The sequence below is a fragment of the Methanomassiliicoccus sp. genome (assembly GCA_012719175.1).
In the GTDB taxonomy this organism is placed as follows: domain Archaea; phylum Thermoplasmatota; class Thermoplasmata; order Methanomassiliicoccales; family Methanomassiliicoccaceae; genus UBA6.
In genome coordinates, this window is the sequence record JAAYAX010000004.1 from 346,030 (window position 1) to 402,845 (window position 56,816).

General features: G+C 55.7%; 59 protein-coding genes, 2 tRNA genes, 1 other RNA gene and 1 pseudogene (2 of these 63 only partly in view). 25 read left to right on the forward strand and 38 right to left on the reverse strand.

Annotated elements, in window-relative coordinates; genetic code table 11:
* From GXX95_02160 to GXX95_02225, 14 genes are all read right to left on the reverse strand, one after another.
* Window positions 1-564 carry the beginning of a hypothetical protein gene (locus GXX95_02160; protein ID NLT36949.1) on the reverse strand. Its footprint begins 1,428 nt before the window's first position, so 564 of the gene's 1,992 nt are visible here — the first part of the coding sequence; its start codon is at window positions 562-564; its stop codon lies beyond the left edge, outside the window.
* A gap of 359 nt (window positions 565-923) precedes the next feature.
* Window positions 924-1,880, reverse strand: a complete 957-nt coding sequence (locus GXX95_02165; protein ID NLT36950.1) for an META domain-containing protein — start codon at window positions 1,878-1,880, stop codon at window positions 924-926.
* A gap of 408 nt (window positions 1,881-2,288) precedes the next feature.
* Window positions 2,289-2,384, reverse strand: a tRNA-Arg gene (locus GXX95_02170).
* Window positions 2,385-2,477: 93 nt separating this feature from the next.
* Window positions 2,478-3,263, reverse strand: a complete 786-nt coding sequence (locus GXX95_02175) for an NAD(P)-binding domain-containing protein (GenBank protein NLT36951.1) — start codon at window positions 3,261-3,263, stop codon at window positions 2,478-2,480.
* An 89-nt stretch (window positions 3,264-3,352) separates the two neighbouring features.
* Window positions 3,353-3,613 (reverse strand): 30S ribosomal protein S27ae, encoded by a 261-nt coding sequence (locus GXX95_02180; GenBank protein ID NLT36952.1) that lies wholly within the window; start codon window positions 3,611-3,613, stop codon window positions 3,353-3,355.
* Window positions 3,614-3,624: 11 nt separating this feature from the next.
* The gene (gene rps24e, locus GXX95_02185) at window positions 3,625-3,963 is read right to left on the reverse strand and encodes a 30S ribosomal protein S24e (GenBank protein NLT36953.1); all 339 of its coding nucleotides are present in this window, start codon (window positions 3,961-3,963) and stop codon (window positions 3,625-3,627) included.
* Window positions 3,960-4,442, reverse strand: coding sequence for a DUF359 domain-containing protein (locus GXX95_02190; GenBank protein NLT36954.1), 483 nt, complete (start codon window positions 4,440-4,442; stop codon window positions 3,960-3,962). The genes rps24e and GXX95_02190 overlap by 4 nt, the downstream gene beginning before the upstream one ends.
* 40 nt (window positions 4,443-4,482) lie before the next feature.
* Complete coding sequence (locus tag GXX95_02195; protein NLT36955.1) at window positions 4,483-4,668, reverse strand: DNA-directed RNA polymerase, subunit E''; 186 nt, start codon at window positions 4,666-4,668, stop codon at window positions 4,483-4,485.
* Entirely contained in the window at window positions 4,665-5,231 is a 567-nt protein-coding gene (locus GXX95_02200) for a DNA-directed RNA polymerase (GenBank protein ID NLT36956.1), read from the reverse strand. The genes GXX95_02195 and GXX95_02200 overlap by 4 nt, the downstream gene beginning before the upstream one ends.
* A 121-nt stretch (window positions 5,232-5,352) precedes the next feature.
* Window positions 5,353-7,536 (reverse strand): sodium-translocating pyrophosphatase, encoded by a 2,184-nt coding sequence (locus GXX95_02205; GenBank protein NLT36957.1) that lies wholly within the window; start codon window positions 7,534-7,536, stop codon window positions 5,353-5,355.
* 290 nt (window positions 7,537-7,826) lie between these two features.
* Window positions 7,827-8,471, reverse strand: coding sequence for a DUF47 family protein (locus GXX95_02210; GenBank protein NLT36958.1), 645 nt, complete (start codon window positions 8,469-8,471; stop codon window positions 7,827-7,829).
* Window positions 8,472-8,479: 8 nt separating this feature from the next.
* Window positions 8,480-9,511, reverse strand: coding sequence for an inorganic phosphate transporter (locus GXX95_02215; GenBank protein ID NLT36959.1), 1,032 nt, complete (start codon window positions 9,509-9,511; stop codon window positions 8,480-8,482).
* A 50-nt stretch (window positions 9,512-9,561) separates the two neighbouring features.
* A complete protein-coding gene (locus GXX95_02220; protein NLT36960.1) occupies window positions 9,562-10,266 on the reverse strand; it encodes a KaiA-binding protein in 705 nt (234 codons plus the stop codon).
* A 2-nt stretch (window positions 10,267-10,268) separates the two neighbouring features.
* Entirely contained in the window at window positions 10,269-10,922 is a 654-nt protein-coding gene (locus tag GXX95_02225) for a hypothetical protein (GenBank protein ID NLT36961.1), read from the reverse strand.
* Between the two features lie 353 nt (window positions 10,923-11,275).
* Here GXX95_02225 and GXX95_02230 point away from each other — a divergent pair, with 353 nt between their 5' ends.
* The 4 genes from GXX95_02230 (at window position 11,276) to GXX95_02245 (ending at window position 14,592) form a co-directional block, all read left to right on the forward strand.
* The gene (locus GXX95_02230) at window positions 11,276-11,989 is read left to right on the forward strand and encodes a phosphatidate cytidylyltransferase (protein ID NLT36962.1); all 714 of its coding nucleotides are present in this window, start codon (window positions 11,276-11,278) and stop codon (window positions 11,987-11,989) included.
* Entirely contained in the window at window positions 11,986-12,588 is a 603-nt protein-coding gene (locus GXX95_02235; protein NLT36963.1) for a thymidylate kinase, read from the forward strand. Before GXX95_02230 ends, GXX95_02235 begins: the two co-directional genes overlap by 4 nt.
* A 67-nt stretch (window positions 12,589-12,655) precedes the next feature.
* On the forward strand, window positions 12,656-13,597 hold the full coding sequence (locus GXX95_02240) for a deoxyhypusine synthase (protein ID NLT36964.1): 942 nt from the start codon (window positions 12,656-12,658) through the stop codon (window positions 13,595-13,597).
* The gene (locus GXX95_02245; protein ID NLT36965.1) at window positions 13,594-14,592 is read left to right on the forward strand and encodes an isocitrate/isopropylmalate dehydrogenase family protein; all 999 of its coding nucleotides are present in this window, start codon (window positions 13,594-13,596) and stop codon (window positions 14,590-14,592) included. Before GXX95_02240 ends, GXX95_02245 begins: the two co-directional genes overlap by 4 nt.
* On the opposite strand, the gene GXX95_02250 is transcribed toward GXX95_02245, so the two are convergent.
* On the reverse strand, window positions 14,555-15,097 hold the full coding sequence (locus GXX95_02250) for a hypothetical protein (GenBank protein ID NLT36966.1): 543 nt from the start codon (window positions 15,095-15,097) through the stop codon (window positions 14,555-14,557). The genes GXX95_02245 and GXX95_02250 overlap by 38 nt on opposite strands.
* A 333-nt stretch (window positions 15,098-15,430) precedes the next feature.
* On the opposite strand from GXX95_02250, the gene GXX95_02255 reads away from it, so the two are divergent.
* From GXX95_02255 to GXX95_02275, 5 genes are all read left to right on the forward strand, one after another.
* Window positions 15,431-15,880 (forward strand): DUF3795 domain-containing protein, encoded by a 450-nt coding sequence (locus GXX95_02255; protein ID NLT36967.1) that lies wholly within the window; start codon window positions 15,431-15,433, stop codon window positions 15,878-15,880.
* Window positions 15,881-16,517: 637 nt separating this feature from the next.
* Window positions 16,518-16,688 (forward strand): hypothetical protein, encoded by a 171-nt coding sequence (locus GXX95_02260; protein ID NLT36968.1) that lies wholly within the window; start codon window positions 16,518-16,520, stop codon window positions 16,686-16,688.
* Between the two features lie 131 nt (window positions 16,689-16,819).
* Window positions 16,820-17,224, forward strand: a complete 405-nt coding sequence (locus GXX95_02265) for a pyridoxamine 5-phosphate oxidase (protein NLT36969.1) — start codon at window positions 16,820-16,822, stop codon at window positions 17,222-17,224.
* A 48-nt stretch (window positions 17,225-17,272) separates the two neighbouring features.
* The gene (locus tag GXX95_02270) at window positions 17,273-17,992 is read left to right on the forward strand and encodes a hypothetical protein (protein NLT36970.1); all 720 of its coding nucleotides are present in this window, start codon (window positions 17,273-17,275) and stop codon (window positions 17,990-17,992) included.
* 127 nt (window positions 17,993-18,119) lie between these two features.
* Window positions 18,120-18,206 (forward strand) — tRNA-Leu (locus GXX95_02275).
* Between the two features lie 69 nt (window positions 18,207-18,275).
* Here the strand turns inward: GXX95_02275 and GXX95_02280 are convergent.
* Window positions 18,276-18,824, reverse strand: coding sequence for an HD domain-containing protein (locus GXX95_02280; GenBank protein NLT36971.1), 549 nt, complete (start codon window positions 18,822-18,824; stop codon window positions 18,276-18,278).
* Window positions 18,825-19,433: 609 nt separating this feature from the next.
* Between GXX95_02280 and GXX95_02285 the strand changes: the two genes are divergently transcribed.
* Window positions 19,434-19,577, forward strand: a complete 144-nt coding sequence (locus GXX95_02285) for a hypothetical protein (protein ID NLT36972.1) — start codon at window positions 19,434-19,436, stop codon at window positions 19,575-19,577.
* A gap of 330 nt (window positions 19,578-19,907) precedes the next feature.
* On the opposite strand, the gene GXX95_02290 is transcribed toward GXX95_02285, so the two are convergent.
* A complete protein-coding gene (locus tag GXX95_02290) occupies window positions 19,908-20,837 on the reverse strand; it encodes a cation transporter (GenBank protein NLT36973.1) in 930 nt (309 codons plus the stop codon).
* Window positions 20,838-21,090: 253 nt separating this feature from the next.
* Between GXX95_02290 and GXX95_02295 the strand changes: the two genes are divergently transcribed.
* The 7 genes from GXX95_02295 (at window position 21,091) to GXX95_02325 (ending at window position 28,564) form a co-directional block, all read left to right on the forward strand.
* Window positions 21,091-21,843, forward strand: a complete 753-nt coding sequence (locus GXX95_02295) for a hypothetical protein (GenBank protein ID NLT36974.1) — start codon at window positions 21,091-21,093, stop codon at window positions 21,841-21,843.
* A 256-nt stretch (window positions 21,844-22,099) separates the two neighbouring features.
* Window positions 22,100-22,392: RNase P RNA component (gene rnpB, locus GXX95_02300), an RNA gene on the forward strand.
* Between the two features lie 334 nt (window positions 22,393-22,726).
* Window positions 22,727-23,200 (forward strand): DUF835 domain-containing protein, encoded by a 474-nt coding sequence (locus GXX95_02305; protein ID NLT36975.1) that lies wholly within the window; start codon window positions 22,727-22,729, stop codon window positions 23,198-23,200.
* Window positions 23,201-23,497: 297 nt separating this feature from the next.
* Window positions 23,498-24,319, forward strand: coding sequence for a hypothetical protein (locus tag GXX95_02310; GenBank protein NLT36976.1), 822 nt, complete (start codon window positions 23,498-23,500; stop codon window positions 24,317-24,319).
* A 105-nt stretch (window positions 24,320-24,424) separates the two neighbouring features.
* Window positions 24,425-26,191, forward strand: a complete 1,767-nt coding sequence (locus GXX95_02315; GenBank protein NLT36977.1) for an adenosylcobalamin-dependent ribonucleoside-diphosphate reductase — start codon at window positions 24,425-24,427, stop codon at window positions 26,189-26,191.
* A gap of 62 nt (window positions 26,192-26,253) precedes the next feature.
* The gene (locus GXX95_02320; protein NLT36978.1) at window positions 26,254-27,576 is read left to right on the forward strand and encodes a TrpB-like pyridoxal phosphate-dependent enzyme; all 1,323 of its coding nucleotides are present in this window, start codon (window positions 26,254-26,256) and stop codon (window positions 27,574-27,576) included.
* Window positions 27,577-28,156: 580 nt separating this feature from the next.
* Window positions 28,157-28,564, forward strand: coding sequence for a DUF835 domain-containing protein (locus GXX95_02325; protein ID NLT36979.1), 408 nt, complete (start codon window positions 28,157-28,159; stop codon window positions 28,562-28,564).
* Window positions 28,565-28,916: 352 nt separating this feature from the next.
* Here the strand turns inward: GXX95_02325 and GXX95_02330 are convergent, their stop codons facing one another.
* Complete coding sequence (locus GXX95_02330) at window positions 28,917-29,468, reverse strand: DUF835 domain-containing protein (GenBank protein NLT36980.1); 552 nt, start codon at window positions 29,466-29,468, stop codon at window positions 28,917-28,919.
* A gap of 116 nt (window positions 29,469-29,584) precedes the next feature.
* Here GXX95_02330 and GXX95_02335 point away from each other — a divergent pair, with 116 nt between their 5' ends.
* Window positions 29,585-32,275, forward strand: coding sequence for a tetratricopeptide repeat protein (locus GXX95_02335; protein NLT36981.1), 2,691 nt, complete (start codon window positions 29,585-29,587; stop codon window positions 32,273-32,275).
* Window positions 32,276-32,329: 54 nt separating this feature from the next.
* Here GXX95_02335 and GXX95_02340 read toward each other — a convergent pair whose 3' ends face one another.
* Window positions 32,330-32,551, reverse strand: a complete 222-nt coding sequence (locus GXX95_02340; GenBank protein ID NLT36982.1) for a hypothetical protein — start codon at window positions 32,549-32,551, stop codon at window positions 32,330-32,332.
* Window positions 32,552-32,765: 214 nt separating this feature from the next.
* Between GXX95_02340 and GXX95_02345 the strand changes: the two genes are divergently transcribed.
* Complete coding sequence (locus GXX95_02345) at window positions 32,766-33,464, forward strand: HAD family hydrolase (GenBank protein NLT36983.1); 699 nt, start codon at window positions 32,766-32,768, stop codon at window positions 33,462-33,464.
* Window positions 33,465-33,470: 6 nt separating this feature from the next.
* Window positions 33,471-33,851 (forward strand): RidA family protein, encoded by a 381-nt coding sequence (locus GXX95_02350; protein ID NLT36984.1) that lies wholly within the window; start codon window positions 33,471-33,473, stop codon window positions 33,849-33,851.
* Here the strand turns inward: GXX95_02350 and GXX95_02355 are convergent, their stop codons facing one another.
* Window positions 33,852-34,439, reverse strand: a complete 588-nt coding sequence (locus GXX95_02355) for a winged helix-turn-helix transcriptional regulator (GenBank protein NLT36985.1) — start codon at window positions 34,437-34,439, stop codon at window positions 33,852-33,854.
* A gap of 164 nt (window positions 34,440-34,603) precedes the next feature.
* Here GXX95_02355 and GXX95_02360 point away from each other — a divergent pair, with 164 nt between their 5' ends.
* Together GXX95_02360 and GXX95_02365 are read left to right on the forward strand one after the other, a co-directional pair.
* On the forward strand, window positions 34,604-37,114 hold the full coding sequence (locus GXX95_02360; GenBank protein NLT36986.1) for a copper-translocating P-type ATPase: 2,511 nt from the start codon (window positions 34,604-34,606) through the stop codon (window positions 37,112-37,114).
* A complete protein-coding gene (locus GXX95_02365) occupies window positions 37,114-37,260 on the forward strand; it encodes a YHS domain-containing protein (protein ID NLT36987.1) in 147 nt (48 codons plus the stop codon). The genes GXX95_02360 and GXX95_02365 overlap by 1 nt, the downstream gene beginning before the upstream one ends.
* A gap of 119 nt (window positions 37,261-37,379) precedes the next feature.
* Here GXX95_02365 and GXX95_02370 read toward each other — a convergent pair whose 3' ends face one another.
* The 8 genes from GXX95_02370 to GXX95_02405 form a co-directional block, all read right to left on the reverse strand.
* On the reverse strand, window positions 37,380-38,975 hold the full coding sequence (locus GXX95_02370; protein ID NLT36988.1) for an FAD-binding oxidoreductase: 1,596 nt from the start codon (window positions 38,973-38,975) through the stop codon (window positions 37,380-37,382).
* A gap of 316 nt (window positions 38,976-39,291) precedes the next feature.
* A complete protein-coding gene (locus GXX95_02375; GenBank protein NLT36989.1) occupies window positions 39,292-39,771 on the reverse strand; it encodes a GIY-YIG nuclease family protein in 480 nt (159 codons plus the stop codon).
* Between the two features lie 13 nt (window positions 39,772-39,784).
* Window positions 39,785-40,723, reverse strand: coding sequence for a methanogenesis marker 7 protein (locus GXX95_02380; protein ID NLT36990.1), 939 nt, complete (start codon window positions 40,721-40,723; stop codon window positions 39,785-39,787).
* The gene (locus GXX95_02385; GenBank protein ID NLT36991.1) at window positions 40,723-41,280 is read right to left on the reverse strand and encodes a methanogenesis marker 17 protein; all 558 of its coding nucleotides are present in this window, start codon (window positions 41,278-41,280) and stop codon (window positions 40,723-40,725) included. The genes GXX95_02380 and GXX95_02385 overlap by 1 nt, the downstream gene beginning before the upstream one ends.
* Window positions 41,280-42,512, reverse strand: a complete 1,233-nt coding sequence (locus tag GXX95_02390; GenBank protein NLT36992.1) for a methanogenesis marker 15 protein — start codon at window positions 42,510-42,512, stop codon at window positions 41,280-41,282. The genes GXX95_02385 and GXX95_02390 overlap by 1 nt, the downstream gene beginning before the upstream one ends.
* Window positions 42,509-42,943 (reverse strand): methanogenesis marker 5 protein, encoded by a 435-nt coding sequence (locus GXX95_02395; protein NLT36993.1) that lies wholly within the window; start codon window positions 42,941-42,943, stop codon window positions 42,509-42,511. The genes GXX95_02390 and GXX95_02395 overlap by 4 nt, the downstream gene beginning before the upstream one ends.
* A complete protein-coding gene (locus GXX95_02400) occupies window positions 42,940-43,341 on the reverse strand; it encodes a methanogenesis marker 6 protein (GenBank protein NLT36994.1) in 402 nt (133 codons plus the stop codon). The genes GXX95_02395 and GXX95_02400 overlap by 4 nt, the downstream gene beginning before the upstream one ends.
* Complete coding sequence (locus GXX95_02405; GenBank protein NLT36995.1) at window positions 43,338-45,092, reverse strand: methanogenesis marker 3 protein; 1,755 nt, start codon at window positions 45,090-45,092, stop codon at window positions 43,338-43,340. The genes GXX95_02400 and GXX95_02405 overlap by 4 nt, the downstream gene beginning before the upstream one ends.
* Before the next feature lie 168 nt (window positions 45,093-45,260).
* Here GXX95_02405 and GXX95_02410 point away from each other — a divergent pair, with 168 nt between their 5' ends.
* On the forward strand, window positions 45,261-45,827 hold the full coding sequence (locus GXX95_02410; protein NLT36996.1) for a hypothetical protein: 567 nt from the start codon (window positions 45,261-45,263) through the stop codon (window positions 45,825-45,827).
* 1 nt (window position 45,828) lies between these two features.
* On the opposite strand, the gene mcrC is transcribed toward GXX95_02410, so the two are convergent.
* Both mcrC and atwA read right to left on the reverse strand, forming a co-directional pair.
* Complete coding sequence (gene mcrC, locus GXX95_02415) at window positions 45,829-46,431, reverse strand: methyl-coenzyme M reductase I operon protein C (protein ID NLT36997.1); 603 nt, start codon at window positions 46,429-46,431, stop codon at window positions 45,829-45,831.
* On the reverse strand, window positions 46,428-48,053 hold the full coding sequence (atwA, locus tag GXX95_02420) for a methyl coenzyme M reductase system, component A2 (GenBank protein ID NLT36998.1): 1,626 nt from the start codon (window positions 48,051-48,053) through the stop codon (window positions 46,428-46,430). Before atwA ends, mcrC begins: the two co-directional genes overlap by 4 nt.
* A 303-nt stretch (window positions 48,054-48,356) precedes the next feature.
* Here atwA and GXX95_02425 point away from each other — a divergent pair, with 303 nt between their 5' ends.
* Window positions 48,357-48,662, forward strand: a complete 306-nt coding sequence (locus GXX95_02425; protein NLT36999.1) for a hypothetical protein — start codon at window positions 48,357-48,359, stop codon at window positions 48,660-48,662.
* On the opposite strand, the gene GXX95_02430 is transcribed toward GXX95_02425, so the two are convergent.
* Window positions 48,640-48,963 carry a carboxymuconolactone decarboxylase family protein gene (locus GXX95_02430; GenBank protein NLT37000.1) on the reverse strand — a complete coding sequence of 108 codons (324 nt, stop codon included), beginning with the start codon at window positions 48,961-48,963 and terminating at the stop codon, window positions 48,640-48,642. The two genes, GXX95_02425 and GXX95_02430, sit on opposite strands and share 23 nt — an antisense overlap.
* 158 nt (window positions 48,964-49,121) lie before the next feature.
* On the opposite strand from GXX95_02430, the gene GXX95_02435 reads away from it, so the two are divergent.
* Window positions 49,122-49,643 carry a hypothetical protein gene (locus GXX95_02435; GenBank protein NLT37001.1) on the forward strand — a complete coding sequence of 174 codons (522 nt, stop codon included), beginning with the start codon at window positions 49,122-49,124 and terminating at the stop codon, window positions 49,641-49,643.
* Between the two features lie 116 nt (window positions 49,644-49,759).
* Here the strand turns inward: GXX95_02435 and GXX95_02440 are convergent.
* The 7 genes and pseudogenes from GXX95_02440 to GXX95_02470 all read right to left on the reverse strand — a co-directional run.
* A pseudogene (locus tag GXX95_02440) lies at window positions 49,760-51,136 on the reverse strand (monomethylamine:corrinoid methyltransferase).
* 21 nt (window positions 51,137-51,157) lie between these two features.
* Complete coding sequence (locus tag GXX95_02445; protein NLT37002.1) at window positions 51,158-51,817, reverse strand: dimethylamine methyltransferase; 660 nt, start codon at window positions 51,815-51,817, stop codon at window positions 51,158-51,160.
* A 208-nt stretch (window positions 51,818-52,025) separates the two neighbouring features.
* Window positions 52,026-53,657, reverse strand: coding sequence for a methylamine methyltransferase corrinoid protein reductive activase (locus GXX95_02450; GenBank protein ID NLT37003.1), 1,632 nt, complete (start codon window positions 53,655-53,657; stop codon window positions 52,026-52,028).
* Window positions 53,657-54,514 (reverse strand): 3-methylornithyl-N6-L-lysine dehydrogenase PylD, encoded by an 858-nt coding sequence (pylD, locus tag GXX95_02455; GenBank protein NLT37004.1) that lies wholly within the window; start codon window positions 54,512-54,514, stop codon window positions 53,657-53,659. The genes GXX95_02450 and pylD overlap by 1 nt, the downstream gene beginning before the upstream one ends.
* Window positions 54,511-55,680 carry a 3-methylornithine--L-lysine ligase PylC gene (pylC, locus tag GXX95_02460; protein ID NLT37005.1) on the reverse strand — a complete coding sequence of 390 codons (1,170 nt, stop codon included), beginning with the start codon at window positions 55,678-55,680 and terminating at the stop codon, window positions 54,511-54,513. Before pylC ends, pylD begins: the two co-directional genes overlap by 4 nt.
* Complete coding sequence (gene pylB / locus GXX95_02465; GenBank protein NLT37006.1) at window positions 55,677-56,723, reverse strand: methylornithine synthase PylB; 1,047 nt, start codon at window positions 56,721-56,723, stop codon at window positions 55,677-55,679. The genes pylC and pylB overlap by 4 nt, the downstream gene beginning before the upstream one ends.
* Window positions 56,724-56,775: 52 nt before the next feature.
* On the reverse strand, window positions 56,776-56,816 hold the end of the coding sequence (locus tag GXX95_02470; protein ID NLT37007.1) for a hypothetical protein. Its footprint extends 787 nt past the window's final position; 41 of the gene's 828 nt are visible here — the last part of the coding sequence; its start codon lies beyond the right edge, outside the window — the gene reads right to left on this strand; the stop codon is at window positions 56,776-56,778.

Below are 56,816 nucleotides of genomic sequence, written 5' to 3' on the forward strand. Positions count from 1 at the left end.
GTTGCTCGATGGTGCTTTCCAGGACAATGCTACCTGAGCGTCACCGGCGGTTGAGGTCAGAGAGGTAGGCGCACCCGGCTTCTTTATCGTAGGGGTCGGTGCTGGATCGTCGTTCTGGGCAGCCAGCAGGGCCTTTATGGTAGGCTCCAGATTGGCCCTGATCGCGTCCTCAGCTACCAGAGCTTTGTCCCCGACGAAGACCGAGGGGATCATCTGTTTCGGGACGTTGTATCTGTGGTTAAAATCCTGATAAAGGTCCCAGTTGGCACTGTTCTGGGTGACCTCATACCTTAAGAAAGTAACTTGAGGGTATTTTTTCTCCATGCTGTCAATGTACGGCTCAATTGCAGCGCAATGAGGGCAGCTGATGCCGTAGAAGAAGTACACCTTGATGCCGCTGGTCGCGCTCGCTCCAAGTGTCAACATCTCCGAGGGCATCCCTTGGGACCTGTCGTCCGTTAAGGAGCTGACATCCTTGTCACCGTTCAAGTTGGCAAGGTTCGTTCCGAGAGCAAGAACAAGCATCAAGATGAATGCGATGATCATCAGGGGGAGTGGCCTCAAGTTCAGGTAGCTCCTTTCTAGAAAATCAGTACGGATAATAGTATATTAAACATGCTGCTGATTAGTTCATTGAGCCAAACTGGACTGGGCCATAGTTTCGTGGTCACCCTCTTTCCCAACGTGGACTTGGCTTTCTCCAAAGGATGATGTGTGGATCATCGTTGCTATGCACACCATACTGTGGTATCGATATTGTATAAGGTGCCTTGGCCAGACATCATGATGAGACAGAGCGTCGTCGGTGAATAGCTCAGGGAGTCGTGGAGAGAGGCCATCTTAATGGGTGAAAGAAGGACCGTTATGGAAAGCTAGCCGCCACTCCCCGTACCGAGTGGGCAATTGGTCAATGCTCATTGCGATCAGAGGTAAACGGCCTCTAACAGGGCGATGCTGTCCCCAGCTTCATCGAACAGCTCCATCGTGGCACCCTTGATCCGGTAACGTCTTGTCCCTGACAACACTTGGCCCAGGCGTCGCTCCCAATCGTCCAGGGGAGGGCCGCAGGCCATCAAGGTTGAGGCGGCCATACCGAAGGTCAGGCTTTCTCCCCGCTGTTCGTACCCGCTGACCAGCTGGTTACACCCCACTGTGGCCGAGCATCTCCGGTGGCCGTCCACCTCTTTGAGCAGCATGTGCGGCTCCCGTCGGCCTTCCACGGTGGTGATGGCCTGGCCCTGCAGGTCGACGATGCGCCAGTAGGTGTTGGCCAGCTCCGCATTGCTCCTGGACCTTTCGTTGCTATGGCCCGGCCAAGCACGGATGAATCGCTTGACCACGACCGTTCCGCCCCCGAGGATTATGACGCCCTCAAAGGTCACGAACAACGGTCCTCCTGCAGCAACCTGACGGTATGATGCTTCCAGGCGATCGTAGTCACCTTCACGGGCGAGAGGGTACCTTTTCCCGGTATCGACCTCAGTGAAGGTGCCCTCCCCATCGACAAAGTGGAGTTCGCCGCCCATTATGCTCAGGGCTTCCGCCTCGCGGACCATGCGCATCATGATGTCAGCCTTGGACCCCGAGCCCCCGGTGAGCACAGGGTAGAACGTGTCTGAGGTACACCACAATCTTCCATTCACCAGAATCCGGGCTCGCACCGCGTACTGCAGTGAGGGGATTATGGTCGCCGCATCGTACTCGATCACGAACGCGAACGGCGGCCCGGCCGGATCCCCAATGACACTCCGTGCGACCTCGGTGGCCTTAATATCCTGAATGGACACGTCCTCCAGAACGACCTCCAATACCGCGCCTGGTGGAAGGGGTATTCGCTCCCGGTAGCTGGCTCTCCCTTCAATACGGTCAACCTTGCACATCTGACCTACCCATCCCATGATGGCGGGCGAAACTATGTTTTCGAAATAATATAAAATTATGTCCAGACCACTCCATTTCGGTCGTATCGTTCCTGACACTTTGTCAGTATGGGTTCTAATGGCTTCCGTACTTAACACCAAGTCCAAGCCCTGTCCGACCCTCTTCTCTTTCTGTTTCAGGGACTGGAACAGAGGCTTTGATGAAGGCTTGAAAAACCCAGTGGCGTTTTGCTTTTATTTCATCAATCCCAAACCACCATCGTGAGATTTCTGTTTACATGCGAAATGGAGATATTTGGTAACTGCAAGATGATCACAAGAACTGGAAAAAGGTTTGGCTGGCTAGAGGTATTGTACAGAAAATGCTCGAACTGAACTAGAAAAACCAGACACTGGATAATAGTAAGGCGGACCCGGGGGGATTCGAACCCCCGTTCGAGGCTTTCCCTGGACCGTGATGGTCCACCGGAGGCCTCAGTGATATCCAAGCTACACTACGAGTCCCAGCTATCTGATAGAGAAGGTACTAATAAACCTATCCTGACCAGGACCCATAAGGAGTTACCTGCTGGCACCCTCTGTTCGAAGAGTTCGATTCTATCGTGCCTTCCTCGTCGCCTCGAACATATGGTCGAAGGTGGAGGGAAGCTCCATCTCCAGGACCCTAAGCCCCTTTTCCGTTATTCCGCCCTTGGTGGCGACCTTCTCCATCAGTCCATGTGTGCTCTCGCTGCCTTTCGCCAGGATCGAGGCCGTTCCCACCAAGGTCTCCAGGAGCACCTCCTGGACCTCCTTGAGGGGGAGACCGCTGGACCTCGCTCCTGCCTGCACGAAGGCCTCTACCATCATGGCCAAGAGGCCGGGGGCACAGCTTGTCAGGTCAGTGTAACGAACAAGGTCATCCTCGGCCAAGACCTTCACCTTGCTGCACCGCTGGAATAAGGCCTGCAGGTCCATCTGCATCGCTAAAGGCACCCGGCAGCCGTGGGTGATCAATGTGAGACCATGTCCAGAGGTCATGATTATGGTGGGAATGACCCTGCTGACGGGACCGTTGTGACGGGCCTCGATCTCCTCTATCGAGATTCCGCCGTTTATCGAGACCACATGTGTGCGCATATCGATGTATGGGGACAGGTCCTCCAAAACACTGAGCACGGCGGAAGAGTCGGTGCACAGGAACAGGACGTCCGAAGCGCGGGCTATCTTTGGAGGGTCGGAGGCAATGACCACGTCGGGGTACGATGCGGAAAGTTCCTTGAGCCGGTCCGGGGTGCGGTTGTAGACCATAACCTTGTCAGGGGCGATGGAATCTTTACCCAGGAGGGACAGGAGAACCGCCCGCCCCATGTTCCCGTATCCGATGAACCCGTACCTTTTCATTGGAAAGATGGATTGAACCCCGGTATATCAATCATAAGGCTTGGACTGGACAATAAAGAGAATATGGTAAAAGATTGATGAAAGGGGTTTTACTTCTTGTTCTTGAACTCGGTGTAACCGCACTTCCCGCAGGAGTTGCGGTCCTTGTGCTCCGCCAGGAAAACACCCGGACCGCACTTGGGGCAGTTGCGTCCCTTGCGCTCCAGCTTTCCATCCTTAACCGTGTAGTGGTCCTTCTTGGCGGAGGCCTCGCCGCCAGCCTTCTTGCCAGCTGCGGCCTTTCCCTTGTCCTTCGATTCTGGCTTCTTGTCTGCAGGTGCCGCCCCGGCGGCCTTAGCGTCCTTTGCCATTCATATCACCCTTACTTGGCCTTCTTCTTCTTGGCCGCGGGAGCGGGCTTGGGCTTCTTTGCCTTCTTCTCCGCGAGTCCATTGCGTACCAGCAGGTAGTTGGCCTCATACTTCTTGGCGCTGTCGACAGATCCATACACCTTGGCGTATCCGTCGCTGGCTCCCATCCCGAACCGGGAGGCCATGTCCGATACCACGACGCGCTCCTTCTGAACGCCCAAGGCACCTGCCAAGGCTGTGCGGACCGCATCGCGGTTAGGGGAAGGCTCACCGACGTGGTCGGTCTTGAACTCGACGTCGACCCTGTCCATGAGCTTGTTCTCGCTCTTACTGACGATCTCTAACTTCAATTCAATTCCTCCATCGAATATATCAACGATCTTGCTTGGTCCGCTGCGTTCTGGTCTATCTTCAACAATGCCATTCCCTTACCAGGGATGCCAAAGACAAGACAGGAGCCTATAGGAGCCATGGCCGCGCAGACCAATGCGGCCAGATCCTCCTCGCCCTCGACCAGGACTTTCGTTGGAACGTTCCTATCAAAAGCTCGAGCGATCTCGCGCACGAGCTCAGCACTGATCTGACCCGCCGGGTTCGCAACCTTGACGTCAACTCCCTCCATGTCCCTGAGCTTGGCCGTCAGAGAGGTGAACGGCCGGCGCTCGGTCATGAGGTCATAAACGACCAGGTCCGGTGTGAAACCGTTTTCCAGCAGAGTGAGAGATACCATGTCACCGACGGCCATTAGGAGCTTGCATCCATCCATCTCGGCAGGAAGGTCCTCTAATGGGACCAAATTACCGAAACCGGTCGCGAGCTGAGCCCTCATGCTTTCAGGCAGGGACCATCCTCTTCGGGGGCACCGCAGCCTAACGCACCTTGAGGGCGAACTTTCCGTTGACATTGATCCCCATCCGCTTCGCGATCTCCGAACGAGTGTGATCTACAATTATGACATAACCCTGCCAATCCTTGGAGGTCTGGTTTCCGCACAGGGGACAGGTGTCCTCCTCGCTCATGAAGCTGCAGTGCTTGCAGGCCTTTTGTATCTTCATGCCGCACCACCGCTGGTCTTCTTCCGTTCCTCCTCGATCCATTCCAGCTTGCCGAGGCCCGGCTGCCGCATGGTGAGGCCGATCTTGGATTCACGGGGGCTCCTCTCGTTCAAGCTCAAGGCCACGATGCGAGCTCGGACGGTATCACCCACCTTGAGGTCACGCTTGGTGTCCTTTCCCAGAAGGCGGCCGTTCTCGGTGTCGATGTCTATACGATCATCCATTATTTGGCTGATATGAAGAAGTCCGTCCAGAGGGCCGAAGCGAACGAACGCTCCGAACTTGAGGACCTCGACCACAGTACCTTCGATGACCTCTTGGAGCATGGGTCTGAACACCAGGCTGTTATACTTCACGTTCTGGTAGATGGCACCGTCTCCATGGACGATGCGCCCCTCACCCATCGGCTCCACGTTGGACACCAGGACGGTCAAAGAGTCGGAGCCCTCGATCTTACCCTCGAAGGACTCCCAGCTCAATTGATTGATGACGTCAGTAAGGTCTTCGCCGAGCCGCTCAGGCGGGATGCGCACGACCTTCTCCTTGGTTGACAATAGGTACATAACGTGGCCTCTGAATGATAAATGGGGATAAGCCATCTGTTATATAAACGTAAGGGTAATCAAAAGAAAGGGAAAAAGTATCTGGATAAAAGAGATGGAAAGGGTTTGATGGGTTCATCGCTTACATTATGATGAACAGCCCAGCGAAGACCAGGGTGATGGTGGAGAGCAGCTTCACCAGCACGTGCAGGGACGGACCGGCGGTGTCCTTGAAGGGGTCACCGACAGTGTCACCGACGACCGCAGCAGCGTGAGCAGGGCTCTTCTTGCCGCCGTGGTGTCCGGTCTCCACATATTTCTTCGCGTTGTCCCAGGCACCGCCGCCGTTGTTGAGCAGCGTGGCCATCAGGATACCGACGATGGTAGCGACCATCAGGAAGGCCCCAACGGCCTGAACCGCGATCTGCTGGGTGGGGTCAGGGTAGGCGTAACGCCAGATGAGACCGACGGCGATGGGGACCACGACCGGCAGGATACCGGGCAGGACCATGGCCTTAAGGGCTCCAACGGTGGAGATATCGACGCACTGGGCGTAGTCGGGCTTCTCCGTTCCTGCGAGGATTCCGGGCTTCTCCTTGAACTGCCTCCTGACCTCATTGATCATGTCGTAGGCAGCCTTGCCCACGGCGCGAATGGCCAGGGATGTGAAGAAGAAGACCAGCATACCGCCGATCAGAGCAGCTACGAACACGGGGGGCTGGGCGATGTCGACCACGAATATGGACAGAAGGTCCACATTGAGCTTGACCGCAACCTCCTGGAAGTAGGCAGCGAACAGCAGGTAGGCGGCAAGGGCAGCGGAACCCATGGCGTATCCCTTGGTGAGGGCCTTGGTGGTGTTACCGACCGCGTCCAGCCTGTCGGTCCTGCGGCGGACGTCCTCAGGTTGCTTGGACATCTCTGTGATGCCACCGGCGTTGTCGGTGATCGGCCCAAAAGTGTCCATGGCCAGCACGAAGGCTGCGGTAGCCAGCATACCCATGGTGGCGACAGCGGTCCCGAACAGGCCGAATATGAACTGGCTGTTGGCGGAGGGGTCACTGACGCCCAGAACCGTAGCCGCGGCATCCTGCCCTAGGAAGTAAGAGGCCAGCAGGGATATGGCTATAGCGATGATAGGCAGCGCGGTGGTCTCCAGACCGATAGAGAACCCGGTGATAATGTTAGTGGCCGGGCCAGTCTCGGAAGCCTTAGCGATCTCGCGGACAGGCCTGTATTCGCCAGCTGTATAATATTGTGTGATGAACACGATGGCGATGGACAGAGCGATCCCGATGACCCCGCAAACGAAGAACTGCCAGGCACCTAGCATCTCTTGGCTGATGAAGTAGAAGCCAATCGCGCCAATAATAGCAGAAACGTAGTAACCGCGGTTCAAAGCCGCCATCGGCTCCTCGTCCTCGTTCTTCAGCTTCACCATCATGATGCCGACAAGTGAGGCGAGAAGACCGAAGGCACGAACGACCAGCGGGAAGAACACCCAGTCAATGTTACCAGTGAGGCCGAAGATGGCAGCACCGAGGATCATAGCACCGATGTTCTCGGCGGCGGTGGACTCGAACAGGTCAGCGCCACGACCAGCGCAGTCACCGACGTTGTCACCAACAAGGTCAGCGATGACAGCGGGGTTACGGGGGTCGTCCTCAGGTATACCGGCCTCGACCTTACCGACGAGGTCAGCACCCACATCGGCAGCCTTAGTATAGATACCGCCGCCCAGTTGGGCGAACAGCGCAGCGAAGGACGCACCGAATGCGTAACCAACGGCGAGGTTCAGGGTCTCCACGACGTGCCAGGACTCGAGATCATATCCAGTCGGAGCAGAGGTGGGTTCAGCGACCACGAAGAACAGGTAGATGAAGAAGAGACCAGCAACACCTAGAAGACTCAGAACGACCACGGCGATACCGGAAACGGCGCCGCCGCGGAATGATGTCTGCAAAGCCTCGTTGAGGGTCCTTCTTGCACCGCTGGCGGTCCGAATGTTGCTGTTGACAGCAACATACATCCCAATATAGCCAGACAGTGCGGAGAAGAAGGCACCGAGCAAGAAGGCAACGCCGACCTCAAATCTCAGTCCTATCATTATGATAATTCCTAAGATCACGCTTATAATTGCAATCGTTTTATACTGACGGGCCAAGTAGGCCATGGCTCCTTCGCGAATAGCATCCCCGATAAACTTCATTTCGGGGGTGCCAGTGTCCTTCTTGAAGATGTGACGAGTCAGAAGGCCCGCGACCAGGAGGCCGATTACGCCAGCGATCGGTATTAGGTATACCCAGGCATCGATTTCTATAGCCATAATCAGAACCTCTCTCAGGTTTGGGCCCATAATTAGGATTCATGTATATATTGTTTGTTCAATTGATAATTTTAAACAAACAATGCTGGATGAAATGAACGCATGTCGTGAATATCAACTTGTGAACTGTTGTAGGGGGAGAGCAGATCACATCTGTCATATGTTCAACTCCATTTTCAGCACATCGATGTACATTATTACATCAGTGAAAATGGATGAATAGCAGTTCTTCATCGAGACGAGGTCTCCTCAGCCAAAGCCCAGGGCGTGTCCCATCTACGCGGGTAATACTAGGCCAGTTCCACCACTATCCTGTGTAGTATATCGACCGTGATGCTCAGCGCCCTGCCCGCATCTTTTAGATGGTGGTAGACCTCGCGCTTCTTGATTATTTCAACGATATCGTCGGTCGTGAACTGGTAGGCCATGCAGGCGACATAGGTCTTCTCTATGTCATGCTCGGTCTTTCTCATCCCCACGATCATCATCTTCGTGGCCGCTGGGTCCTTGGCCATTATCCTGACCGCCTCCACTATCATCTCCGTTCCCTGGTGAAGGCTTGTGGTCATTGACTTGATGGTGCCGTCCGGGTGGACCTGAAAGGCACGCATCTCGTGGGCCGTGGAGAGGCAATAGTTGAGGATGTGGTCCATCTGTCTGGAAAATGAGTAGATATCCTGACGGTCGAAGGGAGTGGAGAAAGCCTCCAGAAGCAGGTCTTCCGTGCGCAGCCTGAGGTCGTCGGCCTGCTGCTCGATCCTTATGAGTTCATCTGGCTCCCGGGTCAGATCGTCCATGTCCAGCCACTCGTGGAGCGCCTTAACCCCATCGCGTGTTTCAGTAGCCTGGGACAGGAGCATTCCTAGAAAGTCGTACCTGGGAGGAAAGATGGAGTTCCATAGACCGACCTTCGTTTCCTGCCCTTTGTTCTCCATGGGACCACCTAGAGGCCGAACAGCAGTTTGATGATATTAAATATCAACGCAGACAAAGCTGCCGAGGCCGGTATCGTCAGCATCCATGAGACCACCATGTGCTTGCCCACCGACCACTGGACCATCTTGGCCCGTTCCCCTGCCCCTACCCCCATGACGCTGGAGGCGACCACCTGCGTGGAGGACACGGGAGCGCCCGCAGCGGTGGACAGCAATATCGTGACCGAGGATGCGATCTGAGAGTCCAGGCTGTCTATGGGCTTGATGGGGAATATCCTCCTGCCCAGCGTCTTCATGATCTTCCAGCCCCCGCCGATCGTTCCCATGGCGATGGCCCCGGCCACCAGAAGGCGGACCCACAAAGGTATTTCCTGCACGCTGATCATTCCTCCGGCCAGGAGGGCGATGATGATCACACCCATCTGCTTCTGACCATCGTTGGCCCCGTGGGAGAAGGACAGCACGGCGGTGGTGAGGAACTGGGCACGGCGGATGGGGCGGTTGGCCGACCGCTTGGCGTTCATAAGGGCTAGCATGCTGGCCTTCTTCATGAGGTACCCGCCCAAGAACCCTATGGCCACAGAGAAGACCAGCAGAAGCAGTATCTTGGTGAGCCCAGTGAGCTCCCCGTTCAACAGCTCTGTGGTCCCCCAGCTGATGCTGCCCGCGCCAGCCCCGGCGAGGCCTCCGCCGACCAGCCCCCCTACCAGGGCATGGGTGGAGGATGAGGGGAGGCCGAACCACCATGTGATAAGGTTCCATGTCGAAGCGCTCAGCACCGCGGCTAGGAGGATCGGCAAAAGGGCCTCCGGCTGCGGGACCTGGACCAGGCCCCCAATGGTGAAGGCCACCGCGCTACCCCCAAGTATGGCGCCCAGGAACCCAAAGGCCGCGGAGTAGAGCACGCTGGTCCTGGGCGTGGCCGCCCGGCAGGCCACCATCGTGGCCACGGTCGCGCTGGAATCCTGGAACCCGTTGGTGAATGCGAAGAACAGGGCCACCCCCGAGATGATCATGGCCAGAAGCGCGGGGTCTATCAGCAGAACACCGGGGGTGGCATGCTCTTTCTTATTATATGACCCCTACCAGATCAGAAACGGGACTTCAGGACCACGATGCCATCATTGCGGTTAATGTCGATGGACTGCTTGCCTGTCATGTGATCGGTACCTCTCATCTTCAGGACCTCTAAGTACTTGCGCCTGGCACCTTCCTCCTCGGCCATCAGCAGCAAGATTATTCCATCGACGGCGTAACCTAGATCGCTGGGGTACAGTTCTCCGGGAAGCACCTCTCCGGTGACCACCGTGGTAGCGTTCCAGTTCTTCAGCCGATTGGCCATGTCGAAAAGGAATGCACGGTAGTTGCCCCTCATCATGCTGCCGATCACGGATATGGGATCGATGACGATGCGCTGGGGCATGACCTCTGCGATCTTCTCCTCCATGATGTTAAGTAGGTCCGCAGGTTCGATGTCCCGGATCATAGCTCCCAGGTCGGAGTAGATGATCTTGTCCCCGAACATCTCGGGGTCGATGAACTTGAACTGTGACGCATACCTCAACATCCACTGGGTAGGTTCTGACAGGGTGGTGAAGTAGAGCCCTTGCTCACCTCTCCGAGCGCCTTCGCTGAGGTACTTGAGGGCAAAGGTAGTCTTACCGACACCGGCGGTGCCTGCGACCATTATAACGGCCGGGAACGGGAATCCCCCTTCTATCATCGGGTCTAGGCCAGGGATACCGGAGCTGATCCTGATGATCTCATTTCCACTCGGAACGCTGCATGTTGTCATAGTTACCTTCCCCCCGCTGCGAATCTTGTTTCTGATATCTTCCTAATCTCGACGGCCCTTGTTGCTCCAGAGTTGGAGGTGGCCCTGGCTATAGCCTCTCCCCGACAGTCGATCTCTTTCACGGCCAGGGACTTGGCGGCCTGGTAGAGCGGTCCGCACCTTTCGCTGTCGACCACCAAAGGTACTATGGTATTGCCCCTGGACGTCATTACCTCGACGAACATCTTGAGGAAGGCCTGAACCGAGCCGAAGCTGTTGTATGGTAGCATCGCGGCCAGGTTATCGATCATGGCAAACCCGCAGGAGTTCAGGTTCAATTTGTCATCCCCCATGCTGTTGATGGCGGCGGGAAGGGTGTCGATATGGAAAGGCGCGTCCACGAAGCTTGCACCTGCGTTGCATATCTTGTTGTCGGCAGAGAACCTTCCGATGGCATCCAGGAACATCAGGCGTTCGAGGCCGATCTGGTGCATGCGCATGAGGTGCACCATGTACTGATGAGGTCTGTCCACGGATATGAAAAGGCCGTTCAGCTTCTTCTCGAGCAACAGGCCCTTCAATATGACCAGGTTGACCCTGACGAACTGCGTGGAGTTGACGTCGAACAGGACGGGCCCAGAGGTGTTCTCGCCCAGTGAAGCTACGATATATCTCATTAAAGACTCATCCTGCTCGTTCATTCAGGTCCGGGTTGGGATTTCTCGGTTATATTATAAAACTTGTCCACTAATTATCTGGGTTGATTCAGAACCAACGAATTACTGGCCTGACCGGGAGAGCGGGGATGAGGGGATATCACTATACATGTCCGATACCCTCAAAGAGGTTGCAAGGGTCTCCCTCTCCACGATCGACGACACCCCTGCCGAGCGTGGGAGCAGATGGCAACATCATCATCGACCTTGTATCGGTCCATCACACAGCCCTATAGACCTATGGATCATGAGGGGTTTTTCCATGAGTAAAATATAATAAATCATAGACCTTCCTTCCGCCGTTCATGTGGAGCATGGGAGATATCGTCGGTCTCATCTTGGTATACTCCTATGTCATAGTTGTCATCGTCATCTCGACCCTGGCCAAGAAGCGGTTCCCGGGTTGTGGCTACCGCAAGATAATACACATCCTGGTCGGTAACATTGCGTTCTTGTGGTGGGTGTTCGACTCGCGATACATCATGGCCTTTCTGGCCGCGGCACCCTTCATCGTCCTGCTGCTGCTGGTGACCCCTCGCTCTCCACTGCGTAAGTTCGAGAATTCATTCCTCAAGATGGCCACCTCGCAAGGGCACGGCTATGGCCTGGTCTACTATGCAATATCCTGGACCATCCTGGCGTTGGTGCTGTTCGATGATCGCATGGTGGCGAGCATTGGCATCGTGGCCATGTCCTATGGGGACGGGGTCGGGGGCCTTATAGGAAAGCAGTATGGACGCCGCAAACTGTGGAAGGACAAGAGCTACGTGGGTACGGCAGCGGTGATGATAGGTACGTTCCTGGCCACCCTAGCGGTCATCGCATTCTACACCTATCTTAATGGGGTGGTTCCTGGGCTCAACGTGCACCAGTACTCAGTTGCTACAGCCCTCGGCCTGGCAGCGGTAGTGGGACTCTTCGTATCCTTGGTGGAGATGCTTTCGCCGGGAGAGTACGATAACCTCATTGTCCCCTTCTCCACCGTGGCCTTGGTCCTCCTGATACAATGGTTCCTCCTGGGGGGATGAGGGCGAGGCGTTGGATCATCGTGGACGGGCTCGACGGCTCGGGCAAGAGCACCATCGCCCATTGGATCGGTGAGCATTACGAGTCCAGGGGAGAGAAAGTGCTGATCCAGATGCACCCCTCCGGGCGCTTCACGGGCAGGATCGCCCGCAGGGCCCTCCAGAGCAAAGGGGCGGCCATGTTCGTGGTGTCCACCACCTTCTTCATACTCGATGTCCTCGGATCCCTGATCAGGCTCAGGCGCTGGCGCCGGTCCTATGAAACGGTGGTGTTCGTGCGCTATATCATGGCCGCGGCCTACCTGCCCAAACGCTATGCACAGAAGGGCTATGAAATCATCGCCAAGGTGCTTCCCATCCCTTCTCGGCTGCTCCTCATCGATATCGACCCCGAGACCGCCATGAAGCGGATGTCCACGAGGGAGGACGAGGAGGAGATGTTCGAGAACATACCCTCGCTCACCAGGGAGAGGGAGAAGATCCTGCTGCTGTCCCATGGCTGGAAGGTGCTGGACAACAACCAGGACGAGGCCGCCTCCCGCATTCAGCTTATGCGCATTCTAGAGGAGTGGGACGTCAACCTGGGCGATGCCGCGGCGTAGGTACGCTGATGACAAGGATTATTTAGGGTCACGGGATTGCTTTTTTATTCGCGATGAGGTTTATTTCATGAAGGCCAAAAGACCGGTCAAGGATGTAAAGATCGAATCGGGCATGACCGTCGACGACCTAATGGTCCAGCTGCGCCAGTCCGGAGGTTTCACCGGCAGGAAGCTAGCCGAGGCCGTGGACATAATGGAGAAGATGGTGCTTAAGGAAGGCTGCACCAAGTTCCTGTCGTTCCCCGCATGCATCATGGCCACGGGGACCCGAGGGGTCATTGTGGAGATGGTCAAGAGGGGGATGGTCGACGCCATCATCACCACCTGCGGGACTATGGACCATGATCTGGCAAGGACCTGGAAGAGCTATTACCACGGCGACTTCCATATGGACGATGTCAAGCTCCACCAGCAGGGCATGAACCGCCTGGGCAACGTCCTGGTGCCCAACTCCAGCTACGGTGTGGTATTGGAGAGGAAGCTCACTCCCATGTTCAAGGAGATCCTGAAGGGGAAGAGCTCTATATCAACCCGCCAATTGGTCGACGAGGTGGGCGCGCGGCTCCACGACGAGGACTCCCTGGCATACTGGTGCCACCGCAAGAAGGTCCCGATGTTCATACCGGGGATCACCGACGGCTCCTTCGGCAGCCAGCTGTGGATGTACTGGCAGGACCACCGTGACCTCAAGATAGACCTGTTCCAGGACGAGCAGGACCTCATGGACATGGTCTTCGACGCCAAGGAGAGCGGGGCCCTTATGATCGGGGGTGGGATCTCCAAGCACCACACCATCTGGTGGAACCAGTTCCGCGGAGGCCTGGACCATGCGGTGTATCTGACCACCGCCGTGGAGTATGATGGCTCCCTCTCTGGGGCCCAGGTGCGGGAAGCGGTGTCCTGGGGAAAGGTGAAGGAGAACGCCGATCACGTGACCGTGGAGGGTGATGCCACCATAACCCTGCCCTTCATAGTGGCCAGCCTCGCCGAGAGGCTCGAGCGAAGATGAGGAAGGTCGCGATCATCGAGGGGGACGGCATCGGCCCCGAGGTCATCAGCTCCGCCGTGGACGTCCTGCGGTATATCGGCGTCGACCTGGAGATGGTCCCTGCGGAGATGGGGCAGGGGAGCTTCCTGCGGAACGGGAGCTATCTGCCACTGGGAACGATGGACCTGCTGAAGGAGTGCGATGCCGCGCTCTTCGGGGCCATAACCTCGCCCACCACCTACGACCCCAGCTACAGGTCCCCTCTCCTCCAGTTGCGTCGAGAGTTCGACCTCTACGCTAACATCCGGCCGGTCAAGAGGCTCCATCCCTCAATAGGATTGGTCGATCTGGATGTGCTCATCGTGAGGGAGAACACTGAAGGCATGTACACGGGGTCGGAGCGTGAGGTCCCGGGGGGCGTCATAACCGAGCGCAGGATCACCGAGAGAGCGTGCCGACGCATCGTCGACAAGGCCATAGAGCTGTGCAAGGCGGAGGGGCGAGGGAGCATCACCTGCGTCCACAAGTCCAATGTGCTCAGAAGGTCCGATGGCATGTTCCGAGAGATATTCTACGATCTGGTCAGGGACAGCGGCCTGAAGGGGCGGGACCTCCTGGTGGACGCAGCGTCCGCAGCCTTGGTGTTGCGACCTCAGGAACAGGAGTGCCTCGTCACCTTGAACCTCTACGGAGATATCCTGTCGGACGAGGCCGCGGCCCTGGTAGGGGGCCTGGGCTTCGCCCCCTCGGCCAACATCGGAGAGCAATTTGCTCTCTTCGAGCCTACCCACGGGTCAGCCCCTGATATCGCCGGAAAGGGAGTGGCCAACCCCATCGCCGCCATACTCTCCGCGGCCATGATGCTTCGCTTCCTGGGCTTGGGTCCGAAGGCCCAAAGGATAGAGTCGGCGATCCCTGCGGCCCTAGGGCAGGGAATACGGACCCCCGATGCCGGGGGGAAGCTGAGCACTACGGAGTTCACCAGAGACTTCCTAGAGGTGTTATCCACTTTTTGAGGGAGCGTAGCACCGGTAACGCACTGACGAGCGTGGCCAACCCCGTCGTCTCATGGACTATCAGTCCCTTCAGAGAGGGATCGCCGGAGGTCGCCGAGAACTCAGCCCTGCGCATATGCAACAGGACCAACGCCATCAGCCCCATGAGGAACATCTCCGCCGGCGAGCAAATGCCCAGGTAGTTCATCTGGACATAGTCCATGAGGAGGTGCGCAGACCATGCCACCAGAGGGAGCACCATGCGGAACCCCAGGACCACTGGCGCCACGAACAACACCGCCTGGGGGCTGTGCAGGAGACTCTTCCACTGCACGTCCGAGGAGAGGGCCGCCTGGAGGTTAAGGCTGTTCTCCACACCCTCCTTCGCCACGAACTCGGCCATGCCCAGCACATGATCGATGTCAATGAGAACACCGAACAAGAGTACAGCGAAGGCGGCCTTTCGATCGAGACCGAACCAGCCGATGAGGATAAGGGCAAAAAGGAGGTGGGTTGTAGCTAGCATTTTCGGCCCACCTACCCCTGAAGAGCATAAAGATTTTTTGGGACGGGGATGCCGAGCAGGTAATACGAAAAAATTGTACCCGTCACCATTGAGGGAAACAACTGAAGAGGTGAAGGTACGGCATCCACTGGCCGCCGGTCATACTCGAAGGGCGGAGCAGGGAGAAGAGTACATTGATCTCAGAATGCCAACAACACGCGGGCTCAGAATTATCGTAAAGACCGGCATATCCGTGGGCGGTCCATGCTGTAGGTGGCATGTGTTAAATCCTATCTCATAAAGCTGCTGACGAAAGATTCAAAGACCGAACAGGGCCTAGGGGGGCTGAGCATCATGTCAGAATCCACAGAACGTACTGCCTACTGCGGCCTCTACTGCGGTGACTGTATTCCCCACGACAAGCGCGTGTTCAAGGCCGTAGAGGAGCTGAAGAAAGCATTGGACGAGGTCCAGTTCGACCAGTATGCCTACCTGAGGTCCCAGGCCTATGGGAAGCTGCTTGATTACCCCATATTCATCAGGGTGCTCGACGAGATCGAGGCCATCGAATGCAGAGGGCCCTGCGCATGTGGTGGAGGAAAGAAGGTCTGCATCGTCCGGGACTGCGTGAAAGCGAAAGGGCACAGGGGCTGCTGGGAATGCAATGACAGCTCCACCTGCAATAAGCTGGCATCCCTGAAGAGATTCCATGGGAAGACCATCGAGCACAACCATCAGATGATACGCGAGCATGGGCTGGAGAACTGGTCCGACAAGAGGGGCAAACACTACCCCTGGCGTTAGACCAAGGCACGGAACGTACCCTCGTCGAGGGCTACGTCACCGCCAACTTTTTTTTACATCATCAAGAACGCCTGATCATGGGACACGAACGTGAGCCCAACAAAAAAGGGATGTCCGAAGGAGGTCTGCCTTGACCACGTCCCGTTTCAACGATGGGGCGATCTCTGAACTGAAAGGGGGCGATCGCCGCTCTTTTCGGCTATCGCTCATTTCTTCTTCGGCTTTTTTCGGGGGATAACACGCTTGCGTTGCATTTCACCATGAACGTCCTCTAGATGCGCATGCAGCTCAGATATCGTCTCGAACCTCGCACCGCACCTCTCACAATCTGTCTTTATTCGCTGGGTCATGATTCATCTCATTCCATATGTCATCAGCGCCTGAGCAGAGCCCAGGACCGGGCCCATCACGCCTGACATCTTCGTCCATTTGTTTAAGTGATATAAACCCTTTGAACTTATAGGCGTTCGCATGAAAGAGTTATGGCCTCCTGGTCAGGGCATCAATCATATAATAATGAAAACGGAATGACGTGTTTCAAAACATTATTTTAAGTACTAGAAGTTCTTTGGCGGGTTAGTCGAAAAAGTCTGAGAGGATTTTTTTAGGACGAAACAAACCAACAGTAGGTATAGTAATGTACGGAAACAAGAGACAGGGCGGTTACAGCCGCGAACCCCGCGAAATGCACGACGCAACTTGCTCCGATTGTGGAGCTCAGACCCAGGTACCATTCAAGCCGACGGAAGGCAGGCCTGTGTACTGCAGGGACTGCTTCCAGAAGCACAAGCCCAGGGACAGGTTCTAAACCTGATCCACATTTTTTTATTTTTTAATCTCATACCACGTAAAAGTTCCCATTTCTCAAGAACGGCCTTCCGGCGTGTTCATCAGCGACCCTCCTTAACAGTCTTATAGGGATGCAGCTCATTCACGAGCATGGTTAGCCTAACCACTGACATGATGGAGCTCATTAAGAACACCCGCTACTTCCCTCTGGCCACTGCCTCCGCGGATGGCGATCCCAACGTGGTGCCAGTGGGCTCGGTGTTCCTCATCGATCCTGAGACCATCTGGATCGGCAACCAGTTCATGGATGCCACCATTAACAATGTCAAAGAGAACCCCCGCGCGTCGCTCTACGTATGGACCCAGGGCGTGAAAGGATGCCTCAAGATAAGGGCCGATGTGACGGTAATGGAGGAAGGCGAGGAATATGAGAGGATGAAGGAGATGGTGAGCGCTAAGAGGGCGGACCTCAAATGCCGTTCCCTCCTGGTACTCAAGATCACAGAGGTATACGAGTGCACCTCAGGCAAGGATGCTGGGAAGAAGCTCCTCTGATCCTCCAGAATGTCGGACCCTGTGTTAAGTGTCTCAGACCGCGATAGAATGACCATCATGATCTGCGTGGGGGGTGGGTCCTTTGGCACCCAGGCGGCCCTGCAGGGTCGCACCCAAGGGGACAGGGTCCTGGTGATCGATATTGATGCCAATTGTCGCGCGCGATCCCATGCCGACAGCATCATCGACGACTTACGTACGTTCCAAGGCTCCCCACCCGGTAGCATCCATCTGTTAGTGGATGATGGAACTCGAGCTCTTCTGAACATCCTTCAAAGGTGGGTGCCTGACCGGGTCGTGGCCGCATCCCGCGGTCATCTCGCGGCACATCTCGCGGCAGAGCATGTTCGGGGCCTTGGGAAGTCGCTAAGGCCCATGACAGAAATATTGCCCACCATTATCAAGGCCCTTCCTTCAGGGTCGGTGATGGTCAGTGATCTGCAGCAGGCGGTGGTGGTTACCAGCTACATGCCGTCCTCGCTACTATGCGATGATGGCTGCATGCAACCCTCCATTTGCCCGGTGACGGGTCGAGACATTCCCATTCCTATGCACGAGGCCATCTTTCGAGCTGTGGAGGACAGGGTCGATCTGCCCATAGTCCTGCAGACCACCCGTACCGAGGATGTTGCTTCCATATCCGGTAAAGAGCTGGCAGCCATGCTATCATCCTTGGAGCAATTGGAGGACGGAAGCACCTGCGCGATCGCCACTGTCTGCGCCTGCCATGGGTTCCTCAACCTGTTCCATTTGAATGAAAGCAAATGATCATTCCAGAGCGCTATGGGGAAGGACAAGCGTTTTGACGGGGCGAGAAAACTTCGTCGGGTCGGGCAATTTTGGGGCCTTGCAGAGGAAAACTTAATATTCGTTCCCATTATTGGGTGGGCTACAAGCAGGGGTAGCCAAGCTTGGCCAACGGCGCAAGGTTGAGGGCCTTGTCCTTAGTGGTTCCTGTGTTCAAATCGCAGCCCCTGCACCATCATTCTCTACAAACATCGATTGGCTCATAATTATGGCTACAATGGCTCTCATTGTTCGGCCCATTCTATTATTTCTGCGCATCTCCAATTGCAAGGCCATCCTTATCAGCCCTGCTGCCGCAAACGCTTGAGGAAGCGAGGCAGTCCAAAAAAATGATTCCAGTAGGAGTTCGGAAGATCTCCTCCTTGATCTTCGCAATCGCCGGCCCCTGCATACTGTCCTCGATGATGTTGACCAAGAAATCCGCCTCTACCAGGATCTGATGGTCCCTGGCATCGATATTGCCGTAGGTGTGATGGTGGGCTATCAGCCAGCAAACACGGTCCACTAGCGCAGGTTCGCATCCGAGCTGATCAAGCATTATTTTTGCGACGGGGGGGCCTTCCCTCTCCTGATGCTTGCCGGGGCAGCAACCGTACTTCGCCTCGCTGACCTTGATCCCTATGTCATGGGTGAGAGCGGCAACCTCCAGGATTCTCAGAGTACTAGGGTCCAGGCCTTCCAACTCCCCGATGGTCTTGGCGAAGGAGTATACCTTCATGAAGTGGTTGATCCGTTTGGGATCACCCGAGTAGTATGTTATCATTGCATTGGCGATATTCGCTATCATGTCCATCGATTCTCCCAGGGAGCGTGGTCACCACAAATGCCTCAACTTCCTACAGTGAACAGCTACCTCTGGGCGAAGGGGATGAACGATATTAATGACATCCTTCCTAGTCCAAGAACGGACCGAGAAGCCTCTTCGGTGTTGGGCTGCATATCTATCTTCGATAGGCACGAGGCTCTGAAATTCTGGTTGGCCATCTGAAAAAACATAAATTAGGTCACTACGATGGTTTTTCTTAAAGGTACTCCGGTTGAAACGTCTGCATCATATTCTCGGACGATAGCCCAGGTTTGTGATGGGAGATTAGATGGTCCGTGTAGATGTGTCAATAAGCATATTCGTGTGCTCGTTCACTGAGATCTGAGGCTTTTTCAATGAAGAGGCGAATGACACTGGCAAAAAATATTCGATAAAGGATGATAATCTGCTTAGATAACCACCTCTATAAGATTAATAGTGGTTTTTTCACTTATCCATCGTCTTAAAAAATATATAAAATATTATTTATAAAAACAATAATATCTATTATAAATAACCACCTGTTATCAAAGATACTAATCGGGTATTGACTGATTATATATTGCGGATAAGCTGCTTGCTTCTTAGGTGAAAAAGATGAGCGATGTCCATTGCTACTTCTGCAAGTACCAATTCACCTCGACCAAGTGCTCCGAGTGTGTTGGCCACAGTGCATTCAAGATATCCGCGACCGCACAGAGGATACCGTCTACAGAGGAAGCGGAAGAGGATTCGGATTGAACCTCGAGGAGTTGGATGGCGGAGGGTAAGGATAAATCGATCCCGATTCTCATCTAACCTGTGACGACGCTCGCATATGGGGACGCTCTTCATCGACCACGTCTGTGTTCCTCACGGTGATCGGGTCCCTTGAAAAGAGAGAACATAGAAGGATCATGTACGGTCAAGCCTTTTCGTCTGTCCATTTACTAGCTTCACAATAGTGTGCCCTAACTGACCTTGGAATAGAGCCGGGAAAACTAGGACCTTGATATTCATATCTGATCTGCCGATGGGCTACTACTATTATCTCAGATATTCAGTGTCAACGTGAAATCAAGATACTGAGCATCAAGAGCTGGGGATAATGCACTTCTCTTCTCCCTCGCTCTCTATCTGAATGGTAGAATGTGTGACCTGGTAACGTTCTCTCAGCAGCTCATTGGCCTTGAGTATGATGTTGTTGCATGTACTTATTGGGCGGTCCTTGACCACCAAGTGAAGGCTCATGGCATATACTCCCGAGGTCAGGGTCCAGGCATGGAGGTCGTGAACCCGTTCGACCTCCTCTATCTCCATCAGGACCCTCTCTACCTCTTCCATGTCGATATGTTCCGGGGCTGCTTCCAGCAGGATAGCAATCGATTGGTCCACCAGACGGTAAGCACCGAAGATGATCACCAACCCGATGATTATGCTGATGATCGAGTCGGCGATAGTGAGGTTGAAGAAGAATATCAGGAGGGCGGCAAGTATGACCCCAATAGAAGAAAGGAGGTCACCCAGCATGTGAAGGTAGGCACCCTTGACGTTGAGGTTCTCCTTGGTCTTGTCCCGAAGGATGTATATTCCCAGAAGGTTCGCGCCCAGGCCAATCACGGATATAATGAGCATGAGCGAGGAGTCCACCGATCGTGGCTGACCTATCCTTTCGAGGGCCTCCAAGATGATGATTATGGAAAGGACCGCCAGAGTGATCCCATTTACCAGAGCTACCAGTATCTCGATGCGATGGAAACCAAAGGTGTGCCTCTTCGTCGGAGTTCTGGTGGTCACGATAGAGGCGCCGAGGCTTAACCCCAAGGCTAGGACATCGGTGAACATGTGCCCTGCATCACTGAGCAACGCCAGGCTATCGCTTAGTATGCCGCCGATGATCTCGATCAGGGCGAACCCGAGGGTGATCCCCAGTGCCAGGAGCAATACCTTAGTTGAACCGTTCCTCAGCGAAACCTCGCTCATCGACCGTGGATTGGGCGATATGATATTGACCTTTTCCACGAACCTAATCCGTGAGGCGTTGGAAAGGCCTCGGAACTCGGCTGAGCAAAGGCCACAATACTAGCCGTTCGGCGGTCTTGTCCTTTACCTAGCGAACGTGAGCCTGTCCTCGAGCGTACCCCCCCCCCGCATAGTATCAGCTTTCGGAAAAACGCACTTCACCTGACAAGCCTTAGATACTACAAATGAGTGATTTCCAAAGATGGCTGCCAACGGTTTTCGATGTAAGAAGTGCGGATCGCCGTTTGTGAAGATGCGCGCTGTGAACGGTGTCCGGGTGTTCTTTACCCTGATATGCGTAGGCATCCTAGGTCTAGCCTTCATCATAATGATAGACCAGATCTCCGATCCCATGCTGCCGGAGCTGCCGTTCATCAACGTGAACAGCGTGATGGCGGCCCTGGTGGTACTGGTGCTGGTCAACCTCGCCTCATTCCAGACCATCAATGGTGAGAAGAAGAAGTACCTCAGCGATGGCAAGTTATTATGCTCCTCTTGTCAGGGAATTGTCAAGGAGGAGCAGTACCAGGCTCACTTGACAGAGGAACTGGAAAGGAGCAAGTGGACCTCAGAGCTGAAGGCCTTGACCGAAAGTGATCCCGTCCTTCGCTCGGTCGTACAGGAATGGGTGTTGTCCAACGAAGGCGGTGAGCCGGGCCAGCCCGTGGTGATCGACCTAAGGAAGGCCATTAATCTGGACAAGGCGGGCAACTACGAGGGCGCGGCCAAGATATTCGAAGAGCACAAACTATGGTCATCCGCCGGCAAGGTCCGGGAAAAGAACCGTGTTCAGATGGTCAAGCATGTGACCGTGGACATGAACCAATTGATCGAGCAGATCGGGAACAAAGGGCTCGCCGTCCCCTATAAATGCCACAACTGTGGTGCCAGCATCACTATTGACAAGAACTCCAGTGCAACAGGGCTCAAGTTCTGCTCCTACTGCGGTACCGCATATAACATAGAGGAGATGTCCAAGATCGTCCAAGAGGCGTTGGCTATCTGATATCCTGACAGGGTCATCTCGAATATGAGCCGGAAGGTCTGATTCAGACCACGCTAGCTCGTTTGTTAGACTGAGCGCTTCCAGGCCTTGATCGATCGATAATAGAATTATTCTGTTTAAATATAGATGAATAGCAGTGGTACACACAATATGGCCATGAAAGGCCTGTGAACGAACATGTCACACCCGAAAGGCGGTCTTGCTATCGCATATCTAGATATCATTATATTGGTAACCGACCTTAAGAAGGGGCGTCAGGAGAGGGAGGGCGGCCGACGGTAGGACGCAGGTCCAGCTGAGGAAGGTCCCTCCTCCATGAGAAAGGTGGGTCGCGAAAAGCGGCCTGGCGAGAGCCAGGGCAAGGGCCCAGAAACGACACAGCCTTGACCGAGAATGATCTGCTCGGCGGTGACGTTGGTCAGGGAAATGGTGAAACGGCGACTCCCCACCGGAGCAAGCCCAAACAGTCGGGATGACGGCTCAGGACCGACGGGTAGGGTGCGAAGTTGAATGCTGCCTGAAACAGAAGGGGGCCTACTACCCTCACCTGACACTTTTGCATTTTTTCCATATCATCTCTGATATTACTTCAGGTCCTTACTGCCATCCATACAGAAAAAAGTACGTCATATTTTTGATATTTTCATTAATGAATATATTCCAGCATACTGTATGAGGTCATTAGATTATCAGTATCAAGACCACGAAGTAAGACTAATGGCGTTCAAATATTTACTAATGCCAGTAAATATCAAAATCAATATAACTTTGAAATAATCCGCAATTGTAGCGGCATTATTATCAGTTTTTGATTATTCCGATTGGACAAACCCCTAATACCTACAAACCTACTTTAGTTGGACAAGGAACAGGAGAGAGTCCGATGAAACTGTCCAAGGGTAAGTTCTATCTGTTCGAGGAGAGGGTCCCGCTCAGAACGCATCAGGTATTGAGAAAAGAAATGGATAATGGAAGAAAGACACTATATATCTCGAAGAACCCACCCCGGCTTCTCAGGAGCCAATTGGACTTTGACGAGCACATGTTAGAGACCATGTGGTTGAGCACCCGCCCCAACGACGAGTGCATCCCGCCCATGAACCTTGAGGTGTTTGAGAAGTACATCAACCAATTCCTAGCCGAGAACAAGGACGGCATAATCGTTCTCAACGGCCTGGACGTCCTGGAGATGTGGAACGGGTTCCGCCCTGTCCTTGATGTGCTGGCTAGAGCCTCTGACAAGGTGAATGAGGACGGCAGCAACTTGATCATCAGCTTAGACCCACGCAATCACTTCCCCCAGAAGCTCACAATGCTGGAGCATATATCCGACGAAGTGGTCTCGAGCTACGCCTGAACTCTAAAACCCTCTCCCAGTGAAAAATATTCCAATCAAACGATGAACACGAAAATCTCTTCCTCATTGAGGACCTCCAAAACCCTTTCCCTCTAAACCCTTTAACAACTCCATCCAAACGAGCACATCCTAAGATCACGATTCAGAGACCTCCAAAACCCTTTCCACCAAATCCTTTCATCATCAGTTCTACGGTAAATAGTCATATATTCATTTCCGATTCTAATCTACATGGACCACCGTCTCAGAGATATTGCGGAATCATTGGCCAGGGATGGCAATTCAGGCGCTTCGGAGATGATGGCCTCGACCCTCAACGACCTGCTGGCCATCCCAGAGGACACCATCGTGTCCATCCCTCCCTCGGATTGGGAGGATTTTGCCATAGCCCTTCATCGTGCCAAACCGAGCGTCGCCCCCCTCTTCAACATCGCCAACACCATACTTCTACTGTCAGAGAAGGGGAAGGATGGCATCGACCTCCTTTATGGGGCGATCATGGACCTCAGGGAGAAGGAGAGGAAGAGCGGGCTGCGCATAACCGATCTATCGGTCGAGACAATAAAGGGGGAGCATCTGATGACCACTTCTTATTCCTCCACCGTCGCCCAGGTGCTAAAGGCATTGGCCAAGGACCGCCTTTTTAAGGTCACGGTTGCTGAAGCCCTTCCCGGCGGGGAGGGGCGGCAGTTCGCCAAGATCCTTTCAGAGCATGGATTGCACGTGGAGATAATACACGACTCTACCGTCTTCTCGCGAATGGCAGGGATGGATACAGTGCTCGTGGGAGCGGATTCGGTGACCCAGTCGGGGCTGGTGAACAAGATTGGTACCAGGGCCATCGCTGAGGCCGCCAATGTGTTCGATGTCGACGCCTATGCGGTCTGTGGATGGAGCAAGATCAGTCCGGTGACGCTTTCAGACCTCATCACTTATGAGAACGAGGTCGAGGCGAACCTCACGGAGTTCGTTCAGGTCTTCGAGAGCACCCCCTTGGAGCTCTTCAAATATCTCATCACAGACCAGAAACTCCTAGCCCCTGCCGATCTTAAACAGGAGCTGCAGGGGAGCAGGATCGCTAAGGCATGGCACACCCGGAACGTTTTTTCTGACCCATAGGGCTTCGAAAGAACAGTGGTGTTATCTCCACGGTCCTGGCACGAACATTAACGCCCGTTTCATGCCGAGATAGTAATTAAGTCCATCCAGACAATCTATCCCACTATGACGGTGTCGGCTCTCCTGTCCGCCAATGCCCTTCAGGTCCTCGAAAGACGGTATCTCCTCAGGGATAGGATGGGGAGGACCTGCGAGACCCCAGAACAGATGTTCCGGAGGGTCGCCAGAAATATTGCGGCCGTGAACGAGACCTATGGTGATCGCCAAGGGGAGGAAGAGGAGTTCTTTCGGGCCATGAGCGCCCTGGAGTTCCTGCCCAACTCCCCCACGCTTATGAACGCAGGGACCGAGATACAGCAGCTTTCCGCTTGTTTCGTCATTCCCGTCAACGATTCGATCGAGGGCATTTATGATGCTGTAAAGTACGGGGCTGTCGTCCAGCAGACCGGGGGTGGTACCGGTTACTCCTTCTCCCTCCTCCGTCCGGAGGGCGACACAGTGCGCTCCACAGGTGGTATCGCTTCAGGTCCTGTCTCCTTCATGCGGGTGTTCGATGCCGCCACCGAGGCCATCAAGCAGGGCGGTAGGCGAAGGGGTGCCAACATGGGCGTTCTGAGGGTCGATCATCCTGACATCGAGGCCTTCGTGAACGCCAAAGACGATCTCATCTCCTTCTCCAACTTCAACCTCTCGGTGGCGGTCACCGACGATTTCATGCGCAGAGTGTACCTCGATGAGAAGATGGCCCTCATAAATCCTAGGAGGGGGGAAGAGGTCCGTAGGTTATCTGCCCGTAACCTCCTGGAAAGGATGGCCAGGGCGGCATGGAGGAGCGGGGACCCTGGCATCCTGTTCATAGATACAGTGAATAGAGACAATCCCACTCCCGCCCTAGGTAAAATTGAGGCCACCAACCCTTGCGGTGAGGTACCTCTCCTCCCCTTCGAGGCATGCAACCTAGGGTCGATCAATCTTAATCTCATGGTGGACGAGGATGGGGTGAACTGGAATAAGCTCGCCAGGACCGTGGACATGGGCGTGAGGTTCCTGGACAATGTAGTCGATGCCAGCCGCTATCCCCTGGAGCAGACGACCAGGATCGTGAAGGGCAACCGGAAGATCGGGCTGGGAGTGATGGGGTTCGCTGACCTTCTTGTGCGCCTGAAGATGAGGTACGGAAGCCTCTCATCAATAGAGATGGCAGAGAGGATCATCTGTTTTATTAAGGAGAAAGCGGAACGAACCTCACGCGATATCGCCGAGTCCCGGGGTAGCTTTCCCAACATCGATGCATCCACAGTTACCTCCCCCCGTCGTAATGCTACCCTACTGTCCATAGCGCCTACGGGTACCATCAGCTTGATCGCTGGTTGCTCCTCAGGCATTGAGCCCTACTATGCCATATCCTACTCAAGAACTGTGCTCGAAGGTCAACACCTTAACGAGACCCTCCCCACTTTCTTGGAGGTTGCCAGGAAGGACGGTTTCCTAGATGACGACCTACTGATGGAACTGTCAACAGTACGGTCCATACAATATCTTACCAAGGTGCCCCCAGATGTTCGTAACATTTTCGTGATCGCTCATGACGTCCCCGTTGATGAGCAGATCGATATGCAGGCCGCTTTCCAACGACATGTTGATAACGCAGTGTCAAAAACTATCAACCTTCCGGCATCTGCGACCTGGCAGGATATTCTTCATGCCTTCACCTATGCTCATTCCCGCCGATGCAAGGGCGTGACAGTCTATCGTGAGGGCTCCAAGCCCGGCCAGGTCCTGACCACCATCAGAGATAGCAGGCACTGTCCAGAATGCGGGAGACTGATGAGAGGCGAGGAGGGGGCGATGCAGTGTGATAGCTGTGGATAATGGACATAAACATACATTATTACACAATAGTGTTAAATATTCCATAGAGATTCTGGGTCTTCATGTCCATACGCCCCGACGACCGGGTCAGCTTAACCAGCGAAGAAATACCCAAGAACTGGTACAATATTTCGGCCGATCTGCCCGAGCCCATACCTCCTCACCTTCACCCGGGCACCAAGGAGCCCGTTACGTTAGATGATTGGAAGGGGATATTCTCCAAGGCCTCCTGGTATCAGGAAACGACCAATGACCGTTGCATCCCCATTCCTGAGGAGGTGCGCGATGCATACATGATGCTCGGACGGCCCTCGCCCTTGCAGAGGGCAAAGAGGCTGGAGGCCTTTCTGAAGACCCCGGCCAAGATATACTTCAAGCGCGAGGACCTCTCGCCTGCAGGCTCCCATAAGCCCAACTCCGCCATCCCTCAAGCCTACTATAACATGAAGGAAGGGGTGGAAAACCTGACAACGGAGACAGGTGCCGGACAGTGGGGTTCCGCCCTTGCACTTGCCTGTGCCCATTTCGACATGAACTGCACCGTCTTCATGGTGCGGGTCTCCTTCGACCAGAAGCCCTTCCGCCGCCTCATCATGGAGACATATGGCTCCAAGGTGTACGCCTCTCCGAGCAAGGAGACGGAGTACGGACGCTCGGTCCTCCAGAAGAACCCTGAACACCCGGGCACCCTGGGCATAGCAATATCCGAGGCCATCGAGACGTGCGTGCACCAGCCTAATACCAAGTACTCCCTCGGAAGCGTTCTGAATCACGTCATGCTGCACCAGACGGTGGTAGGCCAGGAAGTCATGCAGCAGATGAAGAAGATAGATATTACCCCTGACTACATGATCGGTTGCGTCGGTGGCGGCAGCAACTTCGCTGGCTTCTCCTTCCCCATGATCGGTGAGAAGATAAAGGGGAAGAACGAGACCGAGTTCATCGCCGTGGAGCCAACGTCGGTGCCTTCCCTCACCAAGGGGGAGAACCGCTATGACTTCGGGGACACTGCAGGTATGACCCCACTGGTGAAGATGTACACCTTGGGCTGTGATTTCGTTCCATCGCCGATCCATGCAGGAGGACTTCGTTACCATGGCATGGCCCCGGCCGTGTCTCAGGTGACAAAGCTGGGCCTGGTTACCCCTGTTTCCTACGAGCAGAACCAGACCTTCGAGGCCGCTATAACCTTCGCCAAGACGGAGGGTATCATCCCTGCACCCGAGTCCTCCCATGCCATCAAGGCAGCCATTGACAAGGCCCTGGAGGCGAAGAGGAACAACGAGGAGAAGGTCATCGTGTTCAACCTCTCTGGCCATGGGTTGTTGGATATGGTGGGGTATGGCAGGTACCTCCATGGGGATCTGAAGAACTCCTCCTCATAAACCATTTTCAGATCTCTTTTTTTCCCTACCATCCTCATTTTCATACTCCAATCTTTTACTACCTAAGCGAAGTCCTTCTTTCATCGCAAGCGCGAGCATTTAGCTCTCCGAAGACCTTTGAAACGTTGGACAGGTCCTATGAGGTCGGCCTCTTCCAAGGACGAAAATGATCTGATTGATGCCTGGAATGACCCATACCGGTGATCGAGGTTAGATATTATTTCGATACACAATGTGATAATTTTACGTTCTCAAAAATGAACATAGTGTGATTATTATCACTTCTAGAATAAATCGAAATGTTGTATTCAGGAAACTTGCTACAATCATTTATTTTCATTCCTTAATACGGGAATGACTGATTGATATTTTTCGATAATATCCTAGATGGGTTTTTTATATTGATAAAACGATGATGAAGACGCTCCAGTATCTGCAATGAGCTGAAAGGGGTTGACCACTCAACTTGTCTGGCTTGACTAAGATCGAAACAAGGAACGAGGTTTCTCTCGGGATTGGCATTGAGAACGGGATTCCCCTCATCGACCGTGGTCGAGTATATCTGGTTCGTGAAAAAAGGATGGAGAAGACCATTCGATTGCTCCAAGATTTCGACTACTCCGGAGCAGCTACTTTGTGCGTGAGCAGGACCCATCCCGATCTACTAAGGGAAAGGCTCCCGGGAAGCAAGATCGAAGCTTTTTGGTTGAGCGAGCGCAGCGGAGACAACAATATTTCGCCGGATCAGCTACACAAGATACTGCACAGAATAAATCATTTCCTTATGGACACCGAGAATGCGGTGATCATGTTCGACGGCATAGAGTATCTCACCTTGTTCAACGATTTCCAAAAGGTGCAGATGTTCGTGGAGGAGGTCAATGATATGATCATGACCTCCGAGTCCATCTTGCTTATGCCTGTTGACCCAGAGGCCCTTGACGGCCGCTCGATCGCACGTATAAGCCGATACACGGAGATCATATAACCTCTACATCGGGGACCCTTACATTCCAAGGATCGTTTTTCGATCATTTTGGTGAAGGTAATTATTGCATTCCCTTTAGTAACACTTTCAACTTCTGTAGTGGAAAGCTGGGGGATGAAATGCGAGAGAGGCTAATCATTGAGATCTGATGGTCCTTAAACGATGACCGCCCTTGGAAAACCGCTGTAAACAACTGGGTCCCGATGCCTGAGCATCACAATAATTCGGAAAAAAATAGTTTTGGGCGACCACGCATTGGCGGACACATGGTCGCCCGGCCCGTCCAACGGACCCTCCGCCGGCGGACCTAACAGCTCGGATGCCAGGGTTTGTGCCCCTCTCACTTCCTTTCCTATATCTTCAGACCAGAGGACTCTTGTCCGACCGCCATGGGCGCAACGGTCGGAATGTGCTGTGCGTTGGATACGAAATGCTTACAGAGCAATTCTTCGCCCGTATAGCGTGGGAAGGAGGTCCACAGCTTCTCTAGGTCCTTCTGCTCGAAGGTGAGGGGATCGACCGAAATTATCAGTTCCACATTGGAGGCCTTCAAGAGGTCATCGATCTCTTCAAGCGCCGACATCACCTTGCTCAGATCATTGAATATCAATAGGTACTCCAGCCCATCCATGAAGATCGTTCCACCGGACCTGTCCCTGAGCTCGATGCGCAGGGTCTTGACCAGCTGATGCAGGGACTTGGGCGTTATGGAATCGTCCCCCCTCTGGTTGCTTAGCCAGTACCTCTTCGCTTCATCTAGGCTGTACTTGTGAGCGACATATCCAGGATGGAGCCGGGATATGCACAGGCCCCTTTTGGACCCTCTGACGATCCTTGAGTACGTCTGGTAACCATTACGAGGGTAGCCTTCAATGAGCATGGATATCTTTGAATCGATTTTCATCGGCTTTCACCTTATATTAACATGCCCTTTTCGGTTTGCGCGATATAAATAATCGATTTGAGCATGCTCATTTTTTCCTCGAAAAATATTTTGTCTTATACTCTTATGTTCTCCCGGTGAACCGGTCATCTAAGAAGACTCTGCTTACTGTCAGGGAGAGAGTCATCCTTCACCTCCTCAGCTATCAGAGATACCAGCAGGACTCTGATGCTCCTGCGATGATCACACAGGAAGGCATAGCTGATGCCATAGATATCGGCCGAAACAATGTTTCCAAGGTCGTCAACTCTTTGGCCGAGGAGTCGGTGATAGAGGTTCACACCAAACATGTAAAGGGCTACGCCAGCGTCAAGAAGGTCTATTTTTTAACACCTGGTGGTTATCAGAAAGCACTGGAACTGAAGGCGGAGATCGAGCGGACGCCTATCACCATCATTGACTTCGATGGGATGGTGCACGAGGACAACATGGGTAAGCTTTCCCTGTACCTCCCTAAACGGTACGCGTTCTTGGACCTTGCACTAGGTGTATCCAGAGGACGCTTCGACTGTTCAGCCTTCCACGAAGGGAAGGTGAAAGCGGACCGCCGGTTCGTGGACTACACCGACCGAAAGCCTACTGTAAGGGTTTTTTTCGGCAGACAAAAAGAGCTCCAGAGCTTGGCAGAGCTCCTGGATTCCCCCAACGCGCGTCTGATGGCAGTGTGCGGTATCCCCGGAATAGGAAAGACCACCCTTCTAGCTAAGTTCGTGCAGGATATCCGCGACCAGAGGAACGTGTTCTGGTACCGGGTCCACGAATGGGTGAACCTCAGGATCCTACTGACCCCTATCGCCGAGTTCCTCTCTCAGCTTGGCAAGAAGGGATTGGAACGTTACCTGTCGCGTACCGAGAATCCCGCAATCGGCGAGGTCTCGACCATCCTGGACATGGAGCTGCGGGACGTGCCCACGGTGTTCATTATCGATGATGTTCACAAGGCAGACCGGTCGGTACAGGATTTCCTTACAGCTATGACCGGAGTGCTGGAGAGCCTGGAGCATGTTTCACTGATATGTACGTCCCGGGAGATCCCCTCCTTCTATTCCCGGAGCCTGGTCTTCAAAGGCCTAGTGGTGGAGATGATGATGGAGGGGCTCGACATGGACAGCTCCCTCCGCCTCATGCGCAATCGCGAGCTTCCCGAGGCCGACCTCCTTGATATATATCGGGCAACGCGGGGACATCCTCTGTTCCTGGAGCTCGTGGACAGTCCCAAGAGCGCGTTGGGCAAGAACGTACGCATGTTCATCGAACAGGAGGTCTACTCCAAGCTGGACATAACTGAGAGGAGGATCCTGGACATCGCCTCAGTGTTCCGATATCCGGTCCTGGTGGACGCCTTCTACACCATGGAGGAGGAGATCGCCAAGGACCTTGGTGTGGTCCAGAAGGAGATGGAGTACAAAGATTACCTCGTCGACTATGACACCATAGATGTCCTGCTGTCAAAATCTCTATTGCACGAATCGGTAGGCCGCATGATAGGCATGCACGACCTGCTGCGTGAGTTCTTCTACTCACGTCTGTCCCCCCGGCAAAGGATAACCTACCACAAGGCCGCTTCCCGTTATTATCTGCAGGACACCTCGGCCCCGGCCCACGTGGAAGCGCTGTACCACTGCCTCATGGCCAAGGAGTACAGCACGGCCATACGCATAGCCGCCGGAAACGGGCGGGACATAATCTCCAAGGGATACGGCCTGCCGTTCGCCCCCTTGCTGACCTCCCTGCAATCGCAATGCGACAACATAGATCGCAGCGAGAAGATGGAGCTTCTTCTCCTGGAAGGGGACATCCTGGAGGTCAGAGGGGAGTGGGATAGGGCAATAAATAGGTTCGAGGAGATCGTTAGGCTGTGCGAGCCGGACCAAGACCGCCGTCTGCTGGCCGAGGTCAATCGTCGGATAGGGGTCATACATCTGCGGCGTTCGGAGTTCGAGAAGGCCGAGGATTATCTCGTGAGGAGCCTGGGGCTCGCGGAAGAGGTCAAGGACCCCCATACGCTGGTAGAAACGTACTATGATCTGGGCGGGGTGCTTCAGAGCCGCGGCCGACACCAGGATGCCATGGCTGCGTTCAAGAGGTCCATGGAGCTGGCCCAGAGGAGCCTTGATGACATCGGGCTGGGCATGGCGTTGTATGGGATAGGGAGGGTGCTCTCCACGACCCTGGACCACCACCAGGCGATCAAGTACAAGAAGGAGGCGCTGGAGGTCCTGGAGCGCACAGGCGATGTGGATAACATCGCCAGGATCTGTATAGGTGTGGGGACAAGCCTGGCCGAGGTGTTCAACTTCTCGGAGGCGGCCAAGTATCATGAGAGGGCAGTGGAGATGGGGCGGACCTCCGGCAACCTGGAGCTGCAGGGCTATGCCCTACGAAACGCCGTCGTCGTCTACGTGGAGATGGACGAGCTGGAGAAGGCAAAAGAATACATAAGCCAGGCAACCAAGATCTTTGAGAAGCTGGACAACCCCATCCTGATCGCCGATATGCACTTGATGCAGGGCTACATCTACAACAAGAAGATGGAGTGGGAATGGGCGAAGGAGGAGTTCGCCGATGCTCTTGGTACCATAAGACGCATGGATGCGCCGCTCCTACTTGGCAGGTGGCTGTATGAGATCGCACAGCAGTTCATAAAGAGCGGGGACAAGAACGGTGCTAAGGGTCTGCTGCAGGAGGCTCTGGAGATCTCCACGACAGGGGCAGCGGAGAACCTTAAAAAAGAGGTCGAGCTTGCCCTTGCTAACATCACCGTTTGACCATCAAGTTAGGGAAAAGGGATGGCCGGGCTCAGAAAGCCAGGCTAACGGTTCTTAATGCGGGTCGATACCAGGTATGATGTGGGGATCGATACCGGGGATGATGTGCGGGTCGATACCAGGTATGATGTGGGGATCGATACCGGGGATGATGTGCGGGTCGATACCAGGTATGATGAAAGGTCCCACCGCCAGATTGGTCACGATCACGGTCACTCCGAACGCCGCAATTAAAAGGGCGGCCAAGCCGAACATGATTAATGTCTTCGTTTTCATTTCTTCACCTAATCCGAGTGTACATCCCTTTGGCCCAGTAAATATAAAAAAAGTAGTTGAGCATGCTACCAATAGTTTTAAATTTCCGATTTTTAATGATAAATAATAATATTGTGCCATCCTGTAGAAAGTATTGATTTTGATAATATTAGATTCCTACGGTCTAAATAGAAGGAAGTATTTCGCGCTGAGAGACGGTAAAAACATGGGGAAAGTGGCCATTAGAGGGGCAATCTTCGATCTCGATGGAACCCTTGTCCATACTACGGTCGACTTCCGACTCATGAAAAGGAAGCTCTTCGATGTGCTTGTCGAGGAGGGGGTACCTTCATACCTACTCGACGAGGCGTCGACCATGTCCAGCAGCCTCGCTCTGGTACGTCATTATATTATTAGGAACGGTACCACCGAGGATATGGAGCGCATAAGTGGGGCGGTCACACGGTCCATGAACATGACGGAGTTGGAGGGAGTGGCCAGAACGACCGCCGTAGAAGGTGCTGTAAGGTGCCTGCGGTCACTGCAGGACGATGGCATCAGTATAGGTCTCCTCACCCGCGGTTCCCGCGCTTATACAGAGGCGGCATTGCATCATGCGGGGATCACCGTCCCCTTCCAGGCCATGGTGTGCCGCGACGATCATCCCGAGGAAGAGGCCAAGCCCAACGGGAAGGCATTGAAGCGCATCATGGCCCTGATGGAGGTTCAGCCCCAGGATTGCATTCTGGTAGGGGATCATGCCATGGACATGGAGTGCGCGGCCTCGGCCTCGGTCCGCTTCCTGGGGGTCCTCACCGGCAGCTTTACGAGGGCGGATTGGGAAAGGTGTAGGTGCAGAGCAATGATCGACAGTGTGGGAGAGCTTCTCAGATACCTTGACGAAGAAAACCTCTATTTGCCGGGGAGGGATTGAGTGAGCATGAAAAAGGTCGTCCGTTCCGATGGGGCACCGGCAGCTATTGGTCCATACTCGCAGGCGATCTCCTGCGGGAACATGGTGTTCTGCTCTGGTCAATTAGGTTTGGACCCCGCCACCGGGTTACTGGCGGGAGGGAGCGCCAGCGAGCAGGTGAAGAGATGCCTACTGAACCTGGAGGCCGTTCTCTCCGTTGCCGGGCTCTCCATGTCCGATGTGGTCAAGACCACGCTATACCTGGTGGACATGGGGGAGTTCAAGGAAGTTAACGAGAGCTATGCTGCGTTCTTCGAGGAAAGCCCGCCTGCCCGCAGCACCGTTGGCGTTTCCGCTCTTCCGCTGGGGGCCAAAGTCGAGGTGGAGGCGATCGCGTCCCGCCGATGATCACTTTGCATTGTCTCCGTTGATCGAACGGAACGTGGAAAGGCATTGAGGGCAGCAGAGGTAGGCCGTTATTCCGTTGACCTTCACTCGCAGCGGGTCGCTCCTGATCTCCTTGCCGCACTGGGAGCATGATACGATTATACTGAGGCCAGGGGCGACCACAGCACGGTCGAGCTCCTTGCTCACACTGATCACGTTGGCGATATCGTACTCCTGGATCTCAGGCACGGATGCCAAGCGCATAACGAAATCGTTGATGAGGTGTGAGCCCATAAAAGTGCAGACCAGGATAAGTTTCCCGCTGCTCATGTGGTACAGCTGACGCACCTGATCGTCGGACTTGAATCGTTCGGCGATCAATGACAGGTCGGCCGGCTTGGCCTTGATAGTTACGAGGGCGCTTGTCTGACCCATTCTTTCTGGATCCAGCTCGGCATGATACCCTCTTATGACACCGAGCCTCTCCAGGTTACCTACCTTGTTGCTCACCGTAGGTACTGAGACCTTCACCTTTTCTGAGACCTGGCGAAACGATAATCGGCCGTTCCATTGGAGGACCTTGAGGATGTTCACATCATTATCGTCCAAGCTCACATATTCAATCTTGGAACAGCACCTAATAAAAGGTTTCCATTGAGAAAAAAATAGGGACATTTTCTGACATATGACCAATAACTCGGCACTTTACTTATCATGATGTCTGGTCCCTCAGGGCAAAACTACTAGAACGAATTATGATAATAGCAAGCTCAATGAGCGAGCAGTGCCCTGACGACACATGCCCCAAGGATGAAACTGGTACCTCCAAGAGAACTGCGTCCTTTGGGGTTTCCGGGATGACCTGCGCCTCTTGCGCGGGGACCGTCGAGGGTGCTATCGGAGAGCTTCCAGGAGTAGAAAAGGCCTCGGTGAACCTGGTTACGGAGAAGGCGCGGGTGGTCTACGATCCCTTCAAGGTCACCCCTGAAGATATCCGGAAGGCTGTTAGAGAGGCAGGCTACGACGTGGTCGTGGAGCAGGCCACCATAGGGATCAAGGGCATGACCTGCGCTTCCTGTGCCGGGATCATCGAAGATGCCCTGAGGGATGTGCAAGGCGTTTTAACCGCCAGCGTTAACCTGGCCACCGAGAAGGCCTTCGTTACGTTCGATCCCAGCGTGGCAACGCTCGCTGCCTTGAAGGCGGCCATATTGGACGCAGGCTACGAGGTCATCGAGGGGGAGGAGACGGAGAGCGCCGAGCGGGAGGTGGCGCACCGCAAGCAGCTGTATCTACTGGTGTTCTCCCTTTCCCTCAGCATACCCATCATGCTGCTGATGATAGGCTTCGATTTCTTCGGGCTCGCCGGCACCCTGGGCATCGAAGGCTGGGAGGGCTATTTGCTGTTCGTGCTGGCCACTCCGGTGCAGTTCATCGCCGGTTACCAGTTCTACGTGGGAACGTACTACGCCCTGCGCAACCGCCGGGCCAATATGGACACCCTCATCGCCCTGGGCTCCTCAGCCGCGTACTTCTACTCTGTGGTAGTGGTGTTCCTCCCGCAGCTCATCCCCTTCCACCACCATACTTACTTCGACACCTCGGCCATGATCATTTCGCTGATCCTCTTCGGCAAGTATCTGGAGGCTAAGGCGAAGGGCAGAACGTCACAGGCCATACGCGCCCTCATCGGGCTACAGGCGAGGACCGCCAGAGTGCTCCGGGATGGGGAGGAGGTGGAGGTCCCGGTGGAACTGATCAAGGTCGATGACCTGTTCCTGGTGCGGCCGGGTGAGAAGATCGCCACCGACGGTGAGGTGACGGATGGTGGCTCCGCCGTGGATGAGAGCATGATAACCGGGGAATCGATACCGGTGGAGAAAAGCATAGGGTCTACGGTCATCGGCGGGTCCATAAACAAGAACGGCGTCCTCACGGTCAAGGCCACAAGGATAGGCAAGGATACCGCGCTCGCCCAGATCATTAAACTAGTGGAGGATGCACAGGCATCCAAGGCGCCGATCCAGCGCTATGCGGACAATGTCTCGGCGTGGTTCGTTCCAGTCGTCATCGCCATCGCTCTGGTCAGCTTCCTGGTGTGGTACCTTGTCGCTTACGACACGTTCGTAGGCGGAGAGGAAGGGTTCGTGTTCTCCCTCATCATATTCATCTCTGTCCTGGTCATCTCCTGCCCCTGCGCCCTGGGACTGGCCACACCAACGGCGATAATGGTGGGCTCGGGCAAGGGGGCGGAGAACGGGATACTCATAAAAAGCGCGGAGGCCTTGGAGACCGCGGGCAAGGTGCAGACCGTGGTGCTGGATAAGACCGGGACCATCACCAAGGGGGAGCCGGAGGTGACCGCTGTGGTCGAGGCCGGCCGGCCTGCTTCAGAGGTTCTGCGGTTCGCGGCGTCGGCCGAGAGGGGGTCCGAACATCCCCTGGCTGAGGCCATAGTCCGGAAGGCTCAGGGCGATGGTGTCCCCATCCCCGATGCCGAGAACTTTGAGGCCATCCCCGGGAAGGGGGTCAGGGCTACCGTGGAGGGGCATGATGTGCTTATCGGCAACCGCCAGCTCCTCATCGGGAACGGCATACTCATCGATGCTGCGGAGGACGACCTCAAGAGGATGGAAGAGGAGGGACGCACCGCCATGCTGATCTCGGTGGACGGCCGCATGGCAGGTCTGATCGGCGTGGCCGATGTGGTCAAGGAGACATCGAAGGAGGCCATAGCCGAGCTGAAGAGGATGGGGATCGAGGTCATCATGCTCACCGGGGACAACCCCCGTACCGCCAAGGTGATCGCCTCCCAGGTGGGCATCGATAACTACATCGCCGAGGTCCTGCCGGAGAACAAGGCCAAGGAGGTAGCTAGGATCCAGGGCCTGGGGCGCAAAGTGGCCATGGTGGGTGACGGCGTCAACGACGCACCCGCTCTGGCCCAGGCCGATGTGGGAATCGCCATCGGAAGCGGCACCGACGTGGCCATGGAGACCGGGGACATCGTCCTCATCCGCAGCGATCTGACCGATGTGGTGGCCGCCATTCAGCTGTCGAAGAGGACCATGACCAAGATCAGGCAGAACCTCTTTTGGGCTTTAGGTTATAACTCGGCCGGCATCCCCATCGCCGCCGGGGTCCTGTACCCGTTCTTCGGGATCCTGCTGAACCCCATAGTGGCCGCGGCGGCCATGGCCCTGAGCTCCGTGTCCGTGGTCTCCAACGCCGCGCTGCTGAGAAGATATACTCCAGAGATCAAGAGGAAGGAGGTGAAGAAATAATGGCCATAGATCCAGTATGCAAGATGACCGTGGACGAGAAGTCTGCGAAGTGGAAGTCCGAGCACAAGGGCACCACCTACTACTTCTGCGCCCCCGGCTGCAAGAAAGTGTTCGACAAGGACCCGGAAAAGTACCTCAAGAAGTAGGCCCCTGCTCGCCTGATATGCTCGAAGATGATCGGAGAGGCGGTATGCTGAACGAACCACTGCTCATGCGATGATGATTACGGAAAGAATGATAGAAAGGAAGAGGGTTGGGAAGGAACTCACTTCTTCAGTGGGTCATTCTTGTGCTGCTCGAACCTCTCGTTCTCCAGCTCCTCTCGGGCCAGCTCCTCGGCCTTCGCATCGATCATCTTGTCCGCGGGAAGGACCTTCTTGGCGACCGACATTGCGGTCATCCCCACGCCGAACAGGCCTGCCCCCACCGGGAGCTTGAAGCGGGTCTTCATCCCCAGGAGCTTTCCGGGGTTCATTATCTCCTTCGGATCGATGGCGTTCTTGATGGCCACCTGGATATCATAGCCCTCACCGCGCAGGGGCTTCAGCTGAGAGCTCATGAACAGCCCGAAGCCGCCCATAAGCCTTCCACCGAGCTTCTTGGCCACATCCCCGGCCTTGAAGGCGAAGGATAGGGAGGTCATCGACTTGGACATGGACTCCTTATCGAAGAGATAGTAGGGCATCAGCATGGTGGAGTTACGGTCTACCCCGACCCCGATGATCGCCCCCTCCATCTTCATGCTGTCCATGAGCTCGTAGAGGCCCTTAACCGCTTCCGCGTAAGCGCTTACGGGCACCAGTATCTCCGAGGCGGAGGTCCCTAGCCCCAGCATCGAGGTGCGGTACTCGTAGGAGCGCTCGTCCCACTCGTGCTGGGCTAGCTCGTAGCTCTCCTTCTTCCCGCCGTGCTTGGCCACGATCTCATCCACGATCTTCTCTTCGTACTCGACCATGGCCTTGTCCCCCTCCAGGGTGACGAGCCAGAGGCAACCTACCTCGGGAGCGTGATGCCCGATCTTGCGCAGGTACTTGAAGTGGTTCCCGTCGGACCAGGCGACGTGCAGAGGAGTTACCTTGGTGCGGGTAAGGTCCTTCATGGGGGCGCCTACTTTGTCCAGGCTCTCGAAGGAGTAGGCAAGGGGCCTAAGAACCTCCGGCCTGGGGAACAGCTTCAGGGTCACCTCGCATATGATGCCTAGGGTCCCTTCGGTGCCCACGAACAACCGGTTTAGGTTGTATCCGGCCATGTTGTCGGCCAAGGTCTCGAAGCCGGTGTTGATGGCCGCTCCACTGGGAACGACTACCACCATGTTGCGTATGTTGTCCCCGGCCGAGCCGTACTTGTAGTTGCCCATGCCCACGCCGCTCATGGCGATCCACCCTGCCACCGAGGCGTTGGGGAAACTGCTGGGGTAGGACCCGAGGAGGAAACCCTTCTCCCACGCCGCATCATACACGGCCTTCCAAGAAGCGCCGGCCTGACAGGTGATGGTCATGTTATCCTCGTCGATCTTGAGGACCTTGCTCATTCGACCGACCATATCGATGGATATCCCTCCAGCTGCAGGGACACCCGCGGCGACGTAACCGGTGGCCGCTCCCCTGGGGGTTATCGGCATGCCTGCCTCGGCTGCGATCTTTACTATCTCCTGGACCTCCTTAACGGAGGAAGGACGCACCACGATGTCAGGGACGACCTTGAAGCCAAGGTCCACTTCCTTCGGCAGGCCGGTTGAGTCATGGCTGTATAGCAGCCTCTCCATCTTGCTGGTCTTTACGTTCTCCGCTCCGATGGCGGCTTCAAGCTTTTTTACTATCGGATCTTGAAATTTCTCAGAAGTGTCGGCTGTCGCTTCCATATAAAGGCTCCTGGATTGTATAGGGATTCTGACCTGATAGTCGCATTGGTGTATAAGAACCCTACTCCCGATGGGGGCTCTCCATCGGCACATCCGCAACGTGTGCCAGTAGTATAAAATTTACCTTGAGCTGTTAGCGCGTCACTATCGCCCTGGTTCCGCCTATCTGAGGTCCCGGATTTCCCTGATAAGCGCTTTTTCTCACCGCTCTTTTGTACCTTGATCTATTGGGTGGTTAGGGGATGAGTGGGGAGATCAAGTCGTATGAAGATCACGTTCAAGGAGCGGCTTGGTAGGGACCATGACATCGAGCGCATTAGCTGTGAGGAAGGGGGCAGATCTCATGCTCGAGAGGACCAACGATGAGGACCTCCTTCTCTCCCAGGCAAGACGAGAGCCGGTGGGCAAGATGCTGCGTCCCGTCCTCGCTCAGGCAGAAGAGGTGGGAGAGGCAGTGGCAGTCAGAGCTCCCGAAGCCTTTGATGGGCATGCTCGTTCCCTCCCAACCCTGAACGACCTCAGCGACCCTGCACTCGATGTCCTCCTTAGAGGGGACCAGGAGGGCCGTCCGCTCCGAGGACAAAGGCAGGAGGTGATCAATGTGCCAGTGTTTCCTCTCTCCTCCGCGGAGATGACGGTCGGTCCTCGCTCCCAGGCCGTTCATGGCCGAACCGACATAGGCATACAGACCGGCCTCCAGAACGAAAGAGCCCAGTCGTCCCACGGTGACCTGGGTGCGGTCGCCCAGCCTGAACAGGATGACATAGGCTCCGGTATCAGTGTGCCCGTTGTCCATTCCCCTCGGGCGCTCACCTCTTCCCTTTTTCCCTCTGGGCATCGTGATAATCGACCTCGGCGCGGGTCATGATCTTTATCAGGGTGCTTCCTCCCAAACGGGAGTCGGAAAGCGTGGCGATGTCCCCCAGCCTGCGGCCGTACACATCCACGGCACTTAGCTGTTCCTTCCACTCCCTGTAGGGTATCTTGACCCTGAGGCCGTCGAGGTGCAGGACCACCGGCGCGGGCCGGAGGCTCCTCTGCACTACCTCCAGCTCGCTTATTCTCTCCTTGACCTCGGCCGGATGGACGAAGAGGGGGTCCTCCTCCAGCTCCCTCCTCTTGACCTGTATGACCTTCTCCATGGCCTCGGAGATCATATCCAGCTGCCTGATCTCCTCCTCGCGCCGCATCCTCTCCACCTTGCGGCCGATCCCGCAGACCACCGCCTCGCAGTTGGGGAGGGAGTCCAGCTGGGGGCCGATGGCGGCGACCACTGGTATCTGGATGTCCTCGAACAGGTGGACCTTGTGCTCCAGGATGCAGTCCTTGAAGTTGCCCAGCACGAACACCGCGGCATCGTACTCCTCGATTATGGCCTTCTCATCGGCATTGATCTGGGAGGTCCTGCGCCCCTTGCCCCGGGCCAGCCCCATGACCACGGTGATGGCTCCCAACCGCCGCAGCTGCTCTGCTATGTCACAGGTGGGGTGCGGCATGTGATGTCGTCCCAGCGTAGGGGCCACCACGGCGATCTCCGTGCCCGCCAGAGGAACGTGCACTATCTTCCCTCCCAGCTCCCGGGTCTTGGCCTCGATCACGGGGCGCTCCTCCTCGGGGATGGCCATGGTTACGGTGATCTGCACCTGTATCTGCGTCTTTTGAAGAACGAAGCCCCCGACATCCTCGACCAGCTCGTAGAGCTCGTTGACCTTGTACACGCCCCCGTCGTACATCAGGACCTCGTACATCACGCGCCCCCTTTTCCTCTGACGTCCTCATGTACCATCTTGGCGACCTTGATCCATTCGGGCTTCAGGTCGTGCTCGGTGCCGATGATGGTCATGGCCTTGTCGTCGACGATGTCGTAGCGCACGGTGAAGCCTTCCGGGAACATCCGCCAGACGGCGTCCAATAGCTTGGTCTTAAGCTCCTCTCCGGGGTCCAGCTCCATCGACTCCAGCTCCTCGATGGTGGCGCCGTGGATAAGTATCTCGAACCGGGTCAGCTGCTCCACTCGGTCCCGTCCGTAGCGCTGCCACAGCTTGCTCAGGAGCGCCGGCGCCCAGCTCTCATCGGTGATGGTCAGGGCCGTTCCGCCGGTATGGACGTTGAGCTGCGACATGTCCGTGACCTTCACCGCGGACCGCGCCCGACCGAACTTCAGGGATATTAGGAAGTAGGGGGCCCCGGGATTGGCGATGATTCGGTAACTTTCCACGCTCCTGTTGACCCCCAGGTCCTGGAGTATCTGCTTGAATATGGTCTCGAAGTTCTGGTATGCGAAGGACTCGTCCGTCAACGTCATCAAATGCCCTCGAGGAAGCCCGAGGCCAGCAGTGCAGCGCCAGCCGAGCCTATGTACTGTGAATGATTGGGTATGATGGGCTTGGAGCCGACCATGTCGCCCACCGCCTTGACCAGCCCGCTGATGAGGGAGGTCCCTCCCACCTGGATGACCGGCTGGCGCACATCGATCTCCTGCAGCTGCTGCATGTACACCTGCTCCGCCACGGAATGGCAGGCGGCCGCGGCCACGTCCTCGATGGTGTTACCGGCGGCGAGGGAGGTGACGAGGTCCTGTATGCCGAACACCGAGCAATAGGAGTTCATGTTCACCTTCTTCCAGTCGCCCTTATCGGCGAGCGCGCCCAGCTCCTCTATGGGTACCCTCAGGCGCTTGGTGACCATCTCCAGGAACCTTCCGGATGCCCCGGCGCAGATCCCCCCCATGGTGAAGTTATCCGGTATTCCGTCCCTGACGGTGATGGCCTTGTTGTCCATCCCGCCAATGTCGATTATGGTGGCCTCCCCCTTCTGCCTATCGGCGAGCCATACCGCACCCTTGCTGTTAACGGTCAGCTCCTCCTGAACGAGCTTCGCCCCCAACTTCTTACCGATCAGGAAGCGACCATAACCGGTCACTCCGATCCCGTCCAGCTCGCTCTGCTTGACCCCGGCCTCGGCCAGAGCCTTTTCCAGAACCTCGAGACCGGTCTCCAGGACCGGACCGGTGGGCGTCCAGTATTTGCCGATGATCTCGTTGTCCTTGAGGATCATGGCCTTGGTGGTCGATGAGCCGGAGTCGATCCCGGCGGTGAGGCCCACCTGCCTCTCCCTGGCCAACAGTTCTTTCTTTTCCACGATGGTGACCAGTGCCTCCATCCTCGTCAGAAGCTGCGCGGCCTTCAACCGCTCGGTGAAGGAGTAAGTGACCACCGGGAGCTTGGTGTGCTCCTGGATGTACCTCCGGACCTCGTTCCTTACCAGCGCCCCTTCGGCACAGCGGAAGCACGTGGCTATGAACACTGCATCGGCATCGTAATGGCCATCGGCCAGAGACTTGGCGCGTGCGATCATCAACTGCAGCTGGGGCGATGCGGGATCGAAACCGAACTCGTCCACCGAGCGCCTTATATCGTCGAAGGCCACGTCGGGATACACCATCTTACCCCCTACGGTATCAGCGGCATGATCGATCTCCGACTGGATTCCTGAGTATTCCGTCCCGCAGGACAGTTGTGCGATCTTTATGGTCATTTCAACCCCTCCAGGAACGCCTTGATCTTGGTGACCATTACCTTGGCCTCCTCATCGGTCTTAGGATAATGGACCTCCAGGATCGGTATCTTCTTCCGTCGGACCATGTAGGTTAGCATGAGGTTGGTACGGTGGCAGCCCACGCATCCAAAGGTGTAGGGCATGTCATGCATGATGATCGCCGCTTCCGCCTCATCCACCATAGGCCCCCATATCCCCAGGCGGCCCCGGACCCCGGAAGGGACCTCGATGCCAGCATATTTCAGACCGTTCATGATATCTTCCTGGGACAGGTTTAGCGGTGGTGACTCTATCTCCGGCTTCACCACGTGCTCGCGGAGCTCTCCCATGAGGGACAGGGGCTGGTGGCCGAAACGCTCGACCAGATCGTACAGGATAAGGCTGTTGGGGGGGATCATGAAGATCTTCATTTCGTCACCTCGTCTACTATCTCTCGAAGCCTCTTCACCGGAAGCTTCTCGGGCGGGGGAGGCAGCTCGCATATCTCGCCTCGGTCAGCGGCGCACAGGCCCACATCGATCATGGAGAGGTCCTTCCACTCCTTCTCCACCTGGTTGAAACCAGGTCGGGAGCCGTGATGTGCGCGGCACCTCCTCTCGTCCCCGATGGGGTACGCCCGGATCTTAGAGAATATGCGATTGGGATCGAGCTTTCTGACCTCGGCAAGGGCCTTCCGCACCTGGTCCTTGGGCCCCTCGATATTGGCCCCGTAGCACGTCTCCTTGATATTGATATCCAATCCCAGTGAATGTATGAACCTGGCCACCTGGTCCGGCGTGAGGTCGGAGCTGGGCGCGATCACGATCATTCTGGTTTCGGTCTCTTCGCTCGTGGTCTTCCCCCCTTCTTCGCTGTCTCCTTCTTAGCTGTTCCCTTCTCCGCGCCGGTCTTCTTCCGCGAGCTCTCCGCTGACCCACCCTGGAACGGTCCCGGTGGGGGAGCATGCTGGGCGAACTCCGCCTGTCGCGCGATCTCTGCGATCTCGTCAAGGTCGAACGCAGGCTTGGGAGCGGGGGCGGCGGCTGTCTTGATCTCCTCCCCCTCCTTTCTCTCCCTGAGGTAGATGATGTCCCCGTCATGCACGTCCTTGAGCATATGGCTCAGGTCAGATAGGATATTGCCGAAGACGTTGGAGCCGTATCTCTCCTCCCCCGTGGGGCCGAACTCCGCGCTGCGCTCCAGCCTGATGCCTATAGTGCCCCGGTTGGGCCTGGACATGTTGGTCACTGCCACCTGCCCGCGAGGGGACTCCTCGCCGAAGGGGTTCTCCGGCATGAGAACCGATGCTTCCTTAACGTTGCCGAAGAAGGTTATCATGGGCATCTCCGGGTGGGCGAAGAACACCTTCATGGTCCCCACGGGCTTGTGGTCCAGACCCGTCATCTTCCTCACATAGTGGGCCGTGCGGGGCGCGTTGACGTCGTCCAGCTCCCAGACCGAGATCTTGTCTGCTCGTACCCCGAAGGTTTCCACCTCATCCCCCGGCCTGATCTCCATGGTGAGCTCCGGCTCCTGCTCGGCCACCACATCGTCATCGCCGGTGAGGCCCGTACGCTTTTGCCTCAGGCCCCGGGACTCGAGAAATTTGCCTGCCTCGCCCTGGGTCATCCCCACGGACATTATCCTGGAGGGAGTGGTGAGGATGGTGACGAAAGTGCCCTGGGGTGCCAACCGCAGAAGTTCCAGCCCCAGTGTCACCTTGCCCGTATGATTATGGAACGGGGACAGCTGCCGCCGGCGGCGATAGAAATATACCCGGCCCGTGAAAGAGCCCTCGGAACGGACGGTGACATCGCCCTCTTCCCTTACAGCCACGTGCTCGTGTACTAGGGAGACGTCCATGCGCTTGGAGTTGGCGGAATAAGTAGAGGTGCGGTCGGTGATGTCCAGCCTCTGCTCCCCAGATATCACCAGAAGCTGCTCGCAGCTTACTGGGGAGAGGGGGTCCAGGTCAACATGGACGTAGGTGTCCACCGCCATCCCCTCCTCCAGCTTGAGGTCCAGGTCGGTGGTGGCGATGGCGTCCTTCTCCGATAGCTCCAACACCACAGGGCGGATGTCCTTGATGACCTCGCCCTCATCAATCTCCTTGATCAGATGACGGCCTCTGGTCACCCGTCCGAAGCGGCCGTCCTTCGTTCCGTAGCTCCCCTCATGATCGATCTTGGATATCATCACATAGGTGGTGCGGTTGTCGAAGCCACCCAATGAGAAATAGCAATCGTGCTTGGAGTAGCGGTATCTCTCCCGGTCAACCTCCAGGTCGGTGGGGAACGATCCCATGGCCATGACCTTGGTGCTTTGCCACCGAACGCTGCTTCCCACGATCTGGCCTATGTTCTGTCGCCATACCTCGGCGAACCTCGAGTCGTTCAGCCGGATGACGAAGGAACCCTTGGAAAGTACCACCTCGAACTCGCTGGTCTCCTTCTGGATGGAGCTGGTCGACCTTGTGACCGCGATCACTGCTCCTGGCGTGTACGGCTCACCGGCTATGGCCTCAGATAAGCGGGCCTCCTCTCCTACCTGCTTATCCTTTCCATTTACTTTCAACAACATCTGGTCTTGTCGTAGAATACGCTAGGGGTTATTATCGTTTCTCCCGCTGAGACCTTTACATCCCTGGGTAATGGCTGTATCGTCCAGCAAGATCCCCGACCGGACGTATTGTTCTTGTGCGGAAATATTAATGAAGGGTGTCCATAATCATGTTTGGTGAGAGAAGTCATGGACCGAGATCAAGTGCTGTCGAACGTGGAATCGAAGATCAAGGCCATTCCCGGGGTCTTGGACATGAGATTTCTGGACGCGGAGCTGAAGAAGCAAGTGGTGGAGTCGGAGCAGCAGGCGGAGAAGAACGGGGCCTGCGGGGGGCTGATGCCTTTCATCAACAAAGGTGTGTGGGCGGCCCTTGACCGGGAGGTCAGTTTGGTCCTGGTGGGCAGTGTGGACCTCCTCGTGGACGACAGGGGCCTGCTATACATGATGGACCAGAAAGGGCAGGTGCTGGGCGAGTACGTTACACCCACGCAGCGAGAGAAGCTGCTAAAGGAGAAGCCTGAGACCAGGTTCCTGTCCGAGGACTTCATTCTTCACGGGGACATCGACATCGCGGGGGAGCCGTACTTCCTGATCAACGAGACCCATTTCGAGCACCTTAAGGATGTGGAAGGCATCGAGAGGGTCACTTCAGGCAGCCTGTCCACTTTGACGGATGACCTGGTCAGAGAGATCATGGGTTTCACCGGACCTAAGATGTGGACGCACCTCGTGGGCTTCGACCTCATAAAGTGACCTAAAGGTACTTGCGGACCTTGGACACGATCTCATCGAGCTTGTTCTGAGGAGAGGTCGTGCCCCTCACCACACCGGTGACGATGTCCATGATCGTACCCTTGCTGGCGATGTTCTCCGGGCGTGGCATCACCGTGCGGGTCTTTATGCCGATGCGGGCGAAGTCCTCGAAGTCGACCGGTGCCTGGCACACGATGATGGTCGGGAGGTCGACGTTCCTCAGGATCAGCCTGGCCTTGTAGATTATGTGATTGCGGACATTGCCCAGGTGTATCAAGGCGATCTTGAACTGCTGTATCCTGTCGATCTCTATCTGGTCCAGTCCGAAGATGGAGCCCGTGCTCACGTCCGGGGCGTCCGAGGGTACGCCCGAACCGGCATTGACCACCAGGACGCTGGTATCGATCCCCTCCTCCCTCAGGGCATAGGTGATCTCGCATACTGGTTTGGTGATGTGCCTCTTGCCCGGGCCCATGGCCACGGCTACCACGTCCCTGCCGCTCTCCGAGATGGTGGCGCGCTGGGCCAGACCTCCGCCAACGCCCAAGCCCCGGGACTCCCGGCATTCCACGAAGCTGAGATGCCTTCCAATGCGTCCCTTCACCTGGAAGCACTCTCCACCAGCATCTCCTCGGTCTCGCTCTCCGTAAGATGATCGACGATTATCTTGGGCTCACCGGCGACGACGATCTTTCCATCTTTCATCAGAACAGCGCGGTCGCAGCAGTTCATCACGAAGTCCATGTCATGGGAGACGATGAGGAAGGTCTCCCCCAGCTCCTTCCTAGCGTTGAGAACGGACCTGGCAACGGCCAGCTTGGTGATGGGGTCCATGGTCCCCGTGGGCTCGTCCAGGATGACCAAACGAGGTTCTCGTATCAGCACCTGGGCCAGAGCCACCCTCTGCTTCTCCCCCACGGACAGGGTATCCGGATATGCATACAGGAAGCGCTCCACCTCCTGCCTCGTGAATCCTACGCCCAGGAGCACCTGGATAACCTTCATCTTTGCGAGCTCCGCCGGAAGGTTCATCCCGATGCACACTGTGAGGTTCTGTAGAATGGTATCGAAAGGATACAGCGAGAACTCCTGGTGCAGGAACCCGATATACTGGGTCGCCCTACCCTTTCCCTCCGGACCCGGCTCCGCCATGTTGACCCAATCGTCACCGATGCGCACCAGTACCTTCCCTCCTGAGGGTTCGCATATTCCTCCGATCATTCGGGACAAAGTGGTCTTGCCAGCGCCGGATAGCCCTACCAGGCCTACGATCTCCTTCTCGTTGACCTCCAAGGACACATCGTCCACCGCCTTGACCACACCCCTAGTGTAGGAGTAGAAATAACGCTTCGCGTTCTCAATCTTGATCAGAGGCTGTCCGATCTGGACACGGTCCTCGGTGCGGAGGTCGAAGCCAACGGTGAACTCGGAGGTCACATCCTCCGGCTGACCGATCTTCATCATCTCCCCCGATTCCAGCCATATGGCCTTGTCCGCCATGGCGTTGATGGCCTTGGGCCAGTGCGAGGTCACCACCATGGCCATGCCCTTGGTATTGACAGCATTTACGAGGACCTGATGCACTATATCGGCCGTATGGGGATCCAGCGTTCCCGTGGGCTCGTCCGCGAGGAACAGGATGGGATCCCGTGCGAGCTGACGGGCGAGGACGCAGCGCTGCTTCTCCCCTCCAGACAGATCCCGAGCTATGTGAGTGATACGATGGTCCAGCTTGACCATCTTCAGGAGGTCGAGGGCCCTCTCCACCTTTTCCTTTTCGAGCATATCCTCTCCCAGGGCCTCGAAGATGTTCTCGATGACCGTCATGTCCCCGAACAGGGCAAATGTCCTCTGCAGCATGATGGCGATCCGCTTGCGAACCTGGGAGCGCAGGGGATCGTCCTCTTTGAGATCCCAGAAATCAATCTCCTGAATCTCTGTGGTGCCCCCACAGAAGGGACATGGGCGACCTTTGGATGGAAGGTCCACCTTACCGCAGGAGGTGCAGACGTTGACACGGTAAATGACCTTGCCGGCATCCGGCTGATAATCAGGGGTCCCCCGCAACATGTTGATGAGAACGGACTTTCCAGCGCCGCTCCTGCCGATGAGGCCGAGGATCTCGCCGGCCCCGAGGACAGCGCTCACATCTCTTAGTACGTAGGAGCCTCCGAATTGCTTGCTGACGTTCTTGATTAGCACAAAGGATTCAGATGACTTGGCCATTTCCAACCGACAACCCCTCTTAACACTATAAAGTCTTTTATTTCCTTGCAGGAACTGCGGCAAAGAAGGAATCTCCCTTTATTACTTTTCACCCGGTATTTCCTCGAAAAACCGATGATGGACTATTATCCAGGATCCTCGATGATGAAATCGCCGCCGTAGGCTGCCCAAGCCGGAGGAGGTCGATCCGTCCTTGAAGAACATACGGTCATGCCATGAAGGATCGCTGCTTGGATCTCTTTAAGGGCAAATGATTATGTGCGGGCGAGGTTCTTCTTCAACAATATGTCCCCTAGCGTTAGCATGTGCGTCGACCCAGGCGTATGCAAGTTCAAGACCAAGATCACCACAACTTACGAAGATGGAGTGATAGTGTTCGAGATGGTCACCGATTGCCCCTATGTTAAGAAGTTGCCTGAGGTGATGAAGGATGGACTGGATCCCTTCGAGGCCTTGAAGATGCCGTTCTCCTCTAACCCTGTGTACGATGCCTGCGGAAAGGTACTGGCCCACTCTGCATGCCCCATACCGTCGGCCATGATAAAAACCGTTGAGGCGGCCGCAGGACTGGGATTGAAGAGACCGGTCAGGTTCGATTTTGACTGTTGAGGGGCTCGTCCTCTGACAGTATCTTATCGATCATGGGGCTCCATATCACCGCAGAGGGCCCGGTCAGGTACATGGTGACCAGCATAGCTTCCCTCAGCTCGTCACGGGTGGCGCCCAGTTCTATTGCGGCAAGAGCATGCGTCTCCAAGCATGTATCGCATTTCAGGATGCAGGACACGGAAACGGCGATGAGCTCCTTCTCCTTAGCGGTCAGTGCACCCTCTTTGAAGACCTCTTGCTTCAGCTTATACAATTTGCTGATAGCCTGAGGCTGCTGCTTAGCGATCAAAGCTAGGCTCATGGGGAGTTGAGCACCGCAGGCGGTATTATAAACTTCCATCAGCGGTACGTTCCAAGTGTTGGATGAATAATCCAATCCTTAGAGTAGGTTTATAATATCCTAAATCTTGCAGCCCTCATATGGTCGGTACGGACGATATTATCAAACGGCTTTCGGAGATGAAGGGTACCGTTCACGTCTTTCGCCTCGATGATAACTGCCGCGATAGGATCCTGGAGATCGAGAAGGATATCAAGGCGGCGATGTTGATACCCTGCATCAACATGGGTGTGGAAGAGTGCCTGAAACGTCAGCATGTTTTCGCCATAATCAAGAACAGAGCTTTCCGACCGCCACCGGAGGCAACGGTGGTCCTCTATTCCGATGATGGTACCGTCCTGGGTGAGGAGATACTACCCTACAAGAAAAAGCAGTTCCTGGAAGAGAACAAGGAGGAGATCATCTGGCTTTCTGAGGAGTTCGTTCTTTATCCTGAGAGAAAAGGCAAGGCCATGGAGTTCTTCGTCATGCCGCCTGTTTCTTTCCCAGAGATCACGGAGATGGGCATGACGAACGTGGTATCGTGCTCTCCTTCAGCCCCTTCCGATATGATGCTGAGGAAGAACCATGGCTTCGAGGACGATCCAAAGCTGGCCTCGATCCTGATCGGCTTCGATTCCGAAGAGCCTCTAGGACCTTAAGCCTCCATTTTTCTCCTTTCCTTTTTCAATCCATAATATCTGGCTTAGCTCGAATTGCGATCGGGCTTGGTCAAGACCTTTTTTACTTTTTGAACAGAGGACAGCACCCCAGCTAACTAACTTGGCAGGTCTAGGCCGAGATCTCTCAGGGTCTCGCTGGCACTGTCATAGGTACGAAGGTACTCCTTGGTAGGGACCACCTTCCGAACGTTATAGCACTCCTGGAAGGAACGACCCAGGGGAGCGGTAAGGTATTGCCTCTCATAGCTTCTGACAATCTTTTTAATGAGGCGGTTGACGTCATCTACATCCATGCCCGCTGCCGCTGCCGATACCTCCCCTAGCATGCGCGCCTCCATGCCGGTGGTATAATCCTCGGAGACCCCTTTTGCCGTCGCGCATCCGGAGACCAGCTCCCTTCCGCTGGCGGTGTCCAGCAGCGCCTGGGCGGCGATCTCGTGGAGGCACATCTCAGTGCAAGGGCCGGCGATGGTGTAGAATTGATTAGCCACTAGAAGTTCGGTGTTGGCATCGATGGCTGCGGCTACGTGACCGGCGACCTGCAGGGTCTCTCGCGACGTAGTCATCCCCCAACGGACGTGGATCGGGCCGTCCAGGTGGTAATGGGCGTTCAGAAGGGTGAAGGAGGTCAGGGTGGTGGCGATATCACATATTGCCGTTTCCTCTATCCCTCCGATGTAGCCTCCCAGGATGGGCATCTGCTCGACCATGATCACATCGCCGTTGTGCTTCCAACCGGAGATCATGGCCAAGCTCATGTTGTCGATCTTCAGCTCGTTCAGCTGGGAGACCTCATGACTATCGGTCGGCTTGAGACCGTCCTTGCCATCACAGGCGAGACGCCCCGCTGCGGACAGCGGTGTCTCCGGACCCTATATGGCCATGTATGGTCTTCCGGCCCGAATGCACGCCTCCCGGACCGCCCTGATCTCTGCCAGGGTCCCTAGGATCTCGAAAGGTGTGTTAGTGGTGGACGGTACACCTCCCACGGTGGCCATGACCCCATCGACGATGGTGTCCACAATGGGCTCCTGGGCATAGCTCTGTATCATGGGTATGAACATATCCTCGGAGACGGTAGCGCCGGTCGGCCCACCCTGTATCACAGGCTTTCTTGACGAGTTACCCTTGCGAGGCTCGATTGTGACCTTGTCACCATATTCGCCGAGCTGCACGCGCTTGGGGGCTGCCCTGATGCCCGCCCTGACCTCATCCTCCGTCACTCTGATGATGCGCTCAGTATCGACGTTGTAAATGCCAACGGAAATAAGCAGCTCCATCCCTGCCTGGAACAGACGCTTCTTCAGGTCGGGATCGGTGGGGATGAACTCATCGCCGAATGATATTTCGTACTTTTCCTTGAGAGATGTAACGGCATTGGGGACTATCTTGTTGTCCCAGACGTTCTCGGTAACCTTCGCACCGCGCTCCGAACGGAGATAGGTCTCGTAGACCGTCAAAGCCTTTTCGATCGACGCCAATGCCTCTCTCCGTCATTCTAGTAGTAACTCGTCGAGCTTGTTGGCGACCTCGGCTCCGCATGCGCAGTACGCATCCCCCCCGATGTCCCTTACCCACCTGTGGGTGCAACAAGCACCGCCAAATATCGTTTTTATTCTAAAAAGTTTCTCTTCGTTCAGCTGCTCGATTATTCTCCTCTGGCCCACCAGGGTCGTTGTCATCAGCGCGGAGGCCCCGATCACATCTGCCCCTTTCTCCCTGGCAGCTAGCAGGAACTCATCTGGGGAAATATCCTTTCCTAGGTCAAAGACCGCATACCCTGCTCCTCTGAGAAAGGCGGTGACCACGTTCTTCCCTATCTCATGGATATCGCCTTGGACCGTACCTATCACTACCACTCCCTTGTACGGTAAGAATTTTCCAGCGAGCGCGGGTTCGAAGATGGCGATGGCCGACTCCATGGCCTCCGAGGCTGCCAGGACTTGAGGCAGGTATATCTTGCCCTCGTTGAAGGCATCGCTGATTCCCATCATCCCTTTGCAGAGGCCTTCCTCAATGGCCTCGTAAGGATCGATCCCCATATCCAGAGCCCTCTTCGCGGTTTCTACGGCAAGGGCTTTGTTCCAGGTCTCGACCGATATCTTCAACAAGGCTAACACCTCGTTCTCTTGTTTTCTCTCAACTCCCAGCATCATTCGGACGTTCCCCCTTTCCTCATCCCGCATAAATTATTGGTAGCGGAATTATATGAAATAGTTTGTTTTCTATCCAAGAATCAGTTGGAGTATGAACGTCAGCACGCTTATACTTATCTGATATCATTGCCCCAGGCCGTTTCCCGGATTCCAAATCCCTTGCGCCATCGAGGAGATCGACGCTGATATCTCCTCTTTCTCATGATCATCTGGAGACCTTCAGTGACCTTATCTTCATGACATGCTCAGGGCAGACCAGCTCACATCGCTTGCATGCTGTTCCCAGGCATAGGTCCGAGCGGACGGCGGCCCTCGGGTGTGGTTCTTCGTCCAAGATGGCCAGGGCATCTTCCGGGCAGGACTCCACGCACTTTCCGCACTGTATGCAGCCGTCCAGCTCTGCGCTTAGGATCGTCCCGGGATCATGCAGGACGGAAATTCCCATGGAGCCTAGGTCGGGTATGTCCCTTCTGACCTTCCTCACTATCGTGGCCTTTACCGGCTCGAGACGGAGGTGGGGGAGGCCGTAGATGTCCAGCATGTCGTTATATGATGTCAGAGGCATGCCGTAGGACCACAGGGAGAGCTCGATGGAGTAGAGGTTCTTGAAAGTCTCCGAGGTGGCGAACATGCAGTGGGTGGCCCTGAGCTTCTGAGCGAACTGCCTCAGGTCGTCCAGCTCTATCCTACCCATGGTGAGCTCCCTTGCCAACGCCAGTGAGGTATTTCCATACTGGATGATCCGTGTGGACCCGGGGGACACCATGCCCACCCTCTGGGCCTTAACGGCGTCCACGTACAGCCCGGACGCACCAGACATGAAGGATATGGGAACATCGTCTATCCACAGGCCTGCCTCTCTCATCAGTGTGAGGTAACCCGCTCGAAGTGCACCTATGGCCTTTCCCGCCTCATCGACGTCTCTCTCGGTGATATGGACTCCGTCCTGGAGGTGGACCTTGGTGTCCTCTGTCAATATCTTGGGCAGCTTGATGAGGCCGGCGCTCATCCCGCAGTCAAGAGCGGCCACCACTCCGGTGCCCGTGATGCCTTTGGCCTGACCATGCATTTCGCCCTTACCTTTGATAGTGCCGCTGCGAGGGTCGATCAGGTCTCCCTTCTTGGCGACATATCCCTCATCTAGAACCCAGCACTCCCAGCCGTTCTCCATCACGTTTGTGTCGGAGATGGTGCCGGGGGCTGCCAGCATCCCCATCTCGATCTGTTGCCCTTCCAGGGCTGGCCCTGCAGCTGCTGAACCTGAGAAAATGTTCCCATCCCTGATGAGGGCCATCTCCGCGTTGGTCCCGTAGTCGATTACCAGACAGGGCTCGTCCTGTTCCAGCGCACCGGTCATGAGCAGCATTGCCAGGGCATCCGCTCCGATCTCGTGACCCACCGCAGGCGGTATGATCACCATGGCCCCCGGTATAGTTTCAAGTCCCAGCTCGGAGGCAGGCAGGATATCCCCGTCCCTCTTGGGTGGGACCACCTTCAGCGTTTCTAGCATCTTCTGGCCAGCGTAGGCCAGGTCCCGGATCTCGATCTTCTGGAAAAGAGAGAGTTGGAAGGGGTTTCCGCACACTGCCATCTTGGTCACTTTTCCCAGATCTACCTTCAACAGGGGCAGCAGCTTCTCGATCGTATCCACTATCAAGCGATTCGCTTCGTTCTCTCCCGCGTCTATCGCGAAGTTGATGTGGTCGATGACGTTCGAACCGGGGATGGGGTGTCGTGTGGTGATGGCGGTCGATAACGTCTTGTTTTCCTTCAGGTCGATGGCCTGTGCCCTGAATCCGCTGGTACCTATGTCCAATGCTATACCGAGATCGACCATCAGATGGCCTCCATCTTGATCTCCCGACCCTCTGGAATTGATATCTGTGAAAGGCTCTTGCCTGCGCTCCACACCGCCATGACCGATACCCCTATCTGAAGTGGATCATGGATCAATGTACCGACCCTGCGGAGGCCTTCATCATCGAAGGAGAATGGCATCCCTGGCGAGGATATTATCGCACCTTCGCGGATCCATTCCCCTGGGACCCTTGCTGGGGAGGCGTTGAATATCAGGCCGCTCTCCATGACCGCATCCATGAGGTCATACTTCACCCTGAAATTATCGTGGGCTTTCTTCAAAGCTTCCGCCCTAGACCGGTCCATGTCCACCACGGTCACCTTCGCCCTTTCCCTGTCCAGCAGCTCAGCGGCATATGTTCCGACCCTCCCCGCGCCTATCAGGAGCACCTCCCTACCCCTCAGACCGTCAGCCGCTACCCTGAGGGCGGTGAAGTAACCCAGAGCAGTTGATCGCGTGTTGTTGGAGAAGGTCCGTGTCCGACAGTTGAAGGCCACGAACTCATCGTCATCGGCCATGAACACTATGTCGGCTCCGGCCGATATGGCTTCGCTGAATCCTGCTACATCGCTCCTATCAGTAACGAAGGCGCTCATTCCCAGGTGCTCGACTATGGCGCAGACCGAGTCGGAGAAACCCTCAGTGGTCCCCATACCCGATGTTACGGGAACGGCGGCGGCGGTGTAATCCTCCATCCTCAGCTGACGGAGGTCGATCCCCACGGCCTCATATGCAAGACCCTTCAGGGTCATTCCCAGCGTCCTGATTAGCTCCGAGTCCCTCTCTGCAGAGCTGAAAGGAACGTCCCTGATCATATGCGGTGTCAATCGTGTCATGGGTGTACCTCCGATGTCCAATCCTGGAAAAATGCCATATCGCTCTGTTCCCGGATGCCTTCCAGGCATCGCATCCTCTTGGCCCATGCCTCCTCAGAGGTGTGGCCCGAGCAGATGATCGTGGCTCTCCATACCGCCTTGCCCGGGCGGTAATCTGTTATCATCTCGTCCGAACCGAACAGGCCGGCCTCTATCCTCGGCTCACGGACCTGCGAGAACGAACCTTCCCCGCAAGAGGTGATGATCCCTTTGTCGACCAGAACATGCTCATAGATGGCCGCTCCCCGGTGAAGCACGGGGACCTCATCTAGCTTGCCGAGGACCAACGCTCCCACCAGTTTCTCGAGGAGGTTCGTTCCGGTGGCATGATAGACCGCCGCGGGGGTCTGGCTGGGGATCCGGGCATCGATCTCCAGGATCTTGGGGACCCCGTCCCTCACGATGGCCTCAACATCCATTATCCCCCTGAGGGAAATGCCCTCAGCTATGCTCTTGGCGTATCCACCCAAGATGCTCTCCAGCTCTGGTGATGCTCCCTCCACGGGGCAACGCACCATCCTGCAATCGTAGGACTCGTCCAACAGCACCTCGGTGAGGACCATGGGTGTAGCTTTCGTGCCGTCCCCGATAACCTCTATGGAGATGTTAGGTCCCTCGACGAACTCCTGAACGATGGGGTCATCTTTCATCTCCCGGATCGCCGAGATGCTCTTTTCGAGCTCAGCATCGCTGGTGACCCTGTGCACTCCCACGCTCCCGCTCTGACCAGAGGGTTTCACCACCACAGGGTATCCACACTCAGGCCAGGGCGTGGGAAGCGGCAGCTCTAGTTCCTTCAGGTACTTATTGGAGCAGGCCTTTGATGACGACAGCTCATAAGCGCTCATGTCGAACAGGAGGGGTACCTCCAGGTCCCTGAACATCCTATCAAGATTTCTCAGGGTCACGAGGTTCTCGTTCGCGGGGATCACGGCATCGCAATCTGTGAAGACCTTCTTCGCTCCGACCTGGTCCTTGACCACATCCAGAACGATGGCCTCGTCGGCCAGTGACATTGCGGGGGCCTTGTCCCAACGATCGATCACCACTGTCTCATAGCCTGCCTTGCCCGCAAGATAGACGGCCTCCATTCCCTGAAGTACGCCGCCAACTATTCCCAGCCTCATGGCCTTGCCCCCGATAGCCTATGTTCCCGACCCCATCCTGCGATCAATGATGCGTATTCAGCAGGTGTGGCCAGATGCACGTCCGTCTCGTCGAGAACGTTCTCTATCTGCGCCACTGTCCTACCACCACCCTCAATGTCGAGATCATGTTGAGCGACACCGGCAAGGCCCGTGCTTGGTGGGATGATTGATGTTATGACGTTGGCTCCCGCATCCAGTCTGGACCTGAGCCCCTTGATGCCTTCAATGTCCAGACTCGCCGGGATTAATCGGTCGGGGTGCAGAAGGCGCATCACGGCGATCGTCACCAGTTCCTCAAGGAACATAGCGGGGTCCCTGCACTCCATGGGGGTGTTGCACTGGGGGATGAAGCTCATCGCCCGCACCTGACGGACCCCTAGCTCGTTCATTATCTGGATGGAGCGGGCCCGGTCGGCTATGGACTCACCCACGCCGATCATTATCCCTTCCTCGGCCAGCATTCCCGAGCTCATCGCCCATTTCTTCTGGGACAGCCTCACATCGAAGTCCTGGTCCGGCCTCAGCTTGGCGAACAGTCCACGGTTATGGGTCTCCTGGTAGCATGCGAACCAGTCCGCCCCAGCTTCCTTCAGACCACGGAAGGCATCCATAGGAATGACGCCGGGGGAGATCATGAGGGGGACCTTTACCTCCCTATTGACCCTATCGACCAGGTCGATGAGATTCTGGCAATCCTTACCATTATGGAGCAGCGGGTCTTCACCCATGGTCAGATCGACCAGATGAACACCGGAGTCCTCCAATGAAGTGGATAGGTCAATTATGTCATCTTGTGATTTTCGGTACCTCGAGATCTCCTTGTTGGATCTCCGGTAGTAGCAGAAGGAGCAATTATTTCGGCAGTGGGTGGAAAAGTAAACGAAACCGTAGCAATACACTGAATCCCCGAAGTTACTCTTCCTGACCGCTCTCGCTGATTCGAAAAGCTCATCCAGGGATACAGGGTCCCTGAGGGAGAGAAGGGAGCAGATGTCCTCTAGGGACAGTACGTCTCCGTCCATTGCCTTCTCGAGGGCTCGCCCAGACCTGTGGACTGCCAACGGGCTCTGCCTCCTATATGTCAAGCCTGGTACCTCCCAAGTAAATCAGGCTCC

Coding starts and splice junctions, on each gene's coding strand:
- GXX95_02230 (NLT36962.1), top strand. CDS start 11,276: ATGGGAGATATCGTCGGTCTCATCTTGGTATACTCCTATGTCATAGTT.
- GXX95_02430 (NLT37000.1), bottom strand. CDS start 48,963: ATGAGCCTAGCTTTGATCGCTAAGCAGCAGCCTCAGGCTATCAGCAAA.
- GXX95_02200 (NLT36956.1), bottom strand. CDS start 5,231: ATGTACCTATTGTCAACCAAGGAGAAGGTCGTGCGCATCCCGCCTGAG.
- GXX95_02265 (NLT36969.1), top strand. CDS start 16,820: ATGGTTAGCCTAACCACTGACATGATGGAGCTCATTAAGAACACCCGC.
- GXX95_02270 (NLT36970.1), top strand. CDS start 17,273: ATGACCATCATGATCTGCGTGGGGGGTGGGTCCTTTGGCACCCAGGCG.
- GXX95_02385 (NLT36991.1), bottom strand. CDS start 41,280: ATGACGTTGACGGACGAGTCCTTCGCATACCAGAACTTCGAGACCATA.
- GXX95_02325 (NLT36979.1), top strand. CDS start 28,157: ATGGAGAAGACCATTCGATTGCTCCAAGATTTCGACTACTCCGGAGCA.
- GXX95_02220 (NLT36960.1), bottom strand. CDS start 10,266: ATGACAACATGCAGCGTTCCGAGTGGAAATGAGATCATCAGGATCAGC.
- GXX95_02245 (NLT36965.1), top strand. CDS start 13,594: ATGAGGAAGGTCGCGATCATCGAGGGGGACGGCATCGGCCCCGAGGTC.
- GXX95_02195 (NLT36955.1), bottom strand. CDS start 4,668: ATGAAGATACAAAAGGCCTGCAAGCACTGCAGCTTCATGAGCGAGGAG.
- pylD (NLT37004.1), bottom strand. CDS start 54,514: ATGACACGATTGACACCGCATATGATCAGGGACGTTCCTTTCAGCTCT.
- GXX95_02340 (NLT36982.1), bottom strand. CDS start 32,551: ATGAAAACGAAGACATTAATCATGTTCGGCTTGGCCGCCCTTTTAATT.
- GXX95_02205 (NLT36957.1), bottom strand. CDS start 7,536: ATGGCTATAGAAATCGATGCCTGGGTATACCTAATACCGATCGCTGGC.
- GXX95_02390 (NLT36992.1), bottom strand. CDS start 42,512: ATGACCATAAAGATCGCACAACTGTCCTGCGGGACGGAATACTCAGGA.
- GXX95_02330 (NLT36980.1), bottom strand. CDS start 29,468: ATGAAAATCGATTCAAAGATATCCATGCTCATTGAAGGCTACCCTCGT.
- GXX95_02225 (NLT36961.1), bottom strand. CDS start 10,922: ATGAGATATATCGTAGCTTCACTGGGCGAGAACACCTCTGGGCCCGTC.
- GXX95_02180 (NLT36952.1), bottom strand. CDS start 3,613: ATGGCAAAGGACGCTAAGGCCGCCGGGGCGGCACCTGCAGACAAGAAG.
- GXX95_02235 (NLT36963.1), top strand. CDS start 11,986: ATGAGGGCGAGGCGTTGGATCATCGTGGACGGGCTCGACGGCTCGGGC.
- GXX95_02255 (NLT36967.1), top strand. CDS start 15,431: ATGTCAGAATCCACAGAACGTACTGCCTACTGCGGCCTCTACTGCGGT.
- GXX95_02250 (NLT36966.1), bottom strand. CDS start 15,097: ATGCTAGCTACAACCCACCTCCTTTTTGCCCTTATCCTCATCGGCTGG.
- GXX95_02450 (NLT37003.1), bottom strand. CDS start 53,657: ATGGTCGATCTCGGTATAGCATTGGACATAGGTACCAGCGGATTCAGG.
- GXX95_02210 (NLT36958.1), bottom strand. CDS start 8,471: ATGGAGAACAAAGGGCAGGAAACGAAGGTCGGTCTATGGAACTCCATC.
- GXX95_02315 (NLT36977.1), top strand. CDS start 24,425: ATGACGGTGTCGGCTCTCCTGTCCGCCAATGCCCTTCAGGTCCTCGAA.
- GXX95_02360 (NLT36986.1), top strand. CDS start 34,604: ATGAGCGAGCAGTGCCCTGACGACACATGCCCCAAGGATGAAACTGGT.
- GXX95_02405 (NLT36995.1), bottom strand. CDS start 45,092: ATGTTGTTGAAAGTAAATGGAAAGGATAAGCAGGTAGGAGAGGAGGCC.
- GXX95_02260 (NLT36968.1), top strand. CDS start 16,518: ATGTACGGAAACAAGAGACAGGGCGGTTACAGCCGCGAACCCCGCGAA.
- GXX95_02425 (NLT36999.1), top strand. CDS start 48,357: ATGTGCGTCGACCCAGGCGTATGCAAGTTCAAGACCAAGATCACCACA.
- GXX95_02285 (NLT36972.1), top strand. CDS start 19,434: ATGAGCGATGTCCATTGCTACTTCTGCAAGTACCAATTCACCTCGACC.
- GXX95_02320 (NLT36978.1), top strand. CDS start 26,254: ATGTCCATACGCCCCGACGACCGGGTCAGCTTAACCAGCGAAGAAATA.
- GXX95_02305 (NLT36975.1), top strand. CDS start 22,727: ATGAAACTGTCCAAGGGTAAGTTCTATCTGTTCGAGGAGAGGGTCCCG.
- GXX95_02280 (NLT36971.1), bottom strand. CDS start 18,824: ATGGACATGATAGCGAATATCGCCAATGCAATGATAACATACTACTCG.
- GXX95_02435 (NLT37001.1), top strand. CDS start 49,122: ATGAAGGGTACCGTTCACGTCTTTCGCCTCGATGATAACTGCCGCGAT.
- GXX95_02400 (NLT36994.1), bottom strand. CDS start 43,341: ATGATCGTGATCGCGCCCAGCTCCGACCTCACGCCGGACCAGGTGGCC.
- GXX95_02295 (NLT36974.1), top strand. CDS start 21,091: ATGCGCGCTGTGAACGGTGTCCGGGTGTTCTTTACCCTGATATGCGTA.
- GXX95_02380 (NLT36990.1), bottom strand. CDS start 40,723: ATGTACGAGGTCCTGATGTACGACGGGGGCGTGTACAAGGTCAACGAG.
- GXX95_02310 (NLT36976.1), top strand. CDS start 23,498: ATGATGGCCTCGACCCTCAACGACCTGCTGGCCATCCCAGAGGACACC.
- GXX95_02410 (NLT36996.1), top strand. CDS start 45,261: ATGGACCGAGATCAAGTGCTGTCGAACGTGGAATCGAAGATCAAGGCC.
- GXX95_02370 (NLT36988.1), bottom strand. CDS start 38,975: ATGGAAGCGACAGCCGACACTTCTGAGAAATTTCAAGATCCGATAGTA.
- GXX95_02175 (NLT36951.1), bottom strand. CDS start 3,263: ATGAAAAGGTACGGGTTCATCGGATACGGGAACATGGGGCGGGCGGTT.
- GXX95_02190 (NLT36954.1), bottom strand. CDS start 4,442: ATGAGGGCTCAGCTCGCGACCGGTTTCGGTAATTTGGTCCCATTAGAG.
- GXX95_02350 (NLT36984.1), top strand. CDS start 33,471: ATGAAAAAGGTCGTCCGTTCCGATGGGGCACCGGCAGCTATTGGTCCA.
- GXX95_02240 (NLT36964.1), top strand. CDS start 12,656: ATGAAGGCCAAAAGACCGGTCAAGGATGTAAAGATCGAATCGGGCATG.
- GXX95_02445 (NLT37002.1), bottom strand. CDS start 51,817: ATGCTGGGAGTTGAGAGAAAACAAGAGAACGAGGTGTTAGCCTTGTTG.
- pylC (NLT37005.1), bottom strand. CDS start 55,680: ATGAGGCTGGGAATAGTTGGCGGCGTACTTCAGGGAATGGAGGCCGTC.
- GXX95_02365 (NLT36987.1), top strand. CDS start 37,114: ATGGCCATAGATCCAGTATGCAAGATGACCGTGGACGAGAAGTCTGCG.
- GXX95_02375 (NLT36989.1), bottom strand. CDS start 39,771: ATGGACAACGGGCACACTGATACCGGAGCCTATGTCATCCTGTTCAGG.
- GXX95_02165 (NLT36950.1), bottom strand. CDS start 1,880: ATGTGCAAGGTTGACCGTATTGAAGGGAGAGCCAGCTACCGGGAGCGA.
- GXX95_02395 (NLT36993.1), bottom strand. CDS start 42,943: ATGAAGATCTTCATGATCCCCCCCAACAGCCTTATCCTGTACGATCTG.
- atwA (NLT36998.1), bottom strand. CDS start 48,053: ATGGCCAAGTCATCTGAATCCTTTGTGCTAATCAAGAACGTCAGCAAG.
- pylB (NLT37006.1), bottom strand. CDS start 56,723: ATGGACGGAGACGTACTGTCCCTAGAGGACATCTGCTCCCTTCTCTCC.